Origin of the sequence: Burkholderia latens (assembly GCF_001718795.1) — a bacterium.
GTDB lineage: Bacteria > Pseudomonadota > Gammaproteobacteria > Burkholderiales > Burkholderiaceae > Burkholderia > Burkholderia latens_A.
Genome location: NZ_CP013435.1, coordinates 965997 through 1022184, shown reverse-complemented (window position 1 = coordinate 1022184; position 56188 = coordinate 965997). Strand labels below are relative to the sequence as shown.

Here is a 56188-nt window from a genome sequence, read left to right as displayed (position 1 = left end):
CTGCGCGCCGACAAGGCCGCGTATCCGGTGCTGCTGTCGAACGGCAACCTCGTCGACTCGGGCGAGTTGCCCGAAGGGCGCCACTTCGCGAAATGGGAAGACCCGTTCCGCAAGCCGAGCTACCTGTTCGCGCTGGTCGCGGGCAAGCTCGTCGCGATCGAGGAAAAAATCACCACCGGCTCCGGCAAGGAAAAGCTGTTGCAGGTATGGGTCGAACCGTCCGATCTCGACAAGACGCGCCACGCGATGGATTCGTTGATCCACTCGATCCGCTGGGACGAAAAGCGCTTCGGCCTCGAGCTCGATCTCGACCGCTTCATGATCGTCGCGGTCGGCGACTTCAACATGGGCGCGATGGAGAACAAGGGGCTCAACATCTTCAATACGAAGTACGTGCTCGCGAACCCCGAGACCGCGACCGACACCGATTTCGCGAACATCGAGTCGGTGGTCGGCCACGAGTACTTCCACAACTGGACCGGCAACCGCGTGACCTGCCGCGACTGGTTCCAGCTGAGCCTGAAGGAAGGGCTGACCGTGTTCCGCGACCAGGAATTCTCGGCCGACATGGCCGCGGGCGATGACGTGGCATCAGCGGCCCGCGCAGTCAAGCGCATCGAGGACGTGCGCGTGCTGCGCCAGCTTCAGTTCGCCGAGGACGCCGGCCCGATGGCGCACCCGGTGCGGCCGGAAAGCTACGTCGAGATCAACAACTTCTACACGATGACCGTGTACGAGAAAGGCTCGGAAGTCGTGCGGATGTATCAGACGCTGTTCGGCCGCGACGGCTTCCGCAAAGGGATGGACCTGTACTTCAAGCGCCATGACGGCCACGCGGTGACCTGCGACGACTTCCGTCACGCGATGGCCGATGCGAATGGGCGCGATCTCGCGCAGTTCGAGCGCTGGTACAGCCAGGCCGGCACGCCGCGCGTGTCGGTGCGCACCGCGTACGACGCGGCCGCGCGCCGCTACACCGTTACGCTCGCGCAGGGCTACGGCGACGCATCGCCGGCCGCGCGCGCCACGCAGCAAGGCCCGCTGCTGATTCCGTTCGCGATCGGCCTGATCGGCCGCGACGGCCGCGACCTGCCGCTGCGTGTGGACGGCGAAGCCGCTGCATCGGGCACGACGCGCGTGCTCGAGTTCACCGACACCGAGCAAACCTTCACGTTCGTCGACGTGCCGGAACATCCGCTGCCGTCGCTGCTGCGCAATTTCTCGGCGCCGGTGATCGTCGAGTACGACTACAGCGACGACGACCTCGCGTTCCTGCTCGCGCACGACAGCGACCCGTTCAACCGCTGGGAAGCCGGCCAGCGCCTCGCCACGCGCGCGCTGCTGACGCTCGCGTCGCGCGCGGCCGCGAACGAGCCGCTCACGCTCGGCGAGAACTTCGTCGCCGCGTTCCGCCGCGTGCTGACCGATGCGAGCCTGTCGCCAGCTTTCCGCGAGCTGGCGCTCACGCTGCCGTCGGAAACCTATCTGGCCGACCAGATGGCCGAAGCCGATCCGGCCGCCGTCCACCGCGCGCGCCAGTTCGTGCGCCGCCAGCTCGCGACCGCGCTGCGCGCCGACTGGCTCGCAGCTTACGAGCAGCACCAGACGCCGGGCGCGTACGAGCCGACGCCCGAGGCGTCCGGCCGCCGCGCGCTGAAGAACCTCGCGCTCGCGTATCTCGCCGAACTCGAGGATCCGGCCGACGCCGTGCGCATCGCGACCGCGCAGTACGACGCGGCGAACAACATGACCGATCGCGCGGCGGCGCTCGGCGCGCTGCTCGCCGCTGCAGCGGCCGGCGCGGACGACGCGGCCACACGTGCGCTCGACGACTTCTACCGCCGCTTCGAGAAGGAAGCGCTCGTGATCGACAAGTGGTTCGCGATGCAGGCCGCGCAGCGGGGTACGCCGGCCCGGCCGACGCTCGAGAAAGTCCGCAAGCTGATGGCCCACCCGGCGTTCAACCTGAAGAATCCGAACCGCGCGCGCTCGCTGATCTTCAGCTTCTGCGCGGCGAATCCCGCGCAATTCCACGCGGCCGACGGTTCGGGCTATGCGTTCTGGGCCGAGCAGGTGCTCGCGCTCGATGCGATCAACCCGCAGGTTGCCGCACGGCTCGCCCGTTCGCTCGAACTGTGGCGCCGCTTCACGCCCGCGCTGCGCGACCGGATGCGCGAAGCGCTCGAACAGGTCGCGTCAGGCGCCAAGTCGCGGGACGTGCGCGAGATCGTCGAGAAGGCGCTCGCGTAACCGGCCGCCGCCCAGCGATTGCCTCGCGCATTGGCGCGCAGCGAAGCCGGTGCCGTCCGTCGCGGCGCCGGCTTTTTTATCGGCCGAAGTTTGACGGGGTCGGAGCTGGACAGCGCTTTGAGCGCCTGGCCGCCACGGCGCTGCAGGCCCGCTTGCGTGCACTGCCCACGCCGGAACGCGCCGTGGCCGCCACCGTGTCGTGTAACCGGACGAAAAAAGGCGGCGGCGCGCGAAGCACGGCGGGTAAAATTGCGGCAATTCAAGGATTCTTTTGGCCTCTCGGAGTCTGTCATGTCCATTGCCCGCCGCACCACGCTGTCCAAGTTCCTGATCGAGCAGCAGCGTGAGACCAACAACCTCCCCGCCGACCTCCGCCTGCTGATCGAAGTCGTCGCCCGCGCGTGCAAGGCGATCAGCTACAACGTGTCGAAGGGCGCGCTCGGCGACGCGCTCGGCACTGCCGGCAGCGAGAACGTCCAGGGCGAAGTGCAGAAGAAGCTCGACATCCTGTCGAACGAAATCCTGCTCGACGCGAACGAATGGGGCGGCAACCTTGCCGCGATGGCATCCGAGGAGATGGAAACGTTCTTCCCGATTCCCGCCAACTATCCGCGCGGCGAATACCTGCTCGTGTTCGATCCGCTCGACGGCTCGTCGAACATCGACGTGAACGTGTCGATCGGCACGATCTTCTCGGTGCTGCGCTGCCCGGACGGCAAGCAGGCCACCGAGGAATCGTTCCTGCAGCCGGGCACGCAGCAGGTCGCGGCAGGCTACGCGGTGTACGGTCCGCAAACGGTGTTCGTGCTGACGACCGGCAACGGCGTGAACTGCTTCACGCTCGACCGCGAAGTCGGCTCGTGGGTGCTCACGCAGAGCAACATGCAGATCCCCGCCGACACGCGCGAATACGCGATCAACGCGTCGAACGCCCGCCACTGGTACGAGCCGGTGCAGCGCTACGTGAACGAACTGAACGCCGGCAAGGAAGGCCCGCGCGGCGACAATTTCAACATGCGCTGGATCGCATCGATGGTCGCGGACGTACACCGGATCCTGAACCGCGGCGGCATCTTCATGTACCCGGCCGACAAGCGCACGCCCGACCGTCCGGGCAAGCTGCGCCTGATGTACGAGGCGAACCCGATGTCGTTCATCGTCGAACAGGCGGGCGGCGCCGCGACGACGGGCACGCAGCGCATCATGGAAGTGCAACCGACCGGCCTGCATCAGCGCGTACCGGTGTTCCTCGGTTCGAAGAACGAAGTCGAGCGCGTGACCGCCTATCACAACGAAGGCAAATAAATTTGCGCTGCAGCACTAGACGAAGGTGCGAGACGTCAGTACAATCGCGCCTTCGCGATGTGGCCCTGACAGGCTGCATCGCAGTGAAGTGAAAGCGGGAAATCCGCCGGATCGATGGTTTCGCGAAGCAGCAGCGGCAAGCTGAAAAAAATTTCGCAAAACCTATTGCCAAGATCGCGGAAATCACCCTATAATTTCACTTCTCTGCTGCCGGTGTAGCTCAGTTGGTAGAGCAGCGCATTCGTAATGCGAAGGTCGTAGGTTCGACTCCTATCTCCGGCACCAAGATATAAAGGCCTGACAAGTGATGCTTGTCAGGCCTTTTCTCTTTTCCGATCGCGTTTTCGGCACACGTTCCGATATTCGAAACGTGTGCACCCTTCCCCCGCGTCGTCGGCTCACGCTTCACTGCCTTGCGTTCACGCTCGACGGCGCCCGCGATCCGGCGCTCGACGATCTCGAACGATGCCTGCACGACGCCGCGCTGCCTTTCGCGCTCGTCACGCCTGCATCGCGCGCGGCACCGCATCGACTCGGGCGGTAGCCAGACGAATCGCCTGGAAAAACCCGTTCAGGGTGCATAACATTACTTAACGATTCCGACCCGTCTATCGCGTTACATTGCGAAGGCGGCGCGGCGGGTCGCAGTGCCGCCTTCATGCAGCTTGCGGCGAAACAGCCGGCGTCCGGTCATTTCGACTCAAACACAAGGAGAGGATCACCATGACTCATGGCTTGATTATGTGGCTCATCATCGGTGCGATCGCCGGCTGGCTCGCGGGACTGCTCGTCAAGGGCGGCGGGTTCGGCCTGATCGTCGACATCATCGTCGGCATCGTCGGCGCGGTGATCGGCGGCTGGCTGGCGGGACTGCTCGGCATCAGCATCGGCAGCGGCTTCATCGGTTCGGTGATCGTCGCGGTCATCGGCGCCGTGATCCTGCTGTTCGTGATCCGGCTATTCAGGCGCGCAGCCTGACGATCTTCTCGCGCGCCTTCGGGCGCGCTTTCTTTTCCATATCGGAACGGCGCGCGGCATCCGTCGCGCGCCGACATTCTCTCAACGGCGCTTGCCGCGCTGCAACCAGCCATCGAGCACGTCGATCGTCAGCAATCCGCTGCGTGCGTCGCGCGAGCCATCGCGCCCGATCCACACGGTACGCGGCATTTCTCCACGCCATCCCGCATCGAGCGCTGTCCGCAGACGTTCGGGCATCGGTTCCGCGCTCGCATACTGCGCGACCTGCGGCGGCACGTTCATCTGCGCAAGCGCCTGTGCGACGGCCGCGCCGTTATCGTCATACGCGTCCATCGCGATCATCGCGAGCTGCACGTCCGGATGCCGGCGCTGCCATGCGACGAGATGCGCGGCGTTCTCGCGGCAGTATCCGCAATCGAGCGACCAGATTTCAACCGCGAGCGGCCGTTCATGCGCGGTCGCATACAGCTTCGCGACGTCGGTCGCGCGCAGCGGCTGCAGTTCGCCGCCCCATGCCGGCAAGCTCGCGAACACCGCACCGACCCAGACCATCCATCGTTTCATCGCGCGCCCTCCACCGGGATCAGCCGGTAGCCGTCGTTGCGCGTTCGCCACGACAGATAAATGCGGCCCGCGTCGTCGAGCAGTTGCGGGTTGTCGCTTGCGCCCGACGTCGAAGCGACCACGCTTGGCGCCGACCAGTGCTCGCCGCGATCGTCCGAGCGGCGCAGCTTGATCTGCATCGAGTCGCCGTCGAACGCCTTCCACGCCAGCCACACGACGTCGCCGCGCGCCACGAGGGCCGCGTGCGACGCCTGTTCGGTTGGCCGCGCGGGATTCGCGCCGAACGCCCACGGTGTACCGCGCGGCTCGCCGTCGGTGCCGATACGCGAATAGAACACGTCGGCGCGGCCGTCGACGACACCGAACCACGCGATATGGCGCGTACCGTCCCGTGTGATCGCCAACGCCGGCCCGTGCTCGGGGCAGGCCTCGACATGCCAGTTCGAGAACGTCGCTCGCACCGGCACGACGGGCGCCGCCGCCGATACCGGCAGCACCGCGAGCGCATGATCACGAATCTGCCCGGGGAACACGTTGCGCCATACGGCTTCGATGTTTCCAGCCGGGTCGACCGCCATCGCGATCCGGCAACATTCGCACGTGTGATCGGTCACCTTGCGCTCTGGCTCGAACGACGCACCGCCGTCGCGCGACACCGCGTAGTAGACGGCCGCGCCGTCGTAAGGCTGCGCTGCTGCTTTCGCCGCGGCGAGATCGCGCTTGTCGATCCAGGCAATCGCGATGTTGCCGGCCGGATCGACGGCCATCATGTCGAAGCGGTGCGTGATCGCTTGCCGGTCGCGATGCACGGTGACGGGCACGCTCCACGTCGCGCCCCCGTCGAGCGAACGTGCGAAGCGCACCATGCCGGTGTACGGCGCATCGAGCGGCATCGACCACGACACGTATACCGCGCGGCCGTCCGGGCTCGTCGCGAGCTTCGGCCGATTCTCCGCGCTCGTGTAGATCGGCTCGGGCATCGCGTTGACGGGCACGGGCGGGGACAGCGTGCGACCCGCGTCATCCGAATGCGCGACGACGACGTGTGCGCCCTCGACCCATGCGACCCACAGCCGGTGCCGCGCATCGAACGCGGCGCCGGTCGCGAGCGGCTGCTTCTGTTGCGTGGGCGTCGCCTGCATGCTCATGTGCGCGGCATGCGGATCGGCGGCCTTCGGCACACCGGGCGCGTCGTGAGCGCCCGCGGACGACAGCACCGCGAGCCACAGGGCGACGCCTGCTGCGACCGATTTCACAGCGACCATTTCAGTTCTCCAAAGAAAGTGCGGCCCGGATACGGGTGGAACACGTAGTAGCGGCGGTCCGTCAGGTTGTCGATGCCGACCGACGCGCTCCAGTGACGGTCGAACCGGTAGCGCGCCTTCAGATCGACGACCGTGAACACGCTCGTGCCGCCGTACACGTCGGGATTCACGTCGCTGTTGTCGAGTGTGTTGAACTGGCGGCCCGAATAGCGCACGCCGACGCTCGCGAGCAAGTGCTCGTCGAAGCGGTATGACGCAAGCAGGTTCGCGCGCATGCGCGGAATCCGCGGAAAGCGCGAGCCGACGTACGCGGGATTTGCGGCGTCTGCGAGGATCTGCGCATTGCTCGCCGACACGTTCGCGTCGATGTCGAGGCCGCGCAGCCCGACGTTCTGGCCGCTGAAGCCCAGCTCGACGCCGCGCACGCGCACGCGGTCGACGTTCGAGATGTTGGTGACGGTCGACGCGCCCGACACCGTCGTCTGGCTGTAAATCGAATCGCGCAGGTCGCTCTGGAACACGCTCGCGCGCACGACGCCGACACCCACGTCGCGCTCGGCCGTGAAGTCCCAGTCGATCGCCTTCTCCGGCCGCAGGCTCGGGTTGTTGTTGACGATCGCGTTGTTCGAGATCGTGCCCTGGAACAGTTCGCCGACCGTCGGGAAACGCGTGCCGGTCGCAAACGACAGACGGAAGCGCCAGACGTCCGTCGCATCCCATTGCACGGCGACCTTCGGCGACAGCGCGTTTGCACTGCGGTCGGCATAGCCAAGCGTGCCGCTCGCGTTGCCGAGCGCGCCGCCGTACGCATCCCAGCGCTCGTAGCGCAGGCCGAGCGTTGCGAGCCAGCGCGGTGCGAAATGCCACGCATCCTGCGCGAACAGCGCCTGTGTGCGCGTATCGCCCCGGTACACGCTGGCGACCGACGTGGTCGGCCCGGCCAGCCAGTCGGCCGTGTTGTACGTGACGTTGCGCAGGAAATAGTTGTCGTAGTGATAACCGACCGTGAATGTGTGGCCCTTCACTTGCGGCGCCTCAGCCTTGAGATCGAGCGTGCGCCAGCCGGTGCCGTCACCCTGGAACAGCGTGCCGGCACCGCCCTGCACCGTCGACGCCGAGCGCAGCACGTCCCGCGACACGTCGTACGCGGACACCACGCCCGACAGCCGCCAGCCCGAATCCAGCCGGCCGTTGAGTCCGAGCGCGTACAGCCAGTTCTCCTGGTCGCCGCGCTGCGGCGCGAACGCGCTCGGCGCGACGGTCATGTTCCGGCCGCCGATCGACACGTTGCCGCCGTATACCGGATTGCCGGCCGCATCGCGCAGGAAGGTAGCGCCATGCTGCCGGTAATGGTTCTCCCAGTGGCCGAGCGTCAGTGTCGCGTCGACGTGGTCGGTGAACGCGTAGCCCATTCGGACCGTCTCGTTCAGCTGCTCGGTGCGCTCGATGTTCTGCGCGCCGACGATCGTGCGCGGCTTGCCGTTGGGCCCGATGTCGGTCGCCGCGCCCGTCACGGGCACCGCGCCGCCGAGCCGCGGGTTGTACGTGGAATTGGGGCTCGCGTACTGCATCGGCTGACCGTCGTTCTCGAGCCTGTCCAGCGACAGCGAGAACCAGAATTTGCCGACGCGGTTCGCGATCCGCGCGGTCTGATGATTGCCGCCGAAACTGTCCGCAAAGCCATAGCCGTCGTGATAGCGCTGCGTGAAGAACTGCGTCGACAGCGATGCCTCGAGCTTGTCGGGGCGCCGCGTCGTCAGCAGCACGGTCGAGCCGATCGCGTTGCCCGGGTACAGCGCCGAAAAAGGACCATACAGCACGTCCACGCGGGCGATGTCGTCCGGCGCGATCAGCGACCAGCGCGGCGGATACGCGTAGCTCGAACCGAGCAGGTTCGACAGCAGCAAGCCGTCGGCATACACGAGCCCGCGCGCACTCTGCAGTTCGTTGAAGTCGCGGCCGGCGAACACGCTGTTGCGGTCGCCGATGTAGCGCTTGCGCACCATCAGGTTGGGCGCGTATTTCAGCGCATCCTCGGTCGTGACGTTGGTGTGCGCGTCGATCTGCTCGCGCGTAATCGAGTGGACGACGGCCGGCGTATCGGGATCGATCGCCTGTCGCTGCGCGGTGATACTGACCGCACTCAGCGTATCGCCCGTCAGAGCCGGTGCGACTGCGGCAACCGCAGCAGCATCGGGCCCGGCCGGATTGCGGGAATCGCGCGCCGCCGGAGCGGAGGGTGCGCGATCGATGGAGGCCGCCTGTGCGGCCGGCCAGGCAAAAGCGGCCGCGCACGCGAGCGCGAGCCGACCGCGCGACGCTCGCGCGGCGAAGGTATGCGACATGGAGCCATTCCTGAAAACGTGACCGGATACCGCCGGACACGAGCCGCCGCGCCACGCCGATGCGGCGCGACGCGCGATCCGTGTCGCGAGCGGCACGCGCGCCACCGGGGCGCGCGGACGATATCAATCAGACAGGGACGTTTCAGGCGGGCCGCGCGGCTGCGCGAGCCGAATGCCGTTGCGCGGAAAATCGGCAACGACAGGCGCGGCAGCGCGGTAGGCGAACGTGCGTACGAAACCCGGCAGCGCCGGCAGGCTCGTGCCGAGCGCAACGTTCGCTGCGAAGCCCGGACAGTACACGCAGTGCGCCACGCCGGCATGGTCGAGCGACGACGTGCCGCGGTCGTCGCCGGACTGTGCGAGCACGATCTGGCGGGCGCCTGCCGCACTGCACAATTCGAGCGTGAGCTCGCCTGAACCGCTCGACGCGAGGCGCGCATAGCCGACGACGGGCGACAGTACGTTCAGTACCAGCGCCAGCCATACGAGGCCGATCCATCGCGTCGTTCGTTTCATCGAGGTCCAGGAAAAAGTGCGCGCCAGTATAACAAGCGCCCCGATTGTTGCCGACTGCGCAGCCTGCAATAGCGGGCATCACGCGGCGCGCGGCGGTGCATGTGCCGTTAATACAACAGAGACAAAATCTAACGATTCGCCGCTGGCATAAATCCAAGCACGAGGTTGATAATTATTGAACCTGCTGGAGAAACGACCATGGACGAAAGACCAACCCGCATGCCCCCGCCCGAGCAAGTGATGAGCCCGGATCCGGAACCGGTCGGCGTGGAATTCCTCGCCGAATTGCCCGAGCACGTCCGGGCATTCTTCGACGAGCAGCACAAGCTGTACTCGCCGAAGTGAACCTGCGTTCCGTTCTGTAACCGCCGCGTGTCGATCGAGATCGTGCGGTTCATCGCTGCGTTTTCGGCGCAGATCGCATCGCACCCGGGCTGCAACGGCCTGACGGTGCCGGATCAGCGCGCCCGCTGATTCTTCTGTCGCGACGTTCCGCCGCGCGACTGTCTTCGTCTATCCTTCTGGTTTTCCGTCTCCGGCCCACCGGGCTGCCCCGACCATTCCAATGAAGCAAGCCATTCGTGCCAGCCTCGCTGTCGCCGTGCTCGGCGTCGCCGCCCTTTCGTCATCGACAGTCGCCCGCGCAGACGGCGACGATACCGCGCTCACCAATCTCGTTGCGCTCGCATCTCAGCGACTTGCGCTGGCTGAACCCGTCGCACGATGGAAATGGGCCAACCACAAGGCCATCGAGGACGGGCCGCGGGAGGCGGCACTGCTCGCGTCGGTGGAAAAGCGTGCGGAACAGTCCGGTGTCGATGCGGCCTTCGCCCGGACGTTCTTCCAGGATCAGATTGCCGCGAGCAAGGAGGTGCAGAACGCGCTCTTTGCAACGTGGCGCGCGACACGCCCGCCCGAAGGCACACCGCCCGACCTCGCGACCAGCACACGACCGGCGCTCGACCAGCTCACGCAGAAAATGCTGGCCGGTCTCGCGCAGGTGGCGCCGCTGCGCGACGCACCGGACTGCCAGGCGCGGCTTGCCCGCAGCATCGCGAGTTGGAAGACGCTCACCCGCTACGATGCGACCGGGACACGGGCTCTCGGCACCGCGCTGTCGCATGTCTGCGCCGCCGGCGGCGCCAGCGCGATCGGCTGAGCGCGCGCGACGGCACCCGCGGCCAGTGGCGTGCCGCGCTCAGCCAGCCGGCACGGACGCCGCGAGCGGGATCAGTTGCAGTCCGCGTGCGAGATGGGTCTGCAGCAGGCGATGGGTGTGCGGCTCGAACGACCGTTCCGGCCCGTCGGCCGCGAGCTGCGCGGCCGCATCGAGCGACTCGGCTGCACCGAGGTAGCGCCAGCCGTCGATCACGTGAAAGAAGCGGCGCTCGCCGCTCGCTTCGAACGCGACCGCGCCGTCGAACGGCCAGGGCGCGCTGCCCGGCCGCGCCGCGTTCGCGGCGGGACGCCGGTTGTATGACGGACGCAACTGCGCGATCCACTGCGCTTCAGCGAGCATCGCGCCCAGTTCGTTGCCGGTCTCCTGCCATTCGACACGCCGCACCTGCTGGGCAAGCCGCATTTCCTTCGACGAGCGTCGCTCGCCGGTCAGCAGCGCGCGCAGGCGCTGCCGCACGCGCACGCTGCGCCCGACGTACAGGGCTGCATCGCCGTCGCCGAACAGCGCATACGCTCCGCATCCGGCCGGCGCGGTATCGAGCCACGCTTCGGTCAGGTCACCGCCCAGGCGAAAGTGACGCGTCGTGCGCGCGATCTGGTCGCGCAGCCGCTCGATCGGCACGATTTCGTGCAGTCGCCGCCAGAACTGCCACAGCAGATCGGCATCGGCGAGCGCCCGGTGGCGAGCCGCCGGTACGAGGCCATGCCGCTCGATCAACGCATCGAGGCCATGCCGCGACTCGCGCGGAAACAGCGCGCGCGACAACCGCACCGTGCAAAGCACGTCCGGATTGAACGCAATGCCGGCACGCTCGAATTCGGCTCGCAGGAAGCCGCGGTCGAAGCTCGCGTTGTGCGCAACGAACAGCTTGCCGTCGAGTCGCTCGAACAACGCGGGCGCGAGCGACGCGAACGACGGCGCATCTCGCACCATCTCCTCCGAAATTCCGGTCAGTTGCTGGATGAAGGGGGGGATCGGCTGCCCCGGGTTGACGAGCGTCGTCCACGTCGATACGCCGAGCGGCCCGATTTCGACCACGCCGATTTCGGTGATGCGGTGTTCGGCGGACGAGCCGCCGGTGGTTTCAAGATCGACGAAAACGAGCGGCTGTTCGCTGGCGGGATCGGACGGACGGGAATCGGACATGAAAAGACAGGGAAACGATGCTTCCGTGAGTATGCACCGGCATGCGTGCTCACGACCAGTCCGGGCCGGCATCGGTTCGCCCGACGGCGCCTTCCGCGCGCCAGAATGCAAAAGGCCCCCGCATTGCGGGGGCCGGCCATGATCGGCAATGCGTGGCGCGTCAGACCGCCTGGATATTCGCTGCCTGCTTGCCTTTCGGCCCGACTTTCACTTCGAAGGAAACGCGCTGGTTTTCCTTCAGCGTTTTGAAGCCGTCCATCCGGATTTCGGAAAAGTGGGCAAACAGATCTTCCCCGCCGTTGTCCGACGTAATGAAACCAAAGCCTTTAGCATCGTTAAACCATTTTACGATACCGGTATCCATACCTTCGTTCCCCACTCGTTTAGATCAAAAAAGCTACTGTTATAGCGCCTCCCGCATTCCCGCGGCAGCACGCCGAGACCCACCCTCAGCGCTCCGCCAGGGGACGGAGTGCTGACTTTATAAATTGGACAATCCGCGCGCGTCAAGGAAATTTTTCGCGCGTTGTTTATCAAGAAAACATCAATAGCGCTGGAATCGATACACCATCGTCTTTTATTAATTGATCCGCGCGGGAAACCTGTCAATATTACCTGGGCACGCTCGTAGATAATCGAGATGATGAAAAACCTACCGGGCGAAAATCGGGTCGGAAAAATCCTCGGGTTTTTTCCGGGTTGCGAAAAACGAAGCGCATTGCGATGCTGAAGTCATCAGGATGAAAGGAGAAGGTCATGTGGCTGGACGCACTCAAGCGCTTCGCGAGCCGGTTCGCGCGCGTGCGCCGAAAGTCCCGCGCGCTGGCCGAGTCCCGTGAGCTGCCTTGCGACACCGAGTTCGACCCGACGTGGCACGGCGATCATTGGCAGAACCTGTTGGCGTCACCGTTGGACGCCCGTCACTATGTGATGGAAGACTGGACGTACACGCCGCCGCAGGCGGAAACCGACGACACGGAACCGGCCGTCAAGCGCAAGCGACGCTCGTACATGCAATAGGAAGGTGGAAGGACCAGGACGACGGGCAAAAAAAAGCGCGACTGGGAAGTCGCGCCGACAAAGGTTTGGAGATCTTTTCCGTCAACGAAAAAGTCTGCTTCGGAAAGCAGAGATCGCAGTATAGCGAGAGAACATCCTTTCATTATCCATAGTGCGCACAAACCTCTATTGCGGATGTGTCAATAATCGGCTTGCACGCGCGCGGACAGCGCCTTGCACCGCCTCCTGTCGCAATCGTGCAACGGCTTCTTGCAGTGACCTGATGAAGCGCTGCGCATGCTGCATCGCGGCGAACCGTTGATGGCGGCGGCTCGCCGGGCATTCGTCCATTCTTGCGCGTTCTAAAATACAGTATTGCAGTCAACGGTTTCCTTCAGCGCCCCGCGTGATCCGTACACTGCAGATGGATTTCCGACGAGGGGCGGCGCCCAGCGCGCACGGTATCGACGACCCGCGATGCCGCAGACGCCCGCAACAGGTTCGATCGACCTCATCCTGTTTGGAGACAGATCATGAAAAAGACCCTGATCGTCGCGGTATTGGCCGGCGCGTCCGCCACCGCCGCCCATGCGCAAAGCAGCGTCACGCTGTACGGGCTGATCGACGCGGGCATCACCTACACGAACAACCAGGGCGGCCATAGTGCCTGGCAGGAGACGTCCGGCTCGATCAACGGCAGCCGCTGGGGCTTGCGCGGCACCGAGGATCTCGGCGGCGGACTGAAGGCGATCTTCACGCTGGAAAACGGCTTCGGCATCAACAACGGCACACTGAAGCAGAATGGCCGCGAGTTCGGCCGGCAGGCGTTCGTCGGGCTCGCGGACACCCGCTTCGGCTCGTTGACGCTCGGCCGCCAGTACGACAGCGTCGTCGATTACCTCGGCCCGTTGTCGCTCACCGGCACGCAGTACGGCGGCACGCAGTTCGCGCACCCGTTCGACAACGACAACCTGAACAACTCGTTCCGGATCAACAACTCGGTCAAATACCAGAGCGCGAACTACGGCGGCCTGAAGTTCGGCGCACTGTACGGCTTCTCGAACTCGACCGATTTCTCGAACAACCGTGCATACAGCGTGGGCGCGTCGTACAGCTACATGGGCTTCAACGTCGCGGCCGCGTACATGCAGTTGAACAACAACATCAACGCGCTGGCGCTCGCGGCCAGCGATCCGGGCGCGGTGGCCGGCGACTGGACGTTCGCGGCCAGCCGACAGCGCACGTGGGGCGCCGGTCTCAACTATGGGTTCGGCCCTGCGACGGCTGGCTTCGTATTCACGCAGACGCGGCTGACCGATTCAGCCCGCATCAGCGCCGGACAGTCTGGCGTAACGGGCGGCATCCCGCTTGCGGGCGGCACGCGCTTCAACAATTACGAAGTCAACGGCCGCTATGCGCTGACGCCGGCGTTCTCGCTCGCAGGTTCGTACACCTATACCGACGGCCGGATCGACGGCCAGACGCCGAGCTGGCACCAGTTCAACCTGCAGGCCGACTACGCGCTGTCGAAGCGCACCGACCTGTACCTCCAGGGCGAATATCAGCGGGTCAATGCGGATGGCCTGGCGATCGGCGCGAACATCAACGGGCTCGGCACCGCGTCGTCGACGAACAAGCAGATCGCGGTCACGGCCGGCATGCGCCACCGCTTCTGAGCCGGTCGCCCTGCGCGTCATTCGCGTGACGCCGCGATCACGAAGCGCCCCGCAAGGGGCGCTTTTACGTCGATGCGGCGTGGCGCGTGCGATTCACGCGTCGCCGGGCGCCGGATAGCGGACGTCGAGCACGTCGATCGGCTGCGGACCGGCCGGCGTCATCAGCGTGACCGTGTCACCGATTCTGGCCTTGATGAGCGCGCGCGCGACCGGTGAGATCCAGCTGACGTGACCGCGATCGAGATCGACCTCGTCGATCCCGACGATCGTGACGGTATGATCCTCGCCGTCCTCGGTCGCGTAATCGACGGTCGCGCCGAAAAACACCTGATCGACGTTCTCCTGCCGGCTCGCGTCGACGACTTCCGCGAGATCGAGCCGCTTCGTCAGGAAGCGGATCCGGCGGTCGATCTCGCGCAGCCGCCGCTTGCCGTAGATGTAGTCGCCATTCTCGGAGCGGTCACCGTTCGACGCGGCCCACGACACAAGCCGCACGACCTCGGGACGCTCGACGTCGATCAGGTTCAGCAGTTCGTCCCGGAGCCGCTTGTGGCCGGCCGGCGTGATGTAGTTCTTAGTGCCCGCAGGAATCGCGGGCTGCCCCGCTTCGAGATCGTCGTCGTCGCCGTCCGACTCTTTGACAAACGCCTTGTTCATGATGCAGATTCAATACGTGGATGACCGATGCTTCAAGGTTACACGAAGGTGACCGCGCAAGATTGTGCGACATATTTCGCGAATAAGGCTTCCCTTTTTATACAACTCTGCTATACTTCCGCTTCTGCGTGCGGCTGTAGCTCAGTTGGATAGAGTACTTGGCTACGAACCAAGGGGTCGTGGGTTCGAATCCTGCCAGCCGCGCCACCTTTTTCGAGGGCCTTCCGAACCGAAGGCCCTTTCAGTTCGAAGTAGTAGCAGTTTTGTTGTTGCGTGCGGCTGTAGCTCAGTTGGATAGAGTACTTGGCTACGAACCAAGGGGTCGTGGGTTCGAATCCTGCCAGCCGCGCCACCTTTTTGGGGGCCTTCCCATCGCAGAAGGTTCCGACAGTTGAAGTAGTACCGCTTTGCGTGCGGCTGTAGCTCAGTTGGATAGAGTACTTGGCTACGAACCAAGGGGTCGTGGGTTCGAATCCTGCCAGCCGCGCCACCTCAGAAGGGCCTTCCTCCGGGAAGGCCCTTTTTTTCTTTTCCGCTCCCCTCTTCTCGGTTGCGCACACGTGATCGCGGCACGCGAGCCGGTCATCGCGGCACCTGCACCGCGTGCGCATCGCATACAAAAACGGCGGCCTCGTGGCCGCCGTCGTAGCGTGGCTGCGACGCAATGCGCGGCTTCAGTAATCCTGCCGCTCGCGCTCGATGCGCATGCCGCCGTCGTGACGTGCATGCGCGCCGTCGTCGGTCGAGCGCTCGCGCATGATCCGCATCACATCCGGGTTGGTCCGTACGCGCCGCATCACGTTTGCAAGGTGCACGCGGTCGCTGACCTGGATCACGAAACGCAGCACCGTCGATTCGTGCGTCAGATCCTCGTCCATCGCGATGTGAACGATGTTCGCATCGGCCGACGTGATGTCCGCCGCGACGCGCGCGAAGATGCCCTTCGTGTTCTTCACGAGCGCCTTGACCGCGACGTCGAACAGACGGCCCGGCTGCGGCGCCCATTCGACGTCGATCCAGCGGCCCGGATCGCGGCGATGGATGCGCTGCGCGACACGGCAATCGGTCGCATGAATCGCCATCCCGAGGCCGATGCCGATGTAGCCCATGATCGCGTCGCCCGGAATCGGCCGGCAGCATGCGGACAGCTGCACCGACATCCCTTCGGTGCCGGTAATGACGACCGGCGGCGCGTTGTGCACCGGATGACGCTCGGACTTCGGCAGATCGTCGTCCGCATCGCGGCCGCTCATCAGCACCTCGATGCGCTTGGCCATCACCGCGGCAACGCGGCGGCCAAGGCCGATGTCCGCAAAAATCTCCTGGCGGCTCTTGTTGCCCGTCCACTGCACGAGCTTTTCCCATACTTCCGGGCCGACGTCGGACAGCGCGAGCCCGTAGGCTTTCAGGCTTTGATCGACGAGTCGCTCGCCGAGCTGCACCGACTCGTTCAGGCGCATCGTCTTCAGGTAGTGACGAATCGCGGAGCGCGCCTTGCCGGTGCGCACGAATCCGAGCCACGCGGGGTTCGGCTTCGAATACGGTGCTGTGATCACCTCGACGATGTCGCCGCTCTTCAGCTCGGTACGCAGCGGCAGCAGTTCATTGTTGATCTTCACGGCCACGCACTGGTTGCCGAGATCGCTGTGGATCGAATACGCGAAATCGAGCGCCGTCGCGCCGCGCGGCAGCGCCATGATCTTCGACTTCGGCGTGAACACGTACACCGCATCCGGGAACAGATCGATCTTCACGTGCTCGAGGAATTCGCTCGAATCGCCGGCTTCGCTCTGAATGTCGAGCAGCGACTTCAGCCACTGGTGCGCACGCTTCTGCACGTCGTTCAGGTCGGCGCCGCCGTTCTTGTACAGCCAGTGTGCGGCCACACCGGCCTCCGCGATCTCGTGCATCTTGCGCGTGCGCACCTGGAACTCGATCGGCGCGCCGAACGGGCCGACGAGCGTCGTGTGCAGCGACTGATAGCCGTTGATCTTCGGAATCGCGATGTAGTCCTTGAACTTGCCGGGCACGGGCTTGTACAGCGCATGCAGCGCGCCGATGCACGTGTAGCAGTCGAGCGGGCTGTCGACGACGACACGAAAGCCATACACGTCGAGCACCTGCGAGAACGACAGCTGCTTGTCGCGCATCTTCCGGTAGATGCTGTAGATCGTCTTTTCGCGGCCGGTGATTTCGGCGTCGATCTTCGCGTCGGACATCGCGCGCTGCGCGGCCTCGAGGATCTTGCCGATCACTTCGCGGCGGTTGCCGCGCGCGGCCTTCACCGCTTTCTCGAGCGTCGCGTAACGATGCGGGTTGAAATTCGCGAAGCTCATGTCCTGCAGCTCGCGATACGTGTTGTTCAACCCGAGACGGTGCGCGATCGGCGCATAGATGTCGAGCGTTTCGCGGGCGACGCGGCGGCGTTTTTCCATCGGCACCGCGCCGAGCGTGCGCATGTTGTGCAGGCGATCGGCGAGCTTGACGAGGATCACGCGCACGTCGCGCGCCATCGCGAGCAGCATCTTGCGGAAGTTTTCCGCCTGCGCTTCCTCGCGGCTGCGGAACTCCATCTTGTCGAGCTTGGATAGCCCGTCGACCAGTTCGGCGACCTTCGGGCCGAACCGCTCGGCCAGCTCGCTCTTGGTCACGCCCTGGTCTTCCATCACGTCGTGCAAGAGCGCCGCCATCACGGCTTGCGCATCGAGCTTCCAGCCGGCGCAGATTTCCGCGACGGCGACGGGATGGGTGATGTAGGGTTCGCCGCTCTGGCGATATTGACCGAGGTGGGCTTCGTCGCTGAAGTGGAACGCCGCCTTGACCTCTTTGATTTCCTCCGGAGGGAGATACTCGGCAAGCGCGGCCGTCAGATTCGCGATCGAAACGACGCCGTGCTTGCGCGGCTGCTCTGGAGTGGCGGTCGGCCCGAACAGATGCCGGAAGGACTGTTCGAGGACCGCGTCGATGTACTGGCGCGCAGGCGACTGGGCCATGGCTTCGGTGGTCGAATCCGCGGAGGCGGACGATGGGGTGGTGCTCATATTCGCCTCCAGGTCGAGTCGTTGCGCGCGAGGATTACATGGCTGGAACGGGCCGGATGCGCGTTACACCGGCACCTTCTTCAGCATCTCGACGCCGACCTGGCCGGCAGCGATTTCGCGCAGCGCGACGACGGTGGGCTTGTCGCGGCTCTCGATCTTCGGCGTATGGCCTTGCGCGAGCTGCCGCGCGCGGTAGGTGGCGGCGAGCGCCAGTTCGAAGCGGTTGGGGATTTGCTTCAGGCAGTCTTCGACGGTAATGCGAGCCATGTTGGAAATTCCTTCTGAATATAGTCCTTATTCTACCTTATGTCCCTCAACCCCCGCGTCATTCCGCGTGGGGCAGATGGATGCCTAGCTCGATGAACAGCTCCGCATGTCGCGCGTACTGCGAAGCAAAGCGCAGGCGGGTCGCAGCGACGATGCATTCGAGCTCCGCCAGCGCACGATCGAAATTCTCGTTGATCACGACATATTCCGCTTCGGACGCGTGCGCCATCTCGCTGCCCGCGGCGAGCAGGCGTCGCGTGATCACGTTCGGCTCGTCCTGGCCGCGCTTTTTCAGACGCTCCTCGAGCGCGTCGAGCGACGGCGGCAGGATGAAGATGCCGACCGCGTTGCGGAACTGCTTCTTCACCTGCTGCGCGCCCTGCCAGTCGATTTCGAGCAGCACGTCGTGGCCGCTCGCCATCTGCTCTTCGATCCAGACGCGCGACGTGCCGTAGTAGTTGCCGTGCACTTCCGCGCTCTCGAGGAATTCATGCGCGGCGTGACGCGCGCGGAAATCCTCGACGGTCGTGAAGTGATAGTGCTGGCCATCCTGCTCGCCCGGGCGCGGCTTGCGTGTCGTGTACGAAATCGACAGACAGATGTCGCGGTCCTTCGACAGCAGCGCGTTCACGAGCGTCGACTTGCCGGCGCCCGACGGCGCGATGACCATGAACAGGTTGCCGGGATAGACGCCGCCGTGCAGCGCATGCGGCGCGTGGCCGTCGCGGTGTGGGTCGGTCATGTCAGCCTCCGCCGGGCCGCCCCAAGGCGGCTGACCGCCGCTTCGGGCGGCAGTGAACGCAGTGAGCGTGGGGGTCGTTTCATCTGTTACTCCAGGTTTTGCACTTGCTCGCGCATCTGCTCGATCAGCAGCTTCAGCGCCATCGATGCGTCGGCGAGTTCCTTCGCCGCCGCCTTCGATCCGAGCGTGTTCGCTTCGCGATTCAGTTCCTGCATCATGAAGTCGAGCCGCTTGCCGACGCGGCCGCCCTTCTCGATCACATGACGCGTTTCGTTCAAATGCGCGGTGAGTCGCGACAGCTCTTCCGCGATGTCGATTCGGATTCCGTACATCGTCACTTCCTGACGGATGCGCTCCGCGGCCTCCTCCCGCGTGACGTTCGCGGCGCTGCCTTCGGGCGCCGCGATACCGAGCGCTTCCTGCAGCCGCTCGACGATCTTCTGCTGATGCTTCGCGATCAGCTCCGGCACGAGCGGCGTGATACGCGCGACGATCGCTTCCATCTCGGTGACGTTGGCCAGCAGCATCGTCGCGAGCTGCGCGCCTTCGCGCGAACGCACGACGACGAGCTCGCCGATCGCTTCCTTGCCGCACGCGAGCACCGCGTCGCGAATCGCCTCGGCCGACACCCCGCTCTCGGCGAGCACGCCCGGCCAACGCAGGATCTCGCCCGCGCGCAGGCGGCCGACGCCCGGAAATGCGTCGAGCACGGAACGCTCCAGTTCGGCGAGCTGGCCGAGCGCGGTCTGGTTCAGCGCACCCGCGCCGATGCTCTGCTCGCCGCGCTGCAGATTGATGCGCACGTCGACCTTGCCGCGCGACAGTTTGTTCATCAGCATCTCGCGCAGCGCCGGCTCGCACGCGCGCACGTCGTCCGGCATGCGGAAATTCAGGTCGAGGAAGCGCGAGTTCACGGTGCGCAGTTCGACCGACACGCTGGTACCGCCGTTGCCGGCCGCCGTCGCGAGTTCGCGCGTCGCGCTCGCATAGCCCGTCATGCTGTAGATCATGGTTCGTCTCGCCGTCTGGGTGCCCTTTTCGGGCAGGAATATGTCGAGGCGCCCGGCGCATTCCAAGGCGCGGGGCGGGAAGCGCGCATTATCCCATTTTTGTGCCGCACCCCGCCGGGCGCGCGTGCCGTTCGGCGCTAAAATCGGGGTTTCCTCTTCCGTCCACGACTCCCCGATGACGTCTTCCCTGTCCCGCCCGAGCGGCCGCCGCGCCGACGAACTGCGCAAGGTCGCGCTCACCCGCCACTACACGAAACACGCCGAAGGCTCGGTGCTCGTCGAATTCGGCGACACCAAGGTGATCTGCACCGCAAGCGTCGCCGAACGCGTGCCCGAGTTCCTGCGCGAGCGCGGCCAGGGCTGGCTGACCGCCGAATACGGCATGCTGCCGCGCGCAACCCACACACGCAGCGACCGCGAAGCCGCCCGCGGCAAGCAGACGGGCCGCACGCAGGAAATTCAGCGCCTGATCGGCCGCGCGCTGCGCGCGGTGTTCGACCTCGACGCGCTCGGTCCGCGCACGATCCATATCGACTGCGACGTGATCCAGGCCGACGGCGGCACGCGCACCGCGAGCATCACCGGCGCATTCGTCGCCGCGCACGACGCCGTATCGAAGCTGATCGCGGCCGGCAAGCTCGCGCGCTCGCCGATCACCGACCACGTCGCCGCGATCTCGGTCGGCGTGTACGAAGGTGCACCGGTGCTCGACCTCGACTACGCGGAAGATTCGCAGTGCGACACCGACATGAACGTCGTGATGACGGGCGCCGGCGGTTTCGTCGAAGTCCAGGGCACCGCCGAAGGCGTGCCGTTCTCGCGCGCCGAGATGAATGCGCTGCTCGATCTCGCGCAAAGCGGAATCGGCCAGCTCGTGCAACTGCAGAAGGACGTGCTGGGCGCCGGCCATGTCTGACGATCGCACCGTCGCACCGCTGTCGCGCATCGTGCTCGCGTCCAACAACGCCGGCAAGCTGCGCGAATTCACCGCACTGTTTTCCACGGTCGGCATCGAGATCGTGCCGCAGGGCGACCTGGCCGTACCCGAAGCCGAAGAGCCGTTCGGCACGTTCATCGAGAATGCGCTGACGAAAGCGCGGCACGCGGCGCGCGTCACCGGGCTGCCCGCAATCGCCGACGATTCGGGCCTGTGCGTGCGTGCGCTGCGCGGCGCACCGGGGGTCTATTCGGCGCGATACGCGCAGCGCGCGGGCCGCGACAACGGCGACGCGGCGAACAATGCGTACCTCGTCGAGCAACTGCGCGGCGTCGACGACCGGCGCGCATACTATTGCTGCGTGCTCGCGCTCGTGCGTCACGCGGACGATCCCGAGCCGCTGTTCGCCGAAGGCCGCTGGGCGGGCGAGATCGTCGACACGCCGCGCGGCGAGCACGGATTCGGCTACGACCCGTATTTTTATCTGCCGTCGCTCGGCGCGACGGCGGCCGAGCTCGAGCCAGCCGTCAAGAACACGCACAGCCATCGCGCGCTCGCGCTGAAGGCGCTGCTCGCGCGGCTCGCAGAGGAACCCGCATGATCGTTTTCGTCACGCATTCGCAGCCGGAGGCCGTATGAGCCGGGCCGCGGAAACCGGCGCGCGCGTCGTCGCGACGTTCACGTCGCCCGGCCAGGTGCGACTCACGTCGCTGCCGCCGCTCGCGCTGTACGTGCATTTTCCGTGGTGCGTGCGCAAGTGCCCGTACTGCGATTTCAACTCGCACGAATGGAAAGGCGAGCGATTTCCCGAAACCGAGTATCTCGATGCGCTGCGCGCCGATCTCGAGCAGGCGCTGCCGCTCGTATGGGGGCGCCAGGTGCATACGGTGTTCATCGGCGGCGGCACGCCGAGCCTGCTGACGGCAGCCGGCCTCGATCGTTTGCTGTCCGACGTGCGTGCATTGCTGCCGCTCGACGCCGATGCGGAGATCACGCTCGAAGCGAATCCCGGCACATTCGAGGCCGCGAAGTTCGCGCAGTTTCGTGCGAGCGGCGTGAACCGCCTGTCAGTCGGCATCCAGAGCTTCAACGAAGGGCATCTGAAGGCGCTCGGCCGCATTCACGACACCGCGCAGGCGCGCGCGGCCGTCGAGATCGCCGCGAAGACGTTCGACAACTTCAACCTGGACCTGATGTTCGCGCTGCCGAACCAGACGCTCGACGAATGCCGGGCCGACATCGAAACCGCGCTGTCTTACGCGCCGCCGCATCTGTCGCTGTATCACCTGACGCTCGAGCCGAACACGCTGTTCGCGAAGTTCCCGCCGGCGGTGCCCGACGACGACGCGTCGGCCGACATGCAGGAGTGGATTCACGCACGCACGGCCGAGGCCGGGTACGAGCGCTACGAGGTGTCCGCGTATGCGAAGCCGAACCATCAGTGCAAGCACAACCTGAATTACTGGCGTTTCGGCGACTATCTCGGGATCGGCGCGGGCGCGCACACGAAGCTGTCGTTCCCGAACCGGATCCTGCGGCAGGCGCGCTACAAGCATCCGGCGACCTTCATCGAGCAGGCGATGGCCGGCACGCCGGTGCAGGAAGAGCGAGAAGTGGGCGCGCGCGACCTGCCGTTCGAGTTCATGCTGAACACGCTGCGGCTCGTCGAGGGCTTCCCAGTGCACAGCTTCGTCGAGCGTACCGGTTTGCCGATCGGCACGATCGAGCCGGCGCTGCAGGAAGCGGAGCGGCGCGGGCTGATCACGCGCGATTTCGCGCAAATCGCGCCGACCCAGCTTGGCCAGCGTTTCCTCAACGATCTGCAGGAATTGTTCCTGCGCGACGATTGACGCGGAACGACGCGACATTTCGGTTACAATGCCGCCTCGTGTGGAAGCGTGGCCGAGCGGTTTAAGGCACTGGTCTTGAAAACCAGCGACGGGAAACTGTCCGTGAGTTCGAATCTCACCGCTTCCGCCACGCAATTCGCCAAACCCCGTCCATTCATCGAATGACGGGGTTTTTGTTTGCCCGCTGCATTTTTTCTGCCGCGTCGCGCGCCCAACGGCCCGACGCATCGCCGCCGATGCCGTTACAATCCGGCGCTCCGAACCGCGAAACGGGAAACCACGTCATGAAGCCCTTCATCGCATCGGCGCTCGCCGCCCTGCTCGCCGCTGCCGGCACGCACGCAGCGGCCGCCGACTCCGCCTCCGGCGCCGACGCGCCGACGCCGTCGTGCGCGATCGCGTACGTGAAGGGCGTCGGCGGCTCGCCGCGCAGCCTGCGCGAATATCTCGCGAGCCCGACGCCGTACAACTACCTGAAGGAAAACGAACTCCAGTGCAAGGTGTCGGACGACGGCCGCGCGTCTAACTGCACCGGCGTGACCTATATCCGCAACGAGCAGGTCAGCGTGTACGACGATTCCGACCCGGCCACGCTGACGGTCGTCGCGCCGGTCGAACTCGAGCACGGCGAGAAGTATCCGGTGATCCTCGTCGTGCAGCGCAAGGACGCACGCTGCACGCGGTAATGCGGGGCGCGGCCCGCATCGCGCCATGGCCTCGCCGGACGGCGCGTCATCGCCTAGAATTCGATCAGCACGGCGACACGACCGCCGCCGCGACTCGATGCCGTTCGCGCCATCCGCGCGTGCGGCGCACGGAGACCGCCATGACCGAACTGTCGACCGCGACCGATCACGTCGATTACGAAGGCTTCGAGATCCACGTCGTACCGGGCCTCGTTCCGGGCAGCGACGCGCGCTATACGTACACCGGCTACGTATGCCACCCGGGCGTGAATCCGGCCCTCCCCGATCATGCGGTGCCGTTTCACGCGGACGGCGAGGAAAGCTTCGCGAACGCCGACGACGCGATTCGCGAGGCCGTGCACGTCGGCAAAAGCATCATCGACGGCACGCATCCGGACCTATCCGTCCTGTCGCTCGTGACGCACGGCTACTGAGCGCATTCGACTGAGCCGCCATCGCCGCTTCGCGGCGAGCGGGCACGCGCGTTGCGCACGCGTCGCGTGCCGTCAAACATCACATCACTTCAGAACGCCGGCCGCCGCGGAGCCGGGCGATCGTTCGCGCGCATGCCGTCACGCGTCGCGCGTTATGCGTTTCTCCCGATAACGCGCCGCGCCGGGGCGACTATCATTTTTTTATAGTCACCCTCCGGTTCACCTCCCATGCTGCCTCTATCCCGCCCGGGCGCCGACCGGCCGCGCATTGCCGCGCTGGTCGCCGCGCTGTTGCTTGCTGCCTGCACGATCACGCCGCCGCCTTCGCTGCACTCGGTGGTGACGATCCCGTCGATCACGCGCGGCGCGAATCTCGACCAGTACCGCGTGGAAGTCGCGCGGTGCGTTGCCGAGCACAATCCGTCCGCCGTATCGCGCGGCACACCGCAGGCGATGCTGCGTTCGCTCGTCGTCGTCGCGTTCACCGTCGATCGCGGCGGCCGCCTCCTCAATGCGTCCGTCTATCGGAGCAACGGCGACAGCGAAGCGGAAGCGCTCGCGCTCGCATCGCTGCGCCGCTCGGCGCCGTTGCCGGCGCCGCCGTCGAGACTGCTGGACGGCGACGGACGGATCGAGCTGATGGAAGGCTGGCTGTTCAACGACGACGGCCGCTTCCAGTTGCAGAGCACCGCGTCCGCGCAAGCCCAGTCGATCGACTGAGCCGCACGCCGCCCGCGATTGCCGCCATGTCGCGGCGCTGGCTATAATTTTCCGCAATCGCGCGGCCACCTTCCGCGCGCGCGTTCGCGCGCCGCACCCGGCATGCGAGCCGACCACGCCGGCACCGGGCGGCGGCGACCTATCCGTCTCCATCGTCGACCGGCGGGTGACGTCCGCGCCGCGGCGCGCGCTCACGCCGCCACCGCATCATCCGCCCGGCTGCATCCGGCAAGCATCCGCGCCTGCCCGACCGCACGCCCCAACGACAAAACGGAGACATCCATGTCCGCATCTCCCCCGGCCGTTGCACATGCAACCGGTTCGGCCGCCGCCGTCAGCCACCGGCGCATCGTGTTCGCCAGCTTCATCGGCACCGCGATCGAGTTCTACGATTTCTATGTGTACGCAACCGCCGCGGCACTCGTCATCGGCCCCGTGTTCTTTCCGCACGGCTCGGCGACCGCGCAGGCGCTGTCCGCATTCGTCACGTTCGGCATCGCCTTCATCGCACGACCGATCGGTTCGTTCCTGTTCGGCCACTTCGGCGACCGGATCGGCCGCAAATCGACGCTTGTCGCGTCGCTGCTCGTAATGGGCGTATCGACTACCGCAATCGGTTTCGTGCCCGGCTACGACGCGATCGGCACGCTCGCGCCGGTACTGCTGTGCGTGCTGCGCTTCGGCCAGGGGATCGGCCTCGGCGGCGAATGGGGCGGCGCGGCGCTGCTGGCGACCGAGCATGCGCCGCAACGCAAACGCGGCTGGTTCGGGATGTTTCCGCAGCTCGGGCCGTCGGTCGGCTTCCTGATGTCGAACGGTCTGTTCTTCGCGCTCGCGCTGTCGCTGTCCGACGAACAGTTCCGCAGCTGGGGCTGGCGTATCCCGTTCCTCGTCAGCGCGGTGCTCGTCGCGCTCGGCCTGTATGTGCGACTGAAGATCAGCGAAACGCCGGCGTTCCAGGCCGCGCTCGACCGCAACGAGCGCGTGCGCGTGCCGGTCGCGACGCTCGTGTCGCAGCACTGGCAGCCGACGTTGCTCGGCGCGCTCGCGATGGTGGTCTGCTACACGCTGTTCTATATCTCGACCGTGTTTTCGCTGTCGTACGGCGTGTCGGCGCTGCATATTCCGCGCCAAAGCTTCCTCGGGCTGCTGTGCTTCGCCGTCGTGTTCATGGGGCTTGCGACACCGCTGTCGGCGTGGGCGTCGGACCGCTTCGGCCGCAAGCCGGTGCTCATCGCCGGTGCAATTGCCGCGCTGCTGTCCGGCTTCGCGATGGAACCGCTGCTCGGCAGCGGCTCGATGCCGCTTGTCGCGCTGTTCCTCACGATAGAGCTGTTCCTGATGGGCGTGACGTTCGCGCCGATGGGTGCGCTGCTGCCCGAACTGTTCCCGACCAACGTCCGCTACACGGGCGCGGGCGTCGCGTACAACCTTGGCGGGATTCTCGGCGCGTCGATTGCACCGTACATCGCGCAACTGCTTGCCGCGCGAGGTGGGCTGTCGTGGGTCGGCGGCTACGTGTCGGTCGCGGCGGCGATCAGCGTAATCGGTGTGCTGTTGATGCGCGAGACCCGCGACACGTCGCTGCTCTGACCTTCGGGGCGCCCCGGGTTGTGCAGCGGGCGGCGCTGCCTATACTCGATTCCGGGGCGCCGCCGTGCGCACACGGGTTCGCTTCCCGAAGGAGCCGCCGCGATGAACGTTCATCTCAACAATGCCGACCTCGTCATGATCCTCGTGCTCGCGCTGGGCGGCGCGCTGCTGCTCGCGGCGCGCTTGCGACCGAAAACCTGGCGGGGTTTGCTGTTCGACGCATTGCTGGCGAATCTGGCGGCCATCGCCGCCGTGGTCGCCGTCGAGGCGCTGCTCGCCTGAACCGGCCAGCGTTACCACGCGCGCCGGTTCGCGCCGCCAATCGGCGCTACGCCGTCAATCGAGCGCGCAACGCGCCATACGCCGGGCAGACCGCATCGATGGCATCAAGCGCCTGCGCAACCGACGGCGGTGCACCAGGCTCTCCGATCGACAGCGCGTTCGGCGCGCCGCCGATCCCGCAATGGTGGCGCGACGTCGCAACGAAAATCATCACGGTCGGGCGCTTCAGTGCGTGGGCCATGTGCACGAACCCCGTGTCGACCCCCACCACCAGCGCGGCCCGGCCGATCGCAGCGCCCAATTCGCGCACCGACATTGCCGACAGCACAACCGCGCCGGGCGCGCGCGCGGCAATGTCGCGCGCATCGTCATGCTCGGCCGCCGATCCCCACGGCAGCAGCACGCGCAAGCCACGCGCCATCATCTGCGTCGCGAGCGCCGCCCAGTGATCGGCCGGCCATTGCTTGTCAGGGTTCGACGTCGCGTGAAACAGCAGCATGAACGGCGCGCCGTCGGTCACCGCAGCCGGCAGGCTCGCAACCTGCGGCGCGACCACACCATAGTCGGCAATGCCTTGCGGGACATAGCCCAGCGCCTCGCCCGCGCTCACGCGCATCCCGTGCCAAGCGTCGCAGTCGGGCCGCGGGCCGAACCGATGTGAATACGCGAAACGCGCGCCCGTCTCGCCGAGATCCTGCGTTTGATAGCCGAACCGGCGCACGGCGCGCGCGAGCGCGGAGATGATCGCACTCTTGTAGACCCCGTGCAGGTCGATGACCGCATCGTAACGGTGCGCGCGCAGCGCGCCGATCGACGCCGAAATCGCCTTCAGGTCGCCGCCGTTGCGCAGCTTCTTGAACCGCCGCAGCGGCGCGCAAAGCACGTTGGTCACGCCCGGGTGCCAGCGCACGACTTCGGCGCACGACTCGTCGACGGCCCAGTCGACCTGAACGCCGGCAAAAGCGCGATGGAGGTCCGCGACGACGGGCAGCGTCTGGACGACATCGCCGAGCGACGTCACTTTCACGATGAGGATACGTTTCACGTTTCTTGTGGGAATGGGGGGTGGACGGCCATTTGGTGATGCTAACGATGCTTGCCGCGCCGATACATTACATCGACATTACATTTGCAACAAATTGCATCTCGTTTGTGAATAATTGTCGAGCCCGGACGGATCCCATTCTTTTTATAATGCGTCTTTGCCTGCCGGCCCGGTTCCCCGATGCAACGCCCCTCTCTCGCCGCCCTGCTTCCCGGATTGTTTCCCGCCCTCACGCGCCGCTCGCTGCGGATCTGGCGCCAGTACGGCGTGTTCTGGCTGGGTGCGATCGCGGTTGGCCTCGCAGCCGTATTGTATGCGCGACTGATCGACTGGGGCTACGACGCCTTCCGCACGATGCGCGCGCATGCCGCGTGGCTGCCGTTGCTGCTGACGCCGGCGATCGCCGCGGCGTCGGCGTGGCTCACGCGCCGCTTCTTCCGCGGCGCCGAGGGCAGCGGGATCCCGCAGGTCATCGCAACGCTGCATGCCAGCCCGAGTTCATTCGGCGCGCGGCTTCTGACGCTGCGCATCCTGTTCGGCAAGGTGCTGATTTCGCTGATGGGGATCCTCGGCGGGTTCACGATCGGCCGCGAAGGCCCCACCGTGCAGGTCGGCGCGGCACTGATGTTCAATCTGCGGCGTTTCTATCCGCGCTCGAATGCGCTGATCGAACGGCAGCTCGTGCTCGCGGGCGCGGCCGCGGGCCTGTCGGCGGCGTTCAATACGCCGCTTGCCGGGATCGTGTTCGCGATCGAGGAACTGACCCGCAGCTTCTCCGCGCGTGCAAGCGGCGTGCTGATTACCGCGATCATCCTGGCGGGCGTGGTCGCGCTCGGTCTGAACGGCAACTACACGTACTTCGGCACGATCGATGCGGGCCAGCATTTCCCGAAGATGCTCGCCGTCGCCGTGCTCGTCACGGCGATCGTTACCGGGATCGCCGGCGGCCTCTTCAGCTGGCTTCTGCTCAATACCGGGCGCTGGCTGCCCGCGCGCGTGCTCGGCCTCTATCGCGAGCGCCCGATCGCGTTTGCGGCGCTGTGCGGCTTCGTGATCGCCGTCGTTGGCATCGTATCGGGCGGGACGACGTTCGGCAGCGGCTATGCGGAGGCGCGCGGCCTGCTCGACGGCCACGAACAGCTGTCGCTGTTCTATCCGGTCCTGAAGATGGTGTCGATGGTGGCGTCGTATCTGCCGGGGATCCCTGGCGGCATCTTCGCGCCGTCGCTGTCGATCGGCGCAGGCTTCGGCAACGTGCTGCACGTCGTGTTCGACGACATGAGCCTGCCGATGCTGATCGCGCTCGCGATGGTCGGCTATCTCGCGGCGGTCACGCAGTCGCCGATCACATCGTTCGTGATCGTGATGGAAATGATCAACGGCCACGCGCTCGTGATTTCGCTGATGGCCACCGCGCTGGTGTCGAGCCGCGTCGCGCGCTTCTTCGCGCCGCCGCTTTACGAAACGCTCGCGCAGCGCTATCTCGCGCCGCCGCCGGCCGCCGCGCCGCACGCGGCCGATTCGGCGCAAGCTGCCGAGGAAACTGCAACGGCGACCAGCGTGACCGAGCCGCAGGATGCGGCGGCGGCGCCCGCCGATCCGCTCGACACGCTGCGCGAACAACCCGCGAACGCATCGGACGTTCCGGCGGCAACCCACGGGGCCGCTCCGGCAGCGGCGACGCAGGAGCGCGACGACCCGCCCGCTTCGGACGCGAACGGCGCCGCGCAGACGGGCCCGCGCGAACCTCAGTAAATGACGACAGGTGCCGGCCGATAGTAGACGGGACGCGCCGGCACGACGATGCAGCCGGCGACGGTGATCGCGACGAGCGCGATGGCGATGGCGGTTTTCTTCATCGTGCGCGCCCGTTACGCCCAGTGGCCGCGCGTCCAGAACCAGTTCGGACCACGCTGGTCCCAATGGCCCGGCACCCAGTGCATGCCGATCCGTTCGGCTTCCCAATGGCCGCCAATCCAGACGTAGCGCCCATGATCCCAATGCCAGTGGCCGCGCTCCCACACATAGCCGACGCGGGCGTCAGGCACGACCTCGTAGCGCACGGGCGGCGGCGCGTTCGGCGCAACGACGACGATTTCTTCGGCAGGGGCGGCAACGGGCTCGGCGACGATCATGCGGCCGGACTGCACGAGCACCGGCGCGCCGACGAGAATTTCGTCCGCGCGGGCGGCGAGCGGCGCGACGATGGCGGACAGGCCCGCGGCGAGCAGCGCGAGAGAAACGATACGGCGTTGAACGGTAGAGACAGCCATCACAACCTCCTGATTGACGAATGACGCGAACGTATTCACTTCAATGCGGGAGGACGGCGAACGGCAGACAGACGCCGTGTTACGGCGAGCCCGAAAGTGCAACAGGGCGTAAGACGCGCACGGCGGCGTACACCGCCGTGCGGGGGAAAGCGGCAACGTTCAGGCTTGCGGGATCTCGATCTTCACTTCGAGGACTTCGAGATCGTCCTGCCGCTCGAGGCTCACGCGGATGTCGTCGTTCGAAATATGGACGTACTTCGAGATGACCGCGACGAGTTCTTTCTGCAGCGCCGGCAGGTAATCGGCCGGCGGACGGCCGCCGACCCGCTCGTGCGCGATGATGAGCTGCAGGCGCTCCTTCGCGACCGATGCGGACTTCTTCTTCTCGCCGAGGAGAAACGAAAGGATGGACATGGACGGCCTCCGTTACTTGCTGCCGAAGAGGCGCTGCAGCAGGCCCGGCTTCTGGTAGTCGGTGAAGCGCAGCGGCTTGTCTTCGCCGAGGAATCGGGCGACCACGTCCTTGTACGCTTCCGCGACGTCGGTGCCGTCGATATGCACGGCCGGCAAACCCTGGTTCGACGCATGCAGCACGGCTTCCGATTCAGGCACCACGCCGATCAGCTTGATGCGCAGGATCTCGCTGATGTCCTCGAGCGACAGCATCTCGCCTTCGCTCACGCGCTTCGGGCTGTAACGCGTGATCAGCAGGTGTTCCTTGATCGGCTCCTTGCCTTCGGTCGCGCGCTTCGTCTTCGACGACAGAATGCCGAGAATGCGGTCCGAGTCGCGCACCGACGACACTTCCGGGTTCGTGACGATCAGCGCTTCGTCCGCGAAGTACATCGCGTGCAGCGCGCCGGCTTCGATACCGGCCGGCGAATCGCAGACGATGTATTCGAAATCCATCGCGGCCAGGTCGTTCAGCACCTTCTCGACGCCGTCACGCGTGAGCGCATCCTTGTCGCGCGTTTGCGACGCCGGCAGGATGAACAGGTTCTCGCACTTCTTGTCCTTGATCAGCGCCTGATTCAGGTTCGCTTCGCCCTGGATCACGTTGACGAGGTCGTACACCACGCGCCGCTCGCAGCCCATGATGAGATCGAGGTTACGCAGGCCGACGTCGAAGTCGATCACGGCCGTCTTGTGGCCGCGCAGCGCGAGGCCGGACGCGAAGCTCGCGCTGGTCGTCGTCTTGCCCACGCCGCCCTTGCCCGAAGTCACCACGATGATTTTTGCCATTTACCCAATACCCTGTGTTCGTCAATGAGAGCCGATCGATCCGGAGCGTGCCGCGTGAATCACGTCAGGCGCAGCGGTTCGATCATCAGTTTTTCCTCTTCGAGCCGGATCTGCACCGATTTGCCCAGTATGTCGGCGGGCAACGGGTTCTCGGTCGTGCGATAGATACCCGCGATCGAAATCAGTTCCGGTTCGAGACACGTGCAGAAGATGCGCGCGTCGTGATTGCCGTGCACGCCCGCGAGAGCGCGGCCGCGCAACGGCGCGTAGATGTGGATATTGCCTTCCGCGATGATCTCGGCGCCGTGACTGACCGGCGCGAGCACCACGAGGTCCCCTTTCGCGTAAATCTGCTGTCCCGAGCGCAGCGGCCGATCAACGACCAGCGTCTGGCCGCCCGCCGAAACCGGCGTCGGAGCAGGCTCTGGCGCCGGTTCCGCTGTCGCGGCGGCAGACGTGGCAACGGCAGCGGCCGGCTGCGCCGCATCGTCGGCCGGCTTCGCGGCCGCCACGCGGCGATCGCGCGCTTCGAGCAGCGGCAGGCCGGCTTCCGCCACCCACGCCTGCGTCGGCAGCGCGACCACGCCCACCGGGCGCATCCGCACGTCGTTCAGCATTTGGCCGATATCGGCGAGCGCGACGCGTTCACCGTCCGCGAGACGGCGAACGTCGATCGCGACGACGTCGTCGGCGAAAAACTCGGGAGTCGCTTCGAAGCGCTTGACCAGTTCGGTACGCAACGCATCGAGATCGGTCGTCTTCACGGTGAACAGCAACGTATCGACCGATCCGCTGCGCAGCTCGAAGAATGGCGATTTTTTAAGCGACATGGACACTCTGCAAAAATTTTTTGCGTATTTTACAGGCGTCCGCGCGTGCGGCCATTATTTTTGGGGAATCTGGACGGCGACGGTCGCGGCCGCCGCACCGCGGGCCGGAGGGCATCGAGACGGCGCGAGCGAGGTGCGATCGCGCCGTGCGGCCTCGGCCGTCATGGGTCAGGGTGCATTGATGTGGGACACGAACAACGACTTCATCGCGCCGGGCATCCGCGCGATCGGTGCATGCTCGCCCGTGTTGCCGAAACCCGCCCGTTCGTAGAAGCGAATCGCGTTGCGGTTCGCATCGGCGATCCATGCGTACACGTCCTGCGCGCCGCGCTCGGTCAGCCACGCGGTGGCCGTTTCGAGCAACAGCACGCCGCCGCGCAGGTGGCGGACCGCGTGCGCGACCCACAGCTCGCTGACGAACGCGCGCCGCTCGGGCGAATTGTCGAAATATGCACCGATCATGCCGGCCGGGTGGCCCTCGGTGTACAGAACGAAGGTCGTCGATTCGTCGGACGCGGCGCGCAGCGCGGCGATGGCCGCCGCCGCGTCGGCATCGACGGTCAGCAATTCGGCCTCCGGCGCTTCGCCGGGCGCGTACGGCTCACGCAGCGATGCGGCGCGGAGTTCGCGATACACGTTGCCCTGGTCGGCAGCGATACGACGAACGGTCAAGGTCGAACTCATGCAGGCACAGCCCCCTTCGGACAGCAAGTTACTAGCTTCAACCGAAAGCGGGGCATGAGTCAAATCGTTATTTTCAAATGGCGGCGCGAATCGAAAGTCGGCAGGCACCGCGCGGGCTGCCGCCCCCATGTGCTTGTGCGAGTGCAACATCGGCCCCGGCTGCATGCTCGCGTATCGCCGCGCGGACGCCGTCGGCACATGGGTCGCCGTGCTTGCGTTGTCATACGCGGCATTTCTGCGCGCGCATTCGCAGTTTCCCCGTCGCGATCGCAATCGTCCGTAATATGCGGCCGCGCATGCACCACGACGACGCGCGTGCGGATGCAGGAGTTATTGCATTGCAACATTCGTTGCGGCGTCCCGAAGCCGGTCGCTGACGCGCTTGTCGCGACGATTTGGTCAGACGAGAAAATCGTCCGCACGGGCGGATCGCGCGCCACCGCCGGTTTCAATCACCCCTTCGTCGGCCCTTCCCGACCGGCGCAATGGATGCGCCGCCGTTTGGAGTTTCCCGCCTAGCGCCCGGGTTTGGAAAGCCTGCACGACCGTCGTATAACTGGCACAACCGGACCATCGATCGGGTGCCGCGCGCCATGCCGCGGCCGAACGACGATCGGACCGGCAACAGAACGAGACATGCGGCCGCCTCGCCCCGCGCGCAAGCCCGCCGCCAACAGGAGGGAGACAATGGCAATGACCGACGGACCGGCCGCGCGCTGGTCGGATGGCAAACGTTATCTGTGGCTGCTTGGCGCGCTGACGATCACGCTGCCGATCCTCGCGGCCCAGCTCGCGCTGTCGACGGGCGTGCACCTGTTCTGGTGGTTCGGCCCGCTGTTCGCGTTCGGCGTGATACCGATTCTCGACACGCTGATCGGCGACGATCGCGACAACCCTCCGGAAACCGCCGTCCCGCAGCTCGAGCGGGAACGCTACTACCGCTATATCGTCTATCTCGCGACGCTCGTCGAATACGTCGCATTCTTCATGTGCGTGTGGATCGTCGGCACGCATTCGCTGGCGTGGTACGACTACGCAGGCTTCGCGTTGTCGCTCGGCGCCGCGACGGGCATCTCGATCAATACCGCGCACGAACTCGGGCACAAGACGAGCCGCTTCGAGCGCTGGCTCGCGAAAATCACGCTCGCGCCGGTCGCGTACGGGCACTTCTTCGTCGAACACAACCGCGGCCATCACGTGCGCGTCGCGACGGCCGAGGATCCGGCAAGCGCGCGCTTCGGCGAATCGTTCTGGGCGTTCCTGCCGCGCACGGTGACGGGCAGCATCCGTTCGGCGTGGCGGCTCGAGAAGACGCGCCTCGAACGGCTCGGGCAGTCGCCGTGGACCTGGCGCAACGAGGTGCTGCACGCGTGGGCAATGACGGCTGGCGTCTGGGGCATCGCGATCGCGCTGGCCGGCAAGGCCGTGATCCCGTTCCTTGTGATCCAGGCCGTGTACGGCGCGTCGCTGCTCGAAGTCGTGAATTACATCGAGCACTACGGGCTCGGCCGGCGCAAACTCGCGAGCGGCCGCTACGAACGCTGCACGCCGCAGCATTCGTGGAACAGCAATCACGTCGTCACCAACCTGTTCCTGTATCAGCTGCAGCGGCACGCCGATCATCACGCGAACCCGACGCGCTCGTACCAGGCGTTGCGCCACTTCGACGACTCGCCGCAATTGCCGGCCGGCTACGCGACGATGATCCTGTTCGCGTATGTGCCGCCGCTCTGGTATCGCGTGATGAATCCGCGGGTCGTCGCGCACTATGGCGGCGACATGGCGCAATCGAACATCAAGCCGTCGATCCGCGCGCGTGTGCTCGCGCAGTATTCGGCCGCGGTGTGACATGCGTCGGCGCGGTCGAACGCACGAGCGTCACGCGGCCAGCGGCAACTTGAATACCGAGACCGCGTGCCGCAGCGCACTCGCCTGTTCGGCCAGCGCCTGCGTCGCCGCCGACGCCTGCTCGACGAGCGCTGCGTTGCGCTGCGTCGCCTCGTCCATCTGCGTGACCGCGACGTTCACCTGCTGGATGCCGCCGCTCTGCTCCTGCGACGCGGACGAGATCTCGCCCACGATCGTCGTCACCCGCTGCACCGCGCCGACGATCTCGTGAATCGATTCTCCCGCTCGGGCGATCAGTACGGCACCGTCGTCGACGCGACGCGTCGATTGCTCGATGAGCGTCTTGATCTCCTTCGCCGCGGCAGCACTACGCTGCGCCAGCGTGCGCACCTCGGATGCGACGACCGCGAAGCCGCGCCCCTGTTCGCCCGCCCGCGCCGCCTCGACGGCCGCGTTCAGCGCGAGGATGTTCGTCTGGAACGCGATGCCGTCGATCACCGCGATGATCTCGCCGACCTTCGCCGAGCTCGCGGCGATTCCGCTCATCGTCTCGACGGCGTCCGTCATCACGCTGCCGCCCGCGGACGCGATGTCCGACGCGTCCCTTGCGAGCTGCGCCGCGTGCTGCGCATGCTCGGCCGACTGGCGCACGATGCCTGTCAGCTCGGTCATGCTGGCGGCCGTTTCCTCGAGCGACGCGGCCTGCGCCTCCGTGCGCGACGACAGGTCGTGATTGCCCGATGCGATCTGCGCACTCGCCGTCGCGACGGCTTCGGCATGCGTGCGCACCTCGAGCACCACGCTCGACAGGCTGGCCTGCATCGTCTGCAACGCGCGCAGCAAGTCGGCGATCTCGTCGCGACCGGCCACGTCGACGTCGCGCGTCAGATCGCCGCCGGCCACCGCCTGCGCACAGGCGACTGCACGATCGAGCGGCCGCAGGATCGCACGGCTGAACAGGAATGCGCCAATCAGCGCGATGCCGAGCACGATCAGCATCAACACTACGCTCGCCACGGTCGCGCGGCTCGCATCGCGGCTCGCTCGCGCCGACACCGCGGCACTTTCGTCGGCGATCGTCTTCGCCGCGCGCTCGAGCAACGTCGCGGGCGCACGATCGACGCCCGCGACGGCAGCATCACCGGCCGCCGGCTCGAATCCCGCCGCCTTGAATGCGTCGAAGCCGCGCCGATAACCGTCGCCCATCGCCGCATGCGCGCGCATGAACTGCTCGACGAGCGTGCGGCTCTCGCCGGGCGGCAACTCGTTGACGAGTTGCGCGGCGAGCGTATCGACCGCGCGTTCGCGCGTCTGGAATGCCTGCCAGTACGTGGCGAGCTTGTCGGGCTGCTTGCCGCGCAGCAGCGTGTCCTTCCACTCCTGGACCTGCAGCTTGAACTGCACGAGCGTCGCCGATGCGAGCCGCTCGTCGGCGACATGCGTCTGCACGTCGTTCGCGAACGTATCGATCGACCGGTTGAGGATGTGGATGCCGTACAGCGCGCCGCAGAACATCAGCAGCAGCGCAACGGCGAATGCGAAGGGAATCTTGTAGCTCAGTTTCATGGGACCTTGGATCGATGCATAACGACGACGGCGCGAAAAGCGCGCGTCGCCGTCCGCTGTTAACGGCGCACGAAGCCAGGGCTGAAGCGCGAACGGCGGCTGGGCCGCCGACGCTGGGCGGTCGGGTGCGGCCGCGACGGCCGACCGGCAGGCGTGAGCGCCCCCGCCGACGCGTGGAGATGGATGCGAATGCCGATGCGCGGGGGCGCATACCGCGGCATCGACAATGCACGGGAATGGGCGACCAAAACGAAAAACCCCGTGATCCTTTCGAATCACGGGGCTTCGTATTTTGGCGGAGAGGGTGGGATTCGAACCCACGGTACGGGGAAACCGTACGCCTGATTTCGAGTCAGGTACATTCGACCACTCTGCCACCTCTCCTTCCTTGCTGCTTCATTTCCCGGTTGGTCGTGTCCGGGAAAGCAAAGATTATAGAACGATATCTTCGAAACTCACAAGCCCTTTTTGCAAATTTTTTTGCCGGCCGTCGAACGGCGATCGTTGCGCGATCTCACGACGCCTGTGCGGGCGCTTCGATGCGCTCGAGTCCGCCCATGTACGGACGCAGCGCCTCGGGCACCGTAACCGAGCCGTCGGCATTCTGGTAGTTCTCGAGCACCGCGACGAGCGTGCGGCCGACCGCGAGACCGGAGCCGTTCAGCGTATGCACGAGTTCCGGCTTGCCCTGCGCGTTGCGGAAGCGCGCCTGCATCCGGCGCGCCTGGAACGCCTCGGTGTTCGAGCAGCTCGAGATCTCGCGATAGGTGTTTTGCGCGGGCAGCCACACTTCGAGATCGAACGTCTTCGCGGCCGAGAAGCCCATGTCGCCCGTGCACAGCGTGATCACGCGGTACGGCAGGCCGAGCTTCTGCAGGATCGCTTCCGCGTGGCCGACCATTTCGTCGAGCGCCGCGTACGATGCGTCCGGCGCGACGATCTGAACCATCTCGACCTTGTCGAACTGGTGCTGACGGATCATCCCGCGCGTGTCGCGGCCGTACGAGCCGGCTTCCGAGCGGAAGCACGGCGAATGTGCGGTGAGCTTGATCGGCAGCGCGGAGCCTTCGACGATCGATTCGCGCACGGTATTCGTCAGCGAAATCTCGGACGTCGAGATCAGGTATTGCGTGATGGTGTTCTCGGCACCGCCCTTCTCGACGCGGAACATGTCGTCGGCGAACTTCGGCAGTTGGCCCGTGCCGTACAGGATTTCCGGGTTCACGATGTACGGCGTGTACGTCTCGCTATAGCCGTGCTGCTGCGTGTGCGTATCGATCATGAACTGCGCGAGCGCGCGGTGCAGGCGTGCGATCGAGCCGCGCAGCATCGTGAAGCGTGCACCGGCGAGCTTCGCGCCCGTCTCGAAATCGAGGCCGAGCGGCGTGCCGACGTCGACGTGATCCTTTACCTCGAAGTCGAACTGGCGCGGCGTGCCCCAGCGGCGCACTTCGACGTTGTCGGCCTCGTCCTTGCCGACCGGCACGCTTTCGTGCGCGATGTTCGGCATGCCCAGCATCAGGTCGGACAGACGCGCCTGAATCTCGCCGAGCTTCGCTTCCGACGCCTTCATTTCTTCGCCGATCCCGCAGACTTCAGCCATCACGGCCGACGTGTCCTCGCCCTTCCCCTTCATCGCGCCGATCTGCTTCGACAGGCTGTTGCGGCGCGCCTGGAGCTCTTCGGTACGGGTCTGGATCGCGCGGCGTTCCGCTTCGAGCGCGGAGAACGCGGCGACGTCGAGGGTGTAGCCGCGATCGGCGAGGCGCTTCGCGACGCCGTCGAGGTCTTTGCGCAGCAACTGGATGTCGAGCATGGGAGGACTTTGGAAAATCGTTGTGTAAGACGGGAATTCTAACGCACCGCGGGGCCGCTACGGCACTGGCCGGACGGACGATGGCGCAAACGCGCGCCGCGCATGGCAGTATTGCGGTGCGCATCGCGTATCGCGCCGCCGGCGAAAGCGCGCCGAGCAACACCACCGTGCAGCGCGCGACGGCGGCTCCGCCCTGATATCACCATTACCCGAGGGACCCCGATGGCCATCGAACTCGACAGGGACGTCCGCGACCGCGCGGTCGCGTCGCTGCAACGCTATTTCGCGGAAAACATGGACGAGCCGATCGGCAACATCCAGGCCGGCGCGCTACTGCACTTCTTCGTCGAGGAAATCGCGCCGGCAATCTACAACCTCGCGATTGCCGATGCGCAGGAGCGCCTGCAGGCGCGGGTCGCCGAGCTTGACATCGAATGCCACGCGGAGCCGTTCGAGTACTGGAAAAAGCAGCCGGGCCCCAAGCGCTGACGCACCGGCCAGCTGCGCCGGGCGGCGCGCGCCGGGCGGCGGTCAGTCCTTCTTGCCGGCCTCGCGGTCGAGCTCGCGCAGCCATGCAAGCTTGTCGGCGATCTTCGATTCGAGCCCGCGCGGCACCGGCTTGTACCAATGCGGCTCGCGCATCCCTTCCGGCAGATAGCTCTCGCCGGCCGCATACGCGTTCGGCTCGTCGTGCGCGTAGCGGTACGCGTGACCATAGCCGAGTTCCTTCATCAGCTTGGTAGGCGCGTTGCGCAGATGCACGGGCACTTCGCGGGACTTGTCCTGTTTCACGAACGCCATCGCCTGGTTGAACGCGTTGTAGCCCGCGTTGCTCTTCGCCGCGCACGCGAGATAGATCACCGCCTGACCGAGCGCCAGCTCGCCTTCCGGAGACCCGAGCCGCTCGTAGGTTTCTGCTGCGTCGTTCGCCATCTGCAGCGCGCGCGGGTCGGCGAGGCCGATGTCTTCCCACGCCATCCGCACGATCCGTCGCGCGAGATATTTGGGATCCGCACCGCCGTCGATCATCCGGCAGAACCAGTACAGCGCGCCGTCCGGGCTCGAGCCGCGCACCGACTTGTGCAGTGCCGAGATCTGATCGTAGAAATTGTCGCCGCCCTTGTCGAAGCGCCGTGCGTTCAGCGTCATCGCATTGCTGACGAAATCGGCGTCGATGGTCGTGACCCGGGCCGAGGATGCAGCCGTTTGCGCCTGCTCCAGCAGATTCAGGAAGCGCCGCGCGTCACCATCCGCGTAACCGATCAGCGTATCGATCGCCTTGTCGTCGAACGCAAGCCCATCGAGCGCGATTTCCTGTGCGCGCTTGAGCAACTGCCGCATCTCGTCGTCGTTCAGCGACTTCAGCACGTACACCTGCGCCCGTGACAGCAGCGCCGAGTTCACTTCGAAACTCGGGTTCTCGGTCGTCGCGCCGATGAAGGTCACGAGCCCCGACTCGACGAACGGCAGCAACGCGTCCTGCTGGCCCTTGTTGAAGCGATGGATTTCGTCGACGAACAGGATCGTGTGGCGGCCGGTGCGGTTCAACGTGTCCTTCGCCTGCTCCATCGCCTCGCGTATGTCCTTCACGCCGCCGAGCACCGCCGACAGCGCGATGAATTCGCAGTCGAAAGCGAGCGCGGTGAGGCGTGCAAGCGTCGTCTTGCCGACACCGGGCGGCCCCCACAGGATCATCGAATGCGGTTTGCCGGATTCGAACGCGAGCCGCAGCGGCTTGCCTTCGCCCAGCAGATGCGTCTGGCCGATCACCTCGGCGAGCGTCTTCGGCCGCAGCGCCTCGGCGAGCGGCCGGCGCGGCTCGACTTGAAACAGGTCGGACATGAACCCTCGCTCCAGATCAAACGATGGCGGCCGGACCGGCCGCCGGACCAGACATTATGACAGCGGCACGTCCGTGCCGCCGCGGGTGGCGCGTGGTAGCCGCGCGTCGTACTCGCGTCCGGTGACCGGGTCGGGTGTACACGTCATGTGCCCGCGCCTGGTGCCCGTGCCCCGTGCCCGCGCCCGGTGCCCACGCCCGGTGCCCGCGCCCCCAAACAACACGGGCCTGCCGTTGCCGGCAGGCCCGTGGCGGGAAAACGGCGCAACAAACGTCAGCCGTTGATCACGTCCGCGCCTTTCGGCACGACGAACTTGAACGCATCGCCCTTCAACGGCGGGTTCGTCTGGATGTTCGTGAACGTCAGCAGCGTGACGTTGCCGAACACGTCGTGCAACTCCATTGCCGCAAGCGTGCCGTTGCGAAAGCCGATGCCGATCCGCTGGAACTGCGTGTCCTGCGCCTTCGGCAGCATCTCGAGCCATTCGATGCCGCCCTTCTCGCCAGCATCGCGCAGCGTGTAGTTCTTGTCGAGGTCGTTGCTGCCGAACAGGATCGCGGCCGGGCTCGCGCCAAGCGCGCCGTTCAGCTTGCGCTCGGTGACCTGGTTCAGGTCGCGGTCGTACACGTAGAGCTTGTCGCCGTCGGCCTGCAGCACCTGCTGGTACGGCTTCTGATAAGTCCAGATGAACTTGCCCGGGCGCGAGAACACGAACGTACCGCTCGAATTGTCGTTGGGCTTCGGTGCGGCTTGCGCGGCGCTCGCGCCCTTGGCCGGCGCCTTGACGATTTGCTGCGTGAAATCGCCCTTCGCCGAACGCACCTGCGACACGAAGGCCTTCAGCTGCTCGGTGCCGCCCGCGAACGCGTGCGTCGCCGCGAGCATCAGCGATGCGCCCACGCACGCCGCGCCGAGCCAGCGCCGCGTCGAACGAAGGGAAGGGACGAACGAAAGTTGCTGCATGATGCGGTTTTCTCCCTGGGTGGCCGGCGCTGCGAGCGCCGCGGACTCATTCCGCGTCGCGCACCGGCACAAGAATTTCGCGGTTGCCGCTCGACGACATCGCCGACACGAGCCCCGACTGTTCCATCTGTTCGAGCAGCCGCGCCGCGCGGTTGTAGCCGATCCGCAAATGGCGCTGCACGAGCGAGATCGACGCGCGGCGGTTCTTGATGACGATTTCGACCGCCTGGTCGTACAGCGGATCTGACTCGCCGCCGCCTTCACCGGTTCCCGCGCCGGCCGAGCCCTCGTCGCCGTCGGCGGTGCCGCCTTCGAGTAGCCCTTCGACGTAGTTCGGCTCGCCCTGTTCTTTGAGCTTCTCGACGACGCGATGCACTTCGTCGTCGGCGACGAACGCGCCGTGCACGCGCACCGGCAACCCGGTGCCCGGCGGCAGGTAAAGCATGTCGCCCATGCCGAGCAGCGATTCGGCGCCCATCTGGTCGAGAATCGTGCGCGAGTCGATCTTCGACGACACCTGGAATGCGATTCGCGTCGGCACGTTCGCCTTGATCAGGCCCGTGATCACGTCGACGGACGGACGCTGCGTCGCGAGGATCAGGTGGATGCCGGCCGCGCGCGCCTTCTGCGCGATCCGCGCGATCAGCTCCTCGACCTTCTTGCCGACGACCATCATCAAGTCGGCCAGCTCGTCGATCACGACCACGATGTTCGGCAGGCGGCCGAGCGGCTCGGGATCGTCCGGCGTCAGGCTGAACGGATTCGGAATCTTTTCCTCGCGCTTCGCCGCGTCGTCGATCTTGTTGTTGTAGCCGGCGAGGTTGCGCACGCCGAGCTTGCTCATCAGCTTGTAGCGGCGCTCCATTTCCGCGACCGTCCAGTTCAGCGCGTGGCCGGCCTGGCGCATGTCGGTGACGACCGGACACAGCAGATGCGGAATGCCTTCGTAGACGCTCATTTCGAGCATCTTCGGATCGATCAGGATCAGGCGCACCTGCTCGGCGGTCGCCTTGTACAGCAACGACAGGATCATCGCGTTGATCCCGACCGACTTGCCCGAACCGGTCGTGCCGGCGACGAGCAAGTGAGGCATCTTCGCGAGATCCGCGCACACGGGCTTGCCGCCGATGTCCTTGCCGAGGCTCAGCGTCAGCGCCGACGATGCTGCCGCATAGACCTCCGAGCCGATGATCTCGGACAGATGGACTGTCTGGCGGCGCTGGTTCGGCAGCTCGAGCGCCATGTAGTTCTTGCCGGGGATCGTTTCGACCACGCGGATCGACACGAGCGACAGCGAACGTGCAAGATCCTTCGCAAGGTTGACGATCTGGCTGCCCTTCACGCCGGTGGCCGGCTCGATCTCGTAGCGCGTGACGACGGGGCCCGGATACGCGGCCACGACGCTCGCCTCGACGCCGAAATCCTTCAGCTTCTTCTCGATCAGGCGCGACGTGAATTCGAGCGTATCGGCCGAAATCGCTTCCTGCGTCTTGGGTGCGGGATCGAGCAGCGACACCGGCGGCAGCGTCGAGTCGCCCGGCAGATCGGTGAACAGCGGCACCTGGCGCTCGCGCTCGACGCGCTCGGACTTCGCCGGCGTGACGACCGGCGGCACGATCGTCACGGGCTCGTGATCCTCGATGCGCACACGCTCTTCCTCGACCTTGCCTTCGCGACGCACGGCCGCTGCCTCGCCGAGCTTGCGGTCGCGCTCGGCCTCGCGGCGCAGCTTCGCGACGTTGACGGCCGACAGGATCGCGCCGCCGACGCGCTCGGCGACCGACAGCCACGAAAAGCGGAAATACAGCGACAAGCCGATCGCCAGCAGAATCAGCAGCAGCAGCGTGCCGCCAGTGAAGCCGAACGCGTGCGACATCGCGCCGGCGACGGCCTCGCCGATCACGCCGCCCGGCGCGCGCGGCAATTGCACCTTCAGCGACCACATCCGCAGCGCTTCGATGCCATCGCACGCGAGCACGACGAGCACGAACGCGAAGATTTCGGTAAGCCAGCCGATCGGCCGCTCCGGTTCGTCGACGACCGCCTCGTGACGCGTGATGCGCCGGTAGTTGACCGCGATGCGCCGCGCGAGCGGCACGATCAGCCAATACGCGGACAGCCCGAACAGCAGCAGGATGATGTCGGCCGTCCACGCGCCGACGCGCCCGGCCCAGTTCGAGATGTGGTCCACCTGCGCGGCGTGCGTCCAGCTCGGATCGCGCCGGCTATAGCTCAGCAGGGCCATCACCAGAAAAGCGCAGAGCGCGACCTGGAGAATCCAGCGGATCTCCGTGAGGAGCTTCGACATCCGGTGCGGCAACGCCTGTGCCTGGGCGGAATAAGGAGCTTTTGCCATGAATCCGTATAAAGAGGACGGGCCGCGCGCCCGCCTGTCGTTCGATCGCGCTTATTGTAAACGCTGCATCGGGCCGCCAAGTGTAAATGACGGTTACATCAAAGCGACGCGCCGCTCATCCGGTGACTACGGCGGCTACCGCGGATGCGAGCCGGACGCGCCGGCTGCGACGATGCACCGCGCGGTGCGGCGCCGCCGGGAGTCGGCGCTTCCGCCCGGCCGCCCATGGCTGCGCGCGCCGGCCAGCCGCGAAACGCTATCGTCGCGATTGAAACTCTCGTTCGGCAGCGCAGCAACGGGGCCTTTATAATGCGCGTCTGATACCCATCTACGACGGCATCCCGGTCAACCAGACCGCTCGGCGCGCCTTACCCAGCCCGCCGCGGCCGACTTTTACGGATTCGCACATGTCCACGCCCAAACACGCCAAAGTCCTGATTCTCGGTTCCGGCCCCGCCGGCTACACGGCCGCCGTCTACGCGGCACGCGCCAACCTGTCCCCGGTGCTGATCACCGGCATCGCGCAGGGCGGCCAGCTGATGACGACGACCGACGTTGAAAACTGGCCGGCGGACGCGAAGGGCGTGCAAGGCCCGGAACTCATGGCGCGCTTTCAGGAGCACGCAGAGCGCTTCAACACCGAAATCGTCTTCGACCACATCCATACCGCGAAGCTGCACGAGAAGCCGATCCGGCTGATCGGCGACTCGGGTGAATACACGTGCGATGCGCTGATCATCGCGACCGGCGCATCCGCGCAGTATCTCGGCCTGCCGTCCGAGGAAGCGTTCATGGGCAAGGGCGTGTCGGCCTGCGCAACCTGCGACGGTTTCTTCTATCGCAACCAGGAAGTCGCGGTGATCGGTGGCGGCAACACGGCCGTCGAGGAAGCGCTGTACCTGACGGGCATTGCGAAGAAGGTCACGGTGATCCACCGCCGCGACAAGTTCCGCGCCGAGCCGATCCTGATCGACCGGCTGCTCGAGAAGGAAAAGGAAGGCGTCGTCGACATCAAGTGGGATCACGTGCTCGACGAAGTGACGGGCGAGGAGTCGGGTGTCACGGGCCTGCGCATCAAGAACGTGAAAACGGGCGCGACGCAGGATCTGACCGTGCAGGGCGTGTTCGTCGCAATCGGCCACAAGCCGAACACCGACCTGTTCCAGGGTCAGCTGGAAATGAAAGACGGCTACATCCTGACGAAGAGCGGCCTGCAGGGCAACGCGACGTCGACGAGCGTGCCGGGCGTGTTCGCCGCCGGCGACGTGCAGGACAACGTGTATCGCCAGGCGATCACGAGCGCCGGCACCGGCTGCATGGCCGCGCTCGACGCGCAGCGCTACCTGGAAAGCCTGCACGACAAGAAGTAAGCCGCAAGCGTTTGCCGCGGCGGGCGCTACAATGGCGTCCGCTGCCGTGCAGCGCGCTTGACCGGAAAGCCGCTGCCGCGCAGCGGCTTTTTTGTGCCCGCGCGCCCGAACGCGCTTGCCCCGTTACCGAATCATGGCAAAGAACCAGCCCCATCCGAGCGATCCCGCGAAGCGGCAGATCGCCGCCCGTTCCGCGAATCCCGCGCCCGCGGCGGCGCCGCCCGTGCCGGCGCCGGCCGCGCTGCGCGGCCAGGGACTCGCGGGCCTCGGCGCGTTACGCAGCGCACTGCAGGGCGAAGCCGAGCGTCGCGAGCGCGCGCGGATCGAAACCGCGCAGGCCGCACGCAAGGCCGAAGCCGACGCGAACCTGTTCCGCAACGAAATCGGCGCGATCCGCCCGCTGAACGCGCCGCCGCGGGCAGCGTCCGGCCGCATCCCGCCCGCGCCAGTGCCAAAGCAGACCCAGCGTGACGAGGAAGCGGTGCTGAACGCGACGCTGTCCGACGAATTCGATCCGGAGACGCTGCTCGACAGCGACGAATCGCTGTATTACCACCGCCCGGGCATCAGTCGCGACGTCGTGCGCAAGTTGCGCAGCGGCGCGTGGATCGTGCAGGCGCAGCTCGACCTGCACGGGATGCGGCGCGACGAGGCGCGCGACGCGCTCGCCGAATTCATCCGCGAAGCCGGCAAGAAAGGGCTGCGCTGCCTGCGCGTAATCCATGGAAAAGGGCTCGGGTCGATCGGCAAGGAACCCGTGCTGAAGGGCAAGGTGCGCGCGTGGCTCGTGCAGAAGGAGGAAGTGATCGCGTTCTGCGAAGCGCGCGGCCACGACGGCGGCGCCGGCGCGGTGCTCGTGCTGCTGCAGCCGCTGACGGCGCCTGCCGAACGGGGGCCGCGTGCCGCATCCTAGGCTGACGCTTGCGATCGCGGTGCTTGAGGCGATCGCGACGCTGGCTTTCGCGATCTCGGGGTTCATCGAGGCGCGCAAGAATCGCCTGGACTCGGTCGGCACGTTCGTCGTCGCGCTCGCCACCGCGTTCGGCGGCGGCACGCTGCGCGACATCCTGCTCGAGCGCCGGCCGTTCTACTGGGTCGTGCACGACGACTACGTGATCGCCATCTTCGTGCTCGCGCTGTTCGCGCCGTTCGTGCTGCGCTTGCTGTCTCGGCTGTCGGCCGAGCGGATGCTGCTGGTGGCCGACGCGATCGGGCTCGGCATCTTCAGCATCTCGGGCACCGCGATCGCGCTCGATGCCGAGATGCCGCGCTTCATCGCGGTGATGATGGGCGTGATCACCGGCGTGGTCGGCGGCATCATTCGCGACGTGCTGTGCAACGACATCCCGCTGATCCTGCGCGATTCGCGGCCGTACGCGACCTGCGCGTTCGTCGGCTGCTGGTTTTATCTGCTGCTCGTGTGGCTGCAGTGCGACCTGGTGTACAGCATGCTGCTCGCGACCGCGCTTACGCTCGTCGCGCGGCTCGTCACGTTCAAACTCGACGTGCGGTTGCCGCACTGACGCAAACCGTTTTCCAGCATCTCAAGGGACCGATTCGGCAGTCCCTTGCCGCTGGACGCTCGTGATTCAGATCAAAACGAGCGAGTGCATATCGACACAATTCTTTACATTCTCCTTTCATTTCGCGACAAAACCATGCTACGTTCCGCCGCATGATTTCAACCTAGCGGCAGCGACATGGTCATCTTTTATGCGGTGGTCGAAGACGATCCACTGGACAGTGGCGGCTACGTCCTCGACGGGGGCAAATGCGGAACGATCGTCGGTGACGACGGCAAGCATCGAAGAATCACGTTCGTCGGACAACGTGCATGGTGTAGCACCTGCGAAAGCATCGGAACAATTGAAGCTGCACCCTGGGCTCCAAATGCAAAGCGATTACGCGACTTCACATGCGCAGGAAGAGTTCAGGCGCTGAGCGGAGATTGGGTTCGATGCCAATGCGACCGTCCTCCACGCATCAACTCCCGGTACGGACGCAAATGGAAAATAGAAGGAATAGCGCACAACGTGGAAATACCCGCCCCCGCCGCGATGTCGTCCCTCCAGCCGGCTGTGCCGCTCGTCTATGACGATCGCTTCGTCCTTCGGGACATTGCCGGCAATCCTCTGAGCTACGCCCGTTATGCGCTGCGGCGTGACACGGGAACGTTCGAATACGGCACGACGGACAGGCTGGGATACACGCACCTGCTTGCCTCGGTGCGGCACGCGGAAAACATAACGATCTATCTCGCGGAATAGCCATGCCGGACCATACTCACGTGTCGCCTGACGGCAATCGATACAAGCGGATCGCAACACGCACGACCACGCCAACGAGCGATACTTCACCGAAGCCGGTCACTGCGCGGTTCAAGACATTCTGGAAAACGGTCCGTCAGTGGACTGATACCGACATCGCTGAATACCATCTCACGCTGCCACAGCTGGCAACACAAATCCAGACAGAAACTTATTGGGATCGCAATGGAAGCACGCGCGCGAATCGATTTACGTGCGAGGACTTCGCACTACGCGTGCTTATCCAGTTTTCCGCCTTGCGAGGGCTGCCGCTCTGCCTGACAACGGACGTACGAAGCTATCGGAATATCGAAATCTACGGCGAGTCCGAGCATGGACGATACGATTCGACAATGTACGGTTTCGCCGATATGGTATCGCTGACTTTCGGCGCACCAGACTTACAGCGTACAGATTCGAACACCGTGCAGCTCCACGCGCCGGAGTCACTGCTGCCTGGAGACATGCTTGTACAGGCCAATGATCGCGCAGGCATCGGACACCACGTTCAAATGGTCATAAGGGTCTCGCCGTCGTCCATTGCGATCATGCAGGGTAATTCGAGTGGCGTGATCGTTCGCCCGTTCACAACAATCATGCGAATCTTCGGTCGCAATCGTGCGGATCCGCGAAGTGGCAGCTACGCAGGCATGAGGGTCGAGAATGGGCATTACACATCCGGCGAGGACGGGTGGGACTACAGAAACGAGACAACAGGCGCCGAAGTCAAAGACTTTCTGAAGCAGTTTCAGCTGTATCGCTGGAATTTCACCGCATTTAACCAGTAAGCCGTGGAACGGACATGCGTGCGCTTTTTCTGATGATCGCGGATAGCGATCTATTCGGTGCACTCGCGACAGTGTGTTTGCTTGTCGCAGTGGCCGGCTTATTTCCCAAGATACGCCGCTCGAATCTTTATTTTCCAGCCGTCTTCACGTGTCTTCTGTTCATGCCTGCGCTACACGCGATCGGTTCATATTTCCTCTCACTGCCGCATCCGTGACTGCACCGTGCGGCCCTCAGACATCGAGGAAAGGCTGTAACGACCGCGAATGCAGCGGCCTGGCTTACGCCCGGGCAGTCGACGAGCAGCCAAACCATCTGTGGCCTGAACACATCGTCGATAGCCCCAAGCGTGTTTGCCTCACGCAATCCGCTCTTCCGACGCCGGATCGAACAGCACCGCCTTCGACACGTCGAACAGCAACGACTGCGTCTGCCCCGGCTGCGGATTCGCGGCCGGATGCACGCGGCTCACGATCCGCTTGCCGTTCACCTGCGCGAACACGTGCGTGTCCGGCCCCGTCGGCTCCGTCACGTCGACGCGCACGTCGATCGGCTGCAGCTTCGACGCCTCGCCGTGATGCGCGTTGCGCGCGTCGGTGATGCGCTCCGGACGCAGGCCGAGGATCACCTCGCGGCCGACGTGGCCGTTCATCCGCTTCGCGTCGAACGGCAGGTTCAGCGCGCTGCGCCCAAGCCCCGTGTCGATCTCGAGCGCGACGCCGCTGCCCTGCTCCACCAGCTTGCCGTTGATGAAGTTCATCGGCGGCGCGCCGATGAAGCCGGCGACGAACAGGTTCGACGGCGAATCGTAGATTTCCTGCGGCGCGCCGAACTGCTGGACGACACCGTCCTTCATCACCGCGATCCGGTCGCCAAGCGTCATCGCCTCGATCTGATCGTGCGTCACGTAGACGATCGTCGTGCCGAGGCGCTGGTGCAGCAGCTTGATTTCCGCGCGCATCTCGATGCGCAGCTTCGCGTCGAGGTTCGACAGCGGTTCGTCGAACAGGAACAACGACGGATCGCGCGCGAGCGCGCGGCCCATCGCGACGCGCTGGCGCTGGCCGCCCGACAGCTGGCCGGGCTTGCGGTCGAGCAGATGCTGGATCTGCAGCATCGCGGACACACGCTCGACGATCTGCTGCTGTTCGCTCTTCGGCACCTTGCGGATGTTCAAGCCGAACGAGATGTTCTCGCGCACCGTCATCGACGGATACAGCGCGTACGACTGGAACACCATCGCGATGTCGCGATCCTTCGGCGACAAGTCGTTGACGACCTTGCCGTCGATGCAGATCTCGCCGCTCGTCACGGTCTCGAGGCCGGCGATCATGTTGAGCAGCGTCGATTTCCCGCAGCCCGATCCGCCGACCAGGATCAGGAACTGTCCGTCCTCGATCTCGATGTCGACACCCTTCAGGACCGGCACCCCGTTCGGGTAGGTCTTGTACACGTCACGGATGGAAAGGCTTGCCATGCTGTGAATCCTCTGTCTCGTCTCGCGCGGCGCTACGGCGCCGCGTCGGGTTCGTTTCGATGCGCCGCGCGTCGCGCGCGGCCGGTTCGTCGTATCGGATGAAGCCGCGCTTACCCCTTCACCGCGCCCGCCGTCAGGCCGCGCACGAAGTAGCGGCCGGCGACCACGTAGACGAGCAGCGTCGGCAGCGCGGCGATGATCGCGCCGGCCATGTCGACGTTGTATTCCTTCACGCCCGTCGACGTGTTCACGAGGTTGTTCAGCGCGACCGTGATCGGCATCGAGTCGACGCCGGAGAACACGATCCCGAACAGGAAGTCGTTCCAGATCTGCGTGAACTGCCAGATCAGGCACACCATGAAGATCGGCAGCGACACCGGCAGCAGGATCTTCGTGAAGATCGTGAAGAAGCCCGCGCCGTCGATGCGTGCGGCCTTCACGAGCTCGGCCGGCACGCTGACGTAGAAGTTGCGGAAGAACATCGTCGTGAATGCGATCCCGTACACGACGTGCACGAACACCAGGCCCGGAATCGTGTTCGCAAGGCCGAGCATCCCCTGCAGGCGCGCCATCGGCAGCAGGATGACCTGGAACGGAATGAAGCAGCCGACCAGCATCATCGTGAACAGCGCATCCGCGCCGCGAAAGCGCCAGTGCGTGAGCACGTAGCCGTTGAACGCGCCGATCAGCGACGAGATCAGCACGGCCGGAATCACCATCTGCAGCGAGTTCAGGAAGAACGGCTTCATCCCGTCGCAGCGCACGCCGGTACACGCGCCGCTCCACGCCTTCACCCACGGATCGACGGTCCAGTGCGACGGCGGCGTCAACAGGTTGCCGGTACGAAGCTGGTCGAGATCCTTGAACGACGTCGACAGCATCACGTAGATCGGGAACAGGAAATACAGCGCGAACAGGATCAGCGCCGCATAGATCACTGCCCGGCTGATCGTCATCTTAGGCTGCATTGCGGGTGCTCCTCGATTCCATATACATCAGCGGCACCAGCACCGCGACCACCGTCGCGAGCATCATCACCGACGACGCCGCGCCCAGGCCCAGCTGGCCGCGGTTGAACGAAAACGTGTACATGAACATGGCCGGCAGCGACGACGACGTGCCGGGCCCGCCCGCGGTCAGCGCGACGACCAGGTCGAACGTCTTGATCGTGATGTGGCACAGGATCAGCAGCACCGAGAAGAATACAGGCCGCATGCTCGGGATCACGATCTTGCGGTAGATGGTCGGAAGCGTCGCGCCGTCGACCTGAGCGGCCTTGAAAATCTCGCCGTCGACGCCGCGCAGCCCCGCGAGGAACAGCGCCATCACGAAGCCGGTCGACTGCCACACGGCCGCGATCACGATACAGAAGATCGCCTTGTCCGGATCGTCGAGCCAGCCGAACGAGAAGCTCGTCCAGCCCCAGTCGTGCATCACCTTCTCGAGGCCGAGACCCGGGTTCAGGATCCACTGCCATGCGGTGCCGGTCACGATGAACGACAGCGCCATCGGGTACAGGAAGATCGCGCGCAGCGCGCCTTCGTTGCGGATGCGCTGGTCGAGCAGGATCGCGAGGAACAGGCCGAGCCCGACGCAGATCGCGATGAACGGAATCCCGAACCAGCCGAGGTTCGCGGCGGAAGTCCACCACACATCGTTCTGGAACAGGTCCGTGTAACGGCCGAAGCCGTCGAATTCGTAGTTCGGCAACAGCCGCGAATTGGTCAGCGACAGATAGCCGGTAATCAGGATGAAGCCGTAGATGAACACCACGGCGATCGCGAGGCTCGGCGCGAGCACGAGCTTCGGGATCCAGCGATCGGCGAAGGCCGACATCGGCGACGTGCGCCGCGCGACGGCAGTGCCGGATCCGTTTCCGCTAAGAGGGGCAGCCACTTGATTCGACTCCTGGAACGAGGGCGGCGCAGGCCGGGGCCGGCACCGGTACGGCGCGGGCCCGCGGGCGAGCCCGTTTGCTGCACATGCAAAAACGCCCGGCCGACGATGCGTTTCCGGCCGGGCGCCTGTCGCGCTTTACTTCACCTTCGCGGCTTTCGCGAGCGCGGCCACTGCGCTCTTCGAATCCTGCTGCGAATTCATGAACTTCGTCACGACGTCGGTGATCGCACCGGCCGTCGCATCGCCTTGCGCCATCCCGTGCGCCAGCGACGGCACGAAACCGCCCGACTTGATCGCGGTCTGCTCGTCCGCGTACGACTTCTTCGCGCAGTCGTCGAACTTGTCCATCTTCACGCCGAGACGCACCGGCACCGAGCCCTTCAACAGGCTGAACTGCTCCTGGAACTCCGGCGTCATGATCGTCTTCGCGAGCGCGATCTGGCCCGGCGTCGCGTTCTTCTCGCCCTTCTGCTGGAAGAACACGAACGAGTCGACGTTGAACGTGTACGCGTTCGCGGTGCCCGGCACCGGCGCGCAGATGTAGTCCTTGCCCGCCTTCTTGCCGGCGTTCTCGAACTCGCCCTTCGCCCAGTCGCCCATGAACTGCATGCCGGCCTTGCCGTTGATGACCATCGCGGTCGCGAGGTTCCAGTCGCGGCCGTTGCGGCCAGTGTCGAAGTAGCCCTGGATCTTGCGCACCGTATCGAACACCGACACCATCTGCGGCGACGTCAGCGTCGCCTGGTCAAGATCGACGAGCGCCTTCTTGTAGAACGCCGGACCCTGCGACAGCACGACGTCTTCCCACAGCGTCAGGTCCTGCCACGGCTGGCCGCCCATCGCGACCGGCTGGATGCCCGCGGCCTTCAGCTTGTCGGCGACCGCGAAGAATTCCGCCCACGTGGTCGGCACCTTCGCACCGACCTTGTCGAGCGCGGCCTTGTTGATGTACAGCCAGTTCACGCGGTGCACCGAGAACGGCGCGGCGACCGTGTGGCCCTTGTACTTGATGATCTTGTCGATTTCCGGCGGCAGGTTCTGCTTCCAGTCGCCCGCGGCGGAATCGATGTTGACGAGCACGCCCTGGTCGGCCCAGTCCTGGATCAGCGGGCCCTTGATCTGCGCGGCCGACGGTGCGTCGCCGCTGATCACCTTGGTCTTCAGCGCGGTCATGGCCGCCGCGCCCGCGCCGCCCGCGACCGCGAAGTCCTTCCACACGTAGCCCTGCTTCTGCATGTCGTCCTTCAGCACGCCGACGGCCTTGGACTCGCCGCCCGAGGTCCACCAGTGCAGCACCGTCACGTTCTCGGCTGCCTGCGCCGCCACGGCGCCAGCCATCAGACCCGCGGCGCAGAGCGCGCCCATGATCGAGCGAACTTTCATTACTTATCTCCTCCAGACTGAATCAACTCGTGAGGCTCCCCGACGGGGAACCGGCTTCTTGATAAACGACGGGGAAATCGAGCCGCGGGACGCATGCAGCGTACGGGGCCGATGACCGGCCGGGCTCTTACAGAAAGCGTGAATCGAGATTCAACGGCGTGTCTCCTCTTTGTGTTTCTGGCCCGCCGCGATGCCGCGGCGCGAGCCCGGGGGCGACGGCGCGCGACCGATGCGCTCCGTCAATGTCCGATACCATTCGGCACAAGGCGCTCCCGAGGCGAAGCTCGTGCAGTTCGTCGACCGCACATCTTTTTTTCTTCACCCAGGTGCTACCCCTTGCGGCGGATTGTAGTTAAACTACAATTCAGTGTCAAAAATATTTTTATCGCACTACGGATCGCTTCCGAGCACCCCAACTGGCGGAGACACATGCATACCGATTCCAGCTTTACCTTCGTACTTTTCGGCGGCACCGGCGACCTGTCGATGCGCAAGATCCTGCCCGCGCTGTTCGAAGCGCACCGCGGCAACATGCTCGCCGAAGGCGGCCGGATCATCGCCGTCGCGCGACACGAATCGGATCGCGCCCACTATCTCGAGTGGGTCGACACGCACGTGAAACCGCATGCGACGAAGGCAGCCGGCAGCGCATTCGACGAAAGCGCATGGAAGTCTTTCCTCGAGCGCATCGAATACGTGAACCTCGATCTCGGCCGCGCGGAAGACTACGTCGTGCTGCGCGACGCGATCGCGCATCTGCCCGGCATCCGCGTGTTCTATCTCGCGACGGGCCCGTCGCTGTTCGTGCCGATCTGCAAGGCGCTCGCGTCGGTCGGCCTGAACGAAGGCGCGCGGATCGTGCTCGAGAAGCCGCTTGGCTACGACCTGCGCTCGTCGAATGCGATCAACGACGCGGTCGGCGAGATCTTCGCGGAAGACCAGATCTACCGGATCGACCACTACCTCGGGAAGGAGCCGGTCCAGAACCTGCTCGCGCTGCGCTTCGGCAATGCGCTGTTCGAGCCGCTGTGGCGCCGCGAATGGGTCGAGAGCATCCAGATCACGATCGCCGAGGAGCTGGGCGTCGAGGCGCGCGGCGATTTCTACGACAATACGGGCGCGCTGCGCGACATGGTGCAGAACCACCTGCTGCAGCTGCTGTCGATCGTCGCGATGGAGCCGCCGCATTCGATGGATTCGGACTCGGTGCGCGACGAAAAGCTGCGCGTGTTGCGTGCGCTGAAACCCGTCGATCCGCGCGACATCGGCAAGGTCGCGGTGCGCGGCCAGTATCATGCGGGCGTGATCAAGGGCGCGCAGGTGCCGGCATACGCGACCGAGCCGGGCGTGAAGCCGGACAGCCAGACCGAGACCTTCGTCGCGCTGAAGGTCGAGATCGAGAACTGGCGCTGGGCCGGCGTGCCGTTCTTCCTGCGCACCGGCAAGCGGCTGGCCGATCGCGTCGCGGAAATCGTCGTCAACTTCCGTCCGGTGCCGCACTCGGCGCTCGGGCCGACCGCGCTGCGCGCAGGCTCGAACCGTCTCGTGATCCGGCTGCAGCCGAACGAGACGATCCGCCTGTACTGCCTCGCGAAGCAGCCCGGCGAGGGGATGAATCTCGCGAGCGTGCACCTCGACCTCGCGTTCGACCAGTTCTTCAAGGAAGGGCAGATGGAGGCGTACCAGCGTCTGCTGCTCGACGTGATCAACGGCCGCCTCGCGCTGTTCGTGCGCCGCGACGAGCAAGAGGCCGCGTGGCGCTGGGTCGAGCCGATCCTGAACGAATGGGCGCGCACGCTGAAGCCGCCGAAGCCGTACGCGGCGGGCACGTGGGGGCCGGCCGCGGCAAGCGCGATGCTCGCGCAGCACGGCACCTGCTGGCTCGAAGAGGAAAACTGATGCAAACCGTTGCCGCGCACATCGTACGCGCGGCAACGTGCCCCACGATTCATACGAATTGAACAGACAAAGCAGTCCGGAGGAGATGTGATCGAGATCCACGCTTTCGACACCCAGGAAGCGCAAAGCGAAGCGCTCGCGCGCGCCGTCGGCGATGTGCTGCGCGCGGCGCTCGCCGGCCCCGCGCGCCCGACGCTCGCGGTGTCCGGCGGTACGAGCCCGCGCCCGTTCCTGCAAACGCTGTCGCATGCAGCGCTCGACTGGGCCGGCGTCGACGTCACGCTGGTCGACGACCGCTGGGTGCCGGAGAACGACGCGGCCAGCAACGCGCAGCTCGTGCGCGACACGCTGTTGCAGCACGCAGCGGCCCCTGCCCGCTTCCTGCCGCTCGTCGACACGCGCGTGCCGCTCGACGCGCACGTCGCCGCACTCAACGCGAACGCCGATTACCGCGTGCCGACCGTCGCCGTGCTCGGCATGGGCGAGGACGGCCATACCGCGTCGATCTTCGCCGATGCGCCCGAATGGGACCACGCGATCACGACGTCCGAACGCTTCGTCGCCGTGCATCCCGGTGCGGCGCCGCATGCGCGCGTGAGCTATTCGCTCGATGCGCTCAAGCGCGTCGACCGGCTGTTCCTGCTGATCGCCGGCGCCGCCAAGCGCGACGTGCTCGACGCCGCAGCGGCCACGCTGCAGAAAAACGCGATTTCCCAACTGGCCAACGACAAGGGGACCAAGCTCGATGTCTACTGGTGCGCAAAGTAAGGCTGTCGTCGCCGGCCAGCACGCCGACGGCCCGCGCCTGCTCGCGGACGTCGGCGGCACCAACGCGCGTTTCGCGCTGGAAACCGGCCCGGGCGAAATCACGCAGATCCGCGTCTATCCCGGTGCGGACTACCCGACGCTCACCGACGCGATCCGCAAGTATCTGAAGGACGTGAAGATCAGCCGCGTGAATCACGCGGCGATCGCGATCGCGAACCCGGTCGACGGCGACCAGGTCACGATGACCAATCACGACTGGAGCTTTTCGATCGAAGCGACGCGCCGCGCGCTCGGCTTCGACACGCTGCTCGTCGTCAACGACTTCACCGCGCTCGCGATGGCGCTGCCCGGCCTGACCGACGCGCAGCGCGTGCAGATCGGCGGCGGCGCGCGCCGCCAGAACAGCGTGATCGGGCTGCTCGGGCCCGGCACCGGGCTCGGCGTATCGGGCCTGATTCCAGCGGACGACCGCTGGATCGCGCTCGGCAGCGAAGGCGGTCATGCGTCGTTCGCACCGCAGGACGAGCGTGAGGATCTCGTGCTGCAGTACGCGCGCAAGAAGTTTCCGCACGTGTCGTTCGAACGCGTGTGCGCGGGCCCGGGCATGGAGATCATCTACCGGGCGCTCGCCGCGCGGGACAAGAAGCGCGTCGCCGCGTCCGTCGATACGGCCGAGATCGTCGAGCGTGCGCATGCAGGCGACGCGCTCGCGCTCGAAACCGTCGAATGCTTCTGCGGGATCCTCGGTTCGTTCGCCGGCAGCGTCGCGCTGACACTCGGCGCGCTCGGCGGTGTCTATATCGGCGGCGGTGTCGCGCTGAAGCTCGGCGAGCTGTTCACGCGCTCGTCGTTCCGTGCACGCTTCGAGGCGAAGGGCCGCTTCGCGCACTATCTGGCGAACATCCCGACCTACCTGATCACCGCCGAATATCCGGCGTTCCTCGGCGTGTCGGCCATTCTCGCGGAGCAGCTGTCGAACCGTTCGGGCGGCGCGTCGTCGGCCGTGTTCGAGCGGATCCGCCAGATGCGCGACGCGCTGACGCCGGCCGAGCGCCGCGTCGCCGATCTCGCGCTGAACCATCCGCGCTCGATCATCAACGATCCGATCGTCGACATCGCGCGCAAGGCGGACGTGAGCCAGCCGACGGTGATCCGCTTTTGCCGCTCGCTCGGTTGCCAGGGGCTGTCGGATTTCAAGCTGAAGCTCGCGACCGGTCTCACCGGCACGATTCCGATGAGCCACAGCCAGGTGCATCTCGGCGACACGGCGACCGATTTCGGCGCGAAGGTGCTCGACAACACGGTGTCTGCGATTCTGCAGTTGCGCGAGCACCTGAACTTCGAACATGTCGAGAACGCGATCGAAATACTGAACGGCGCGCGCCGCATCGAG

General features: G+C 65.6%; 54 protein-coding genes and 6 tRNA genes (2 of these 60 only partly in view). 33 read left to right on the top strand and 27 right to left on the bottom strand.

From position 1 onward, the window contains the following. The 5 genes from pepN to WK25_RS04770 all read left to right on the top strand — a co-directional run. Window positions 1-2250, top strand: the 3' portion of a protein-coding gene (pepN, locus tag WK25_RS04785) for an aminopeptidase N (RefSeq protein ID WP_069241095.1). 444 nt of this gene lie to the left of the window's left edge; the window shows 2250 of its 2694 coding nt (coding positions 445-2694); its start codon lies beyond the left edge, outside the window; the stop codon is at window positions 2248-2250. 291 nt (window positions 2251-2541) lie between these two features. Beyond that, window positions 2542-3555: a class 1 fructose-bisphosphatase gene (locus WK25_RS04780; protein ID WP_040143664.1), complete on the top strand. Its 1014-nt coding sequence runs from the start codon at window positions 2542-2544 to the stop codon at window positions 3553-3555. Window positions 3556-3764: 209 nt separating this feature from the next. Next, window positions 3765-3840: transfer RNA gene (locus WK25_RS04775), tRNA-Thr, on the top strand. Window positions 3841-3925: 85 nt separating this feature from the next. Further along, complete coding sequence (locus WK25_RS31100) at window positions 3926-4099, top strand: hypothetical protein (RefSeq protein ID WP_156789004.1); 174 nt, start codon at window positions 3926-3928, stop codon at window positions 4097-4099. 179 nt (window positions 4100-4278) lie between these two features. Beyond that, complete coding sequence (locus WK25_RS04770; protein WP_006476609.1) at window positions 4279-4533, top strand: GlsB/YeaQ/YmgE family stress response membrane protein; 255 nt, start codon at window positions 4279-4281, stop codon at window positions 4531-4533. 81 nt (window positions 4534-4614) lie between these two features. Here the strand turns inward: WK25_RS04770 and WK25_RS04765 are convergent, their stop codons facing one another. The 4 genes from WK25_RS04765 to WK25_RS04750 form a co-directional block, all read right to left on the bottom strand. Continuing rightward, on the bottom strand, window positions 4615-5097 hold the full coding sequence (locus WK25_RS04765) for a TlpA disulfide reductase family protein (RefSeq protein WP_069241094.1): 483 nt from the start codon (window positions 5095-5097) through the stop codon (window positions 4615-4617). Next, window positions 5094-6362 carry a sialidase family protein gene (locus WK25_RS04760; RefSeq protein WP_069241093.1) on the bottom strand — a complete coding sequence of 423 codons (1269 nt, stop codon included), beginning with the start codon at window positions 6360-6362 and terminating at the stop codon, window positions 5094-5096. The genes WK25_RS04765 and WK25_RS04760 overlap by 4 nt, the downstream gene beginning before the upstream one ends. Then, complete coding sequence (locus tag WK25_RS04755; RefSeq protein ID WP_069241931.1) at window positions 6350-8707, bottom strand: TonB-dependent receptor; 2358 nt, start codon at window positions 8705-8707, stop codon at window positions 6350-6352. The genes WK25_RS04760 and WK25_RS04755 overlap by 13 nt, the downstream gene beginning before the upstream one ends. A gap of 123 nt (window positions 8708-8830) precedes the next feature. After that, a complete protein-coding gene (locus WK25_RS04750; RefSeq protein WP_069241092.1) occupies window positions 8831-9223 on the bottom strand; it encodes a DUF2946 domain-containing protein in 393 nt (130 codons plus the stop codon). A 198-nt stretch (window positions 9224-9421) separates the two neighbouring features. Here WK25_RS04750 and WK25_RS31615 point away from each other — a divergent pair, with 198 nt between their 5' ends. Continuing rightward, the gene (locus WK25_RS31615) at window positions 9422-9568 is read left to right on the top strand and encodes a hypothetical protein (protein WP_009690993.1); all 147 of its coding nucleotides are present in this window, start codon (window positions 9422-9424) and stop codon (window positions 9566-9568) included. A gap of 220 nt (window positions 9569-9788) precedes the next feature. Next, window positions 9789-10382, top strand: a complete 594-nt coding sequence (locus WK25_RS04745; protein WP_069241091.1) for a chorismate mutase — start codon at window positions 9789-9791, stop codon at window positions 10380-10382. A gap of 39 nt (window positions 10383-10421) precedes the next feature. Here WK25_RS04745 and WK25_RS04740 read toward each other — a convergent pair whose 3' ends face one another. Both WK25_RS04740 and WK25_RS04735 read right to left on the bottom strand, forming a co-directional pair. Beyond that, entirely contained in the window at window positions 10422-11549 is a 1128-nt protein-coding gene (locus WK25_RS04740; RefSeq protein ID WP_069241090.1) for an exonuclease domain-containing protein, read from the bottom strand. A 160-nt stretch (window positions 11550-11709) separates the two neighbouring features. Further along, on the bottom strand, window positions 11710-11913 hold the full coding sequence (locus WK25_RS04735) for a cold-shock protein (protein WP_027783827.1): 204 nt from the start codon (window positions 11911-11913) through the stop codon (window positions 11710-11712). A 392-nt stretch (window positions 11914-12305) separates the two neighbouring features. Here WK25_RS04735 and WK25_RS04730 point away from each other — a divergent pair, with 392 nt between their 5' ends. Together WK25_RS04730 and WK25_RS04725 are read left to right on the top strand one after the other, a co-directional pair. Next, window positions 12306-12569, top strand: a complete 264-nt coding sequence (locus WK25_RS04730; protein ID WP_040143658.1) for a hypothetical protein — start codon at window positions 12306-12308, stop codon at window positions 12567-12569. A 512-nt stretch (window positions 12570-13081) separates the two neighbouring features. After that, window positions 13082-14224, top strand: a complete 1143-nt coding sequence (locus tag WK25_RS04725) for a porin (protein ID WP_040143657.1) — start codon at window positions 13082-13084, stop codon at window positions 14222-14224. A gap of 93 nt (window positions 14225-14317) precedes the next feature. Here the strand turns inward: WK25_RS04725 and greB are convergent, their stop codons facing one another. After that, window positions 14318-14881 (bottom strand): transcription elongation factor GreB, encoded by a 564-nt coding sequence (greB, locus tag WK25_RS04720; RefSeq protein WP_069241089.1) that lies wholly within the window; start codon window positions 14879-14881, stop codon window positions 14318-14320. Between the two features lie 130 nt (window positions 14882-15011). Between greB and WK25_RS04715 the strand changes: the two genes are divergently transcribed. The 3 genes from WK25_RS04715 to WK25_RS04705 all read left to right on the top strand — a co-directional run bounded on the left by WK25_RS04715 (window position 15012) and on the right by WK25_RS04705 (window position 15371). Beyond that, window positions 15012-15088: transfer RNA gene (locus WK25_RS04715), tRNA-Arg, on the top strand. 68 nt (window positions 15089-15156) lie between these two features. Further along, a tRNA-Arg gene (locus WK25_RS04710) sits at window positions 15157-15233 on the top strand. Between the two features lie 61 nt (window positions 15234-15294). After that, a tRNA-Arg gene (locus WK25_RS04705) sits at window positions 15295-15371 on the top strand. 184 nt (window positions 15372-15555) lie between these two features. On the opposite strand, the gene WK25_RS04700 is transcribed toward WK25_RS04705, so the two are convergent. From WK25_RS04700 to WK25_RS04685, 4 genes are all read right to left on the bottom strand, one after another. Continuing rightward, window positions 15556-17922, bottom strand: a complete 2367-nt coding sequence (locus WK25_RS04700) for a RelA/SpoT family protein (RefSeq protein WP_069241088.1) — start codon at window positions 17920-17922, stop codon at window positions 15556-15558. Window positions 17923-17985: 63 nt separating this feature from the next. After that, window positions 17986-18189, bottom strand: a complete 204-nt coding sequence (rpoZ, locus tag WK25_RS04695) for a DNA-directed RNA polymerase subunit omega (protein WP_006025620.1) — start codon at window positions 18187-18189, stop codon at window positions 17986-17988. A 58-nt stretch (window positions 18190-18247) separates the two neighbouring features. Beyond that, window positions 18248-18931 carry a guanylate kinase gene (gene gmk / locus WK25_RS04690; protein ID WP_040143654.1) on the bottom strand — a complete coding sequence of 228 codons (684 nt, stop codon included), beginning with the start codon at window positions 18929-18931 and terminating at the stop codon, window positions 18248-18250. 86 nt (window positions 18932-19017) lie between these two features. Continuing rightward, window positions 19018-19941 (bottom strand): YicC/YloC family endoribonuclease, encoded by a 924-nt coding sequence (locus WK25_RS04685; protein WP_040143653.1) that lies wholly within the window; start codon window positions 19939-19941, stop codon window positions 19018-19020. Between the two features lie 175 nt (window positions 19942-20116). Here WK25_RS04685 and rph point away from each other — a divergent pair, with 175 nt between their 5' ends. The 9 genes from rph to WK25_RS04640 all read left to right on the top strand — a co-directional run bounded on the left by rph (window position 20117) and on the right by WK25_RS04640 (window position 26443). Beyond that, window positions 20117-20857 carry a ribonuclease PH gene (gene rph / locus WK25_RS04680; RefSeq protein WP_040143652.1) on the top strand — a complete coding sequence of 247 codons (741 nt, stop codon included), beginning with the start codon at window positions 20117-20119 and terminating at the stop codon, window positions 20855-20857. Then, complete coding sequence (gene rdgB, locus WK25_RS04675; protein ID WP_059543865.1) at window positions 20850-21479, top strand: RdgB/HAM1 family non-canonical purine NTP pyrophosphatase; 630 nt, start codon at window positions 20850-20852, stop codon at window positions 21477-21479. Before rph ends, rdgB begins: the two co-directional genes overlap by 8 nt. A gap of 34 nt (window positions 21480-21513) precedes the next feature. Further along, on the top strand, window positions 21514-22728 hold the full coding sequence (gene hemW / locus WK25_RS04670) for a radical SAM family heme chaperone HemW (protein WP_069241087.1): 1215 nt from the start codon (window positions 21514-21516) through the stop codon (window positions 22726-22728). Window positions 22729-22770: 42 nt separating this feature from the next. Further along, window positions 22771-22858 (top strand) — tRNA-Ser (locus WK25_RS04665). Between the two features lie 154 nt (window positions 22859-23012). Continuing rightward, complete coding sequence (locus tag WK25_RS04660; protein WP_040143649.1) at window positions 23013-23414, top strand: hypothetical protein; 402 nt, start codon at window positions 23013-23015, stop codon at window positions 23412-23414. Between the two features lie 140 nt (window positions 23415-23554). Continuing rightward, window positions 23555-23848, top strand: a complete 294-nt coding sequence (locus tag WK25_RS04655; RefSeq protein WP_069241086.1) for a hypothetical protein — start codon at window positions 23555-23557, stop codon at window positions 23846-23848. A 228-nt stretch (window positions 23849-24076) separates the two neighbouring features. Next, complete coding sequence (locus tag WK25_RS04650; protein WP_040143647.1) at window positions 24077-24568, top strand: energy transducer TonB family protein; 492 nt, start codon at window positions 24077-24079, stop codon at window positions 24566-24568. Window positions 24569-24850: 282 nt separating this feature from the next. Then, window positions 24851-26161 carry an MFS transporter gene (locus tag WK25_RS04645; RefSeq protein ID WP_069241085.1) on the top strand — a complete coding sequence of 437 codons (1311 nt, stop codon included), beginning with the start codon at window positions 24851-24853 and terminating at the stop codon, window positions 26159-26161. Window positions 26162-26263: 102 nt separating this feature from the next. Continuing rightward, a complete protein-coding gene (locus WK25_RS04640) occupies window positions 26264-26443 on the top strand; it encodes a hypothetical protein (protein WP_069241084.1) in 180 nt (59 codons plus the stop codon). A 46-nt stretch (window positions 26444-26489) separates the two neighbouring features. Here WK25_RS04640 and waaC read toward each other — a convergent pair whose 3' ends face one another. Further along, entirely contained in the window at window positions 26490-27488 is a 999-nt protein-coding gene (waaC, locus tag WK25_RS04635) for a lipopolysaccharide heptosyltransferase I (protein WP_069241083.1), read from the bottom strand. Between the two features lie 180 nt (window positions 27489-27668). Here waaC and WK25_RS04630 point away from each other — a divergent pair, with 180 nt between their 5' ends. Further along, window positions 27669-29243: a chloride channel protein gene (locus WK25_RS04630; RefSeq protein WP_040143643.1), complete on the top strand. Its 1575-nt coding sequence runs from the start codon at window positions 27669-27671 to the stop codon at window positions 29241-29243. 116 nt (window positions 29244-29359) lie between these two features. Here WK25_RS04630 and WK25_RS04625 read toward each other — a convergent pair whose 3' ends face one another. From WK25_RS04625 to WK25_RS04605, 5 genes are all read right to left on the bottom strand, one after another. Continuing rightward, window positions 29360-29761, bottom strand: coding sequence for a YXWGXW repeat-containing protein (locus tag WK25_RS04625; protein ID WP_040144900.1), 402 nt, complete (start codon window positions 29759-29761; stop codon window positions 29360-29362). A 159-nt stretch (window positions 29762-29920) separates the two neighbouring features. Next, window positions 29921-30175, bottom strand: coding sequence for a cell division topological specificity factor MinE (gene minE / locus WK25_RS04620; RefSeq protein ID WP_006486661.1), 255 nt, complete (start codon window positions 30173-30175; stop codon window positions 29921-29923). 12 nt (window positions 30176-30187) lie between these two features. Next, window positions 30188-31003 carry a septum site-determining protein MinD gene (gene minD / locus WK25_RS04615; RefSeq protein WP_040143641.1) on the bottom strand — a complete coding sequence of 272 codons (816 nt, stop codon included), beginning with the start codon at window positions 31001-31003 and terminating at the stop codon, window positions 30188-30190. Between the two features lie 59 nt (window positions 31004-31062). Then, entirely contained in the window at window positions 31063-31833 is a 771-nt protein-coding gene (gene minC, locus WK25_RS04610) for a septum site-determining protein MinC (protein WP_069241082.1), read from the bottom strand. Between the two features lie 168 nt (window positions 31834-32001). Further along, complete coding sequence (locus WK25_RS04605) at window positions 32002-32646, bottom strand: GNAT family N-acetyltransferase (RefSeq protein WP_226208937.1); 645 nt, start codon at window positions 32644-32646, stop codon at window positions 32002-32004. A gap of 558 nt (window positions 32647-33204) precedes the next feature. Between WK25_RS04605 and WK25_RS04600 the strand changes: the two genes are divergently transcribed. Then, window positions 33205-34365, top strand: coding sequence for an alkane 1-monooxygenase (locus tag WK25_RS04600; protein WP_069241080.1), 1161 nt, complete (start codon window positions 33205-33207; stop codon window positions 34363-34365). A gap of 30 nt (window positions 34366-34395) precedes the next feature. Here the strand turns inward: WK25_RS04600 and WK25_RS04595 are convergent, their stop codons facing one another. The 3 genes from WK25_RS04595 to serS all read right to left on the bottom strand — a co-directional run bounded on the left by WK25_RS04595 (window position 34396) and on the right by serS (window position 37747). After that, a complete protein-coding gene (locus tag WK25_RS04595) occupies window positions 34396-35931 on the bottom strand; it encodes a methyl-accepting chemotaxis protein (RefSeq protein WP_059543878.1) in 1536 nt (511 codons plus the stop codon). A 293-nt stretch (window positions 35932-36224) separates the two neighbouring features. Then, a tRNA-Ser gene (locus tag WK25_RS04590) sits at window positions 36225-36315 on the bottom strand. A gap of 130 nt (window positions 36316-36445) precedes the next feature. Further along, complete coding sequence (gene serS / locus WK25_RS04585) at window positions 36446-37747, bottom strand: serine--tRNA ligase (protein ID WP_069241079.1); 1302 nt, start codon at window positions 37745-37747, stop codon at window positions 36446-36448. A gap of 222 nt (window positions 37748-37969) precedes the next feature. Between serS and WK25_RS04580 the strand changes: the two genes are divergently transcribed. Continuing rightward, window positions 37970-38236: a DUF2164 domain-containing protein gene (locus tag WK25_RS04580; protein ID WP_059543880.1), complete on the top strand. Its 267-nt coding sequence runs from the start codon at window positions 37970-37972 to the stop codon at window positions 38234-38236. Window positions 38237-38278: 42 nt separating this feature from the next. Here the strand turns inward: WK25_RS04580 and WK25_RS04575 are convergent, their stop codons facing one another. From WK25_RS04575 to WK25_RS04565, 3 genes are all read right to left on the bottom strand, one after another. Then, complete coding sequence (locus WK25_RS04575) at window positions 38279-39589, bottom strand: replication-associated recombination protein A (RefSeq protein ID WP_040143634.1); 1311 nt, start codon at window positions 39587-39589, stop codon at window positions 38279-38281. Window positions 39590-39861: 272 nt separating this feature from the next. Then, a complete protein-coding gene (gene lolA / locus WK25_RS04570) occupies window positions 39862-40551 on the bottom strand; it encodes an outer membrane lipoprotein chaperone LolA (RefSeq protein WP_040143633.1) in 690 nt (229 codons plus the stop codon). A gap of 46 nt (window positions 40552-40597) precedes the next feature. After that, window positions 40598-42907: a DNA translocase FtsK gene (locus WK25_RS04565; protein ID WP_040143632.1), complete on the bottom strand. Its 2310-nt coding sequence runs from the start codon at window positions 42905-42907 to the stop codon at window positions 40598-40600. Between WK25_RS04565 and WK25_RS31095 the strand changes: the two genes are divergently transcribed. From WK25_RS31095 to WK25_RS31085, 6 genes are all read left to right on the top strand, one after another. Then, window positions 42906-43217, top strand: coding sequence for a hypothetical protein (locus tag WK25_RS31095; protein WP_156789003.1), 312 nt, complete (start codon window positions 42906-42908; stop codon window positions 43215-43217). The genes WK25_RS04565 and WK25_RS31095 overlap by 2 nt on opposite strands. Window positions 43218-43314: 97 nt before the next feature. Then, on the top strand, window positions 43315-44277 hold the full coding sequence (trxB, locus tag WK25_RS04560) for a thioredoxin-disulfide reductase (RefSeq protein ID WP_059543883.1): 963 nt from the start codon (window positions 43315-43317) through the stop codon (window positions 44275-44277). A gap of 133 nt (window positions 44278-44410) precedes the next feature. Next, window positions 44411-45190 carry a Smr/MutS family protein gene (locus WK25_RS04555; protein ID WP_059543885.1) on the top strand — a complete coding sequence of 260 codons (780 nt, stop codon included), beginning with the start codon at window positions 44411-44413 and terminating at the stop codon, window positions 45188-45190. Beyond that, window positions 45177-45800, top strand: a complete 624-nt coding sequence (locus tag WK25_RS04550; protein ID WP_069241078.1) for a trimeric intracellular cation channel family protein — start codon at window positions 45177-45179, stop codon at window positions 45798-45800. Before WK25_RS04555 ends, WK25_RS04550 begins: the two co-directional genes overlap by 14 nt. A 177-nt stretch (window positions 45801-45977) precedes the next feature. Continuing rightward, window positions 45978-46544 (top strand): hypothetical protein, encoded by a 567-nt coding sequence (locus WK25_RS31090; protein ID WP_156789002.1) that lies wholly within the window; start codon window positions 45978-45980, stop codon window positions 46542-46544. A 2-nt stretch (window positions 46545-46546) separates the two neighbouring features. After that, the gene (locus WK25_RS31085) at window positions 46547-47371 is read left to right on the top strand and encodes a hypothetical protein (protein ID WP_156789001.1); all 825 of its coding nucleotides are present in this window, start codon (window positions 46547-46549) and stop codon (window positions 47369-47371) included. Window positions 47372-47727: 356 nt separating this feature from the next. Here WK25_RS31085 and WK25_RS04535 read toward each other — a convergent pair whose 3' ends face one another. The 4 genes from WK25_RS04535 to WK25_RS04520 form a co-directional block, all read right to left on the bottom strand. Beyond that, the gene (locus tag WK25_RS04535) at window positions 47728-48846 is read right to left on the bottom strand and encodes an ABC transporter ATP-binding protein (RefSeq protein ID WP_069241075.1); all 1119 of its coding nucleotides are present in this window, start codon (window positions 48844-48846) and stop codon (window positions 47728-47730) included. A gap of 110 nt (window positions 48847-48956) precedes the next feature. Further along, window positions 48957-49814, bottom strand: coding sequence for a carbohydrate ABC transporter permease (locus WK25_RS04530; RefSeq protein WP_040143627.1), 858 nt, complete (start codon window positions 49812-49814; stop codon window positions 48957-48959). Further along, a complete protein-coding gene (locus WK25_RS04525; RefSeq protein ID WP_040143626.1) occupies window positions 49804-50742 on the bottom strand; it encodes a carbohydrate ABC transporter permease in 939 nt (312 codons plus the stop codon). The genes WK25_RS04530 and WK25_RS04525 overlap by 11 nt, the downstream gene beginning before the upstream one ends. Before the next feature lie 138 nt (window positions 50743-50880). Continuing rightward, window positions 50881-52128, bottom strand: coding sequence for an ABC transporter substrate-binding protein (locus WK25_RS04520; protein ID WP_040143625.1), 1248 nt, complete (start codon window positions 52126-52128; stop codon window positions 50881-50883). Window positions 52129-52557: 429 nt separating this feature from the next. Here WK25_RS04520 and zwf point away from each other — a divergent pair, with 429 nt between their 5' ends. The 3 genes from zwf to WK25_RS04505 form a co-directional block, all read left to right on the top strand. Beyond that, window positions 52558-54027 (top strand): glucose-6-phosphate dehydrogenase, encoded by a 1470-nt coding sequence (gene zwf / locus WK25_RS04515; RefSeq protein ID WP_040143624.1) that lies wholly within the window; start codon window positions 52558-52560, stop codon window positions 54025-54027. Between the two features lie 87 nt (window positions 54028-54114). Next, the gene (gene pgl / locus WK25_RS04510) at window positions 54115-54795 is read left to right on the top strand and encodes a 6-phosphogluconolactonase (RefSeq protein WP_040143623.1); all 681 of its coding nucleotides are present in this window, start codon (window positions 54115-54117) and stop codon (window positions 54793-54795) included. Further along, window positions 54773-56188: the 5' portion of a bifunctional transcriptional regulator/glucokinase gene (locus WK25_RS04505; protein ID WP_040143622.1), read on the top strand. It continues 513 nt past the right edge of the window; only the first 1416 of its 1929 coding nucleotides appear in the window; its start codon is at window positions 54773-54775; its stop codon lies beyond the right edge, outside the window. The genes pgl and WK25_RS04505 overlap by 23 nt, the downstream gene beginning before the upstream one ends.

Coding starts and splice junctions, on each gene's coding strand:
- WK25_RS04780 (WP_040143664.1), top strand. CDS start 2,542: ATGTCCATTGCCCGCCGCACCACGCTGTCCAAGTTCCTGATCGAGCAG.
- WK25_RS04770 (WP_006476609.1), top strand. CDS start 4,279: ATGACTCATGGCTTGATTATGTGGCTCATCATCGGTGCGATCGCCGGC.
- WK25_RS04765 (WP_069241094.1), bottom strand. CDS start 5,097: ATGAAACGATGGATGGTCTGGGTCGGTGCGGTGTTCGCGAGCTTGCCG.
- WK25_RS04760 (WP_069241093.1), bottom strand. CDS start 6,362: ATGGTCGCTGTGAAATCGGTCGCAGCAGGCGTCGCCCTGTGGCTCGCG.
- WK25_RS04755 (WP_069241931.1), bottom strand. CDS start 8,707: ATGTCGCATACCTTCGCCGCGCGAGCGTCGCGCGGTCGGCTCGCGCTC.
- WK25_RS04750 (WP_069241092.1), bottom strand. CDS start 9,223: ATGAAACGAACGACGCGATGGATCGGCCTCGTATGGCTGGCGCTGGTA.
- WK25_RS31615 (WP_009690993.1), top strand. CDS start 9,422: ATGGACGAAAGACCAACCCGCATGCCCCCGCCCGAGCAAGTGATGAGC.
- WK25_RS04745 (WP_069241091.1), top strand. CDS start 9,789: ATGAAGCAAGCCATTCGTGCCAGCCTCGCTGTCGCCGTGCTCGGCGTC.
- WK25_RS04740 (WP_069241090.1), bottom strand. CDS start 11,549: ATGTCCGATTCCCGTCCGTCCGATCCCGCCAGCGAACAGCCGCTCGTT.
- WK25_RS04735 (WP_027783827.1), bottom strand. CDS start 11,913: ATGGATACCGGTATCGTAAAATGGTTTAACGATGCTAAAGGCTTTGGT.
- WK25_RS04730 (WP_040143658.1), top strand. CDS start 12,306: ATGTGGCTGGACGCACTCAAGCGCTTCGCGAGCCGGTTCGCGCGCGTG.
- WK25_RS04725 (WP_040143657.1), top strand. CDS start 13,082: ATGAAAAAGACCCTGATCGTCGCGGTATTGGCCGGCGCGTCCGCCACC.
- greB (WP_069241089.1), bottom strand. CDS start 14,881: ATGAACAAGGCGTTTGTCAAAGAGTCGGACGGCGACGACGACGATCTC.
- WK25_RS04700 (WP_069241088.1), bottom strand. CDS start 17,922: ATGAGCACCACCCCATCGTCCGCCTCCGCGGATTCGACCACCGAAGCC.
- rpoZ (WP_006025620.1), bottom strand. CDS start 18,189: ATGGCTCGCATTACCGTCGAAGACTGCCTGAAGCAAATCCCCAACCGC.
- gmk (WP_040143654.1), bottom strand. CDS start 18,931: ATGACCGACCCACACCGCGACGGCCACGCGCCGCATGCGCTGCACGGC.
- WK25_RS04685 (WP_040143653.1), bottom strand. CDS start 19,941: ATGATCTACAGCATGACGGGCTATGCGAGCGCGACGCGCGAACTCGCG.
- rph (WP_040143652.1), top strand. CDS start 20,117: ATGACGTCTTCCCTGTCCCGCCCGAGCGGCCGCCGCGCCGACGAACTG.
- rdgB (WP_059543865.1), top strand. CDS start 20,850: ATGTCTGACGATCGCACCGTCGCACCGCTGTCGCGCATCGTGCTCGCG.
- hemW (WP_069241087.1), top strand. CDS start 21,514: ATGAGCCGGGCCGCGGAAACCGGCGCGCGCGTCGTCGCGACGTTCACG.
- WK25_RS04660 (WP_040143649.1), top strand. CDS start 23,013: ATGAAGCCCTTCATCGCATCGGCGCTCGCCGCCCTGCTCGCCGCTGCC.
- WK25_RS04655 (WP_069241086.1), top strand. CDS start 23,555: ATGACCGAACTGTCGACCGCGACCGATCACGTCGATTACGAAGGCTTC.
- WK25_RS04650 (WP_040143647.1), top strand. CDS start 24,077: ATGCTGCCTCTATCCCGCCCGGGCGCCGACCGGCCGCGCATTGCCGCG.
- WK25_RS04645 (WP_069241085.1), top strand. CDS start 24,851: ATGTCCGCATCTCCCCCGGCCGTTGCACATGCAACCGGTTCGGCCGCC.
- WK25_RS04640 (WP_069241084.1), top strand. CDS start 26,264: ATGAACGTTCATCTCAACAATGCCGACCTCGTCATGATCCTCGTGCTC.
- WK25_RS04630 (WP_040143643.1), top strand. CDS start 27,669: ATGCAACGCCCCTCTCTCGCCGCCCTGCTTCCCGGATTGTTTCCCGCC.
- WK25_RS04625 (WP_040144900.1), bottom strand. CDS start 29,761: ATGGCTGTCTCTACCGTTCAACGCCGTATCGTTTCTCTCGCGCTGCTC.
- minE (WP_006486661.1), bottom strand. CDS start 30,175: ATGTCCATCCTTTCGTTTCTCCTCGGCGAGAAGAAGAAGTCCGCATCG.
- minD (WP_040143641.1), bottom strand. CDS start 31,003: ATGGCAAAAATCATCGTGGTGACTTCGGGCAAGGGCGGCGTGGGCAAG.
- minC (WP_069241082.1), bottom strand. CDS start 31,833: ATGTCGCTTAAAAAATCGCCATTCTTCGAGCTGCGCAGCGGATCGGTC.
- WK25_RS04605 (WP_226208937.1), bottom strand. CDS start 32,646: ATGGGGGCGGCAGCCCGCGCGGTGCCTGCCGACTTTCGATTCGCGCCG.
- WK25_RS04600 (WP_069241080.1), top strand. CDS start 33,205: ATGGCAATGACCGACGGACCGGCCGCGCGCTGGTCGGATGGCAAACGT.
- WK25_RS04595 (WP_059543878.1), bottom strand. CDS start 35,931: ATGAAACTGAGCTACAAGATTCCCTTCGCATTCGCCGTTGCGCTGCTG.
- serS (WP_069241079.1), bottom strand. CDS start 37,747: ATGCTCGACATCCAGTTGCTGCGCAAAGACCTCGACGGCGTCGCGAAG.
- WK25_RS04580 (WP_059543880.1), top strand. CDS start 37,970: ATGGCCATCGAACTCGACAGGGACGTCCGCGACCGCGCGGTCGCGTCG.
- WK25_RS04575 (WP_040143634.1), bottom strand. CDS start 39,589: ATGTCCGACCTGTTTCAAGTCGAGCCGCGCCGGCCGCTCGCCGAGGCG.
- lolA (WP_040143633.1), bottom strand. CDS start 40,551: ATGCAGCAACTTTCGTTCGTCCCTTCCCTTCGTTCGACGCGGCGCTGG.
- WK25_RS31095 (WP_156789003.1), top strand. CDS start 42,906: ATGAATCCGTATAAAGAGGACGGGCCGCGCGCCCGCCTGTCGTTCGAT.
- WK25_RS04565 (WP_040143632.1), bottom strand. CDS start 42,907: ATGGCAAAAGCTCCTTATTCCGCCCAGGCACAGGCGTTGCCGCACCGG.
- trxB (WP_059543883.1), top strand. CDS start 43,315: ATGTCCACGCCCAAACACGCCAAAGTCCTGATTCTCGGTTCCGGCCCC.
- WK25_RS04555 (WP_059543885.1), top strand. CDS start 44,411: ATGGCAAAGAACCAGCCCCATCCGAGCGATCCCGCGAAGCGGCAGATC.
- WK25_RS31090 (WP_156789002.1), top strand. CDS start 45,978: ATGGTCATCTTTTATGCGGTGGTCGAAGACGATCCACTGGACAGTGGC.
- WK25_RS31085 (WP_156789001.1), top strand. CDS start 46,547: ATGCCGGACCATACTCACGTGTCGCCTGACGGCAATCGATACAAGCGG.
- WK25_RS04535 (WP_069241075.1), bottom strand. CDS start 48,846: ATGGCAAGCCTTTCCATCCGTGACGTGTACAAGACCTACCCGAACGGG.
- WK25_RS04530 (WP_040143627.1), bottom strand. CDS start 49,814: ATGCAGCCTAAGATGACGATCAGCCGGGCAGTGATCTATGCGGCGCTG.
- WK25_RS04520 (WP_040143625.1), bottom strand. CDS start 52,128: ATGAAAGTTCGCTCGATCATGGGCGCGCTCTGCGCCGCGGGTCTGATG.
- zwf (WP_040143624.1), top strand. CDS start 52,558: ATGCATACCGATTCCAGCTTTACCTTCGTACTTTTCGGCGGCACCGGC.